Annotated in this window: 54 protein-coding genes (2 of these 54 cut by a window edge); 35 read left to right on the top strand and 19 right to left on the bottom strand. The window is 72.7% G+C overall.

The window, feature by feature from the left end; translation table 11 throughout:
• Together BLW57_RS25850 and BLW57_RS25855 are read right to left on the bottom strand one after the other, a co-directional pair.
• Positions 1 to 11: the 5' end (the start) of a DUF3097 domain-containing protein gene (locus BLW57_RS25850; protein WP_256339589.1), read on the bottom strand. It extends 850 nt beyond the left edge of the window; the window shows 11 of its 861 coding nt (coding positions 1-11); its start codon is at positions 9 to 11; its stop codon lies beyond the left edge, outside the window.
• 34 nt (positions 12 to 45) lie between these two features.
• Positions 46 to 780, bottom strand: coding sequence for an MBL fold metallo-hydrolase (locus BLW57_RS25855; protein ID WP_093477749.1), 735 nt, complete (start codon positions 778 to 780; stop codon positions 46 to 48).
• Between the two features lie 163 nt (positions 781 to 943).
• On the opposite strand from BLW57_RS25855, the gene hrcA reads away from it, so the two are divergent.
• From hrcA to BLW57_RS25905, 10 genes are all read left to right on the top strand, one after another.
• The gene (gene hrcA, locus BLW57_RS25860) at positions 944 to 1960 is read left to right on the top strand and encodes a heat-inducible transcriptional repressor HrcA (protein ID WP_093477751.1); all 1017 of its coding nucleotides are present in this window, start codon (positions 944 to 946) and stop codon (positions 1958 to 1960) included.
• A complete protein-coding gene (dnaJ, locus tag BLW57_RS25865; protein ID WP_093477752.1) occupies positions 1961 to 3097 on the top strand; it encodes a molecular chaperone DnaJ in 1137 nt (378 codons plus the stop codon). It abuts the gene before it with no gap.
• Between the two features lie 214 nt (positions 3098 to 3311).
• Positions 3312 to 4400, top strand: a complete 1089-nt coding sequence (locus BLW57_RS25870) for a nitronate monooxygenase (protein WP_093477754.1) — start codon at positions 3312 to 3314, stop codon at positions 4398 to 4400.
• Complete coding sequence (locus tag BLW57_RS25875) at positions 4397 to 5137, top strand: 16S rRNA (uracil(1498)-N(3))-methyltransferase (RefSeq protein WP_093477755.1); 741 nt, start codon at positions 4397 to 4399, stop codon at positions 5135 to 5137. Before BLW57_RS25870 ends, BLW57_RS25875 begins: the two co-directional genes overlap by 4 nt.
• 19 nt (positions 5138 to 5156) lie before the next feature.
• Positions 5157 to 5549: a VOC family protein gene (locus BLW57_RS25880; RefSeq protein ID WP_093477757.1), complete on the top strand. Its 393-nt coding sequence runs from the start codon at positions 5157 to 5159 to the stop codon at positions 5547 to 5549.
• Positions 5550 to 5665: 116 nt separating this feature from the next.
• Positions 5666 to 6211, top strand: a complete 546-nt coding sequence (locus BLW57_RS25885) for a hypothetical protein (protein ID WP_093477758.1) — start codon at positions 5666 to 5668, stop codon at positions 6209 to 6211.
• Between the two features lie 45 nt (positions 6212 to 6256).
• A complete protein-coding gene (locus BLW57_RS25890; RefSeq protein WP_093477760.1) occupies positions 6257 to 9484 on the top strand; it encodes a S41 family peptidase in 3228 nt (1075 codons plus the stop codon).
• Positions 9485 to 9604: 120 nt separating this feature from the next.
• Positions 9605 to 9958 carry a histidine triad nucleotide-binding protein gene (locus BLW57_RS25895; RefSeq protein WP_093477761.1) on the top strand — a complete coding sequence of 118 codons (354 nt, stop codon included), beginning with the start codon at positions 9605 to 9607 and terminating at the stop codon, positions 9956 to 9958.
• Between the two features lie 6 nt (positions 9959 to 9964).
• Positions 9965 to 10870, top strand: a complete 906-nt coding sequence (locus BLW57_RS25900; RefSeq protein ID WP_093477763.1) for a ribonuclease Z — start codon at positions 9965 to 9967, stop codon at positions 10868 to 10870.
• A 20-nt stretch (positions 10871 to 10890) separates the two neighbouring features.
• Positions 10891 to 11895, top strand: coding sequence for an adenosine deaminase (locus tag BLW57_RS25905; RefSeq protein ID WP_176985720.1), 1005 nt, complete (start codon positions 10891 to 10893; stop codon positions 11893 to 11895).
• On the opposite strand, the gene BLW57_RS25910 is transcribed toward BLW57_RS25905, so the two are convergent.
• The gene (locus BLW57_RS25910) at positions 11847 to 13088 is read right to left on the bottom strand and encodes an MFS transporter (RefSeq protein ID WP_093477766.1); all 1242 of its coding nucleotides are present in this window, start codon (positions 13086 to 13088) and stop codon (positions 11847 to 11849) included. The two genes, BLW57_RS25905 and BLW57_RS25910, sit on opposite strands and share 49 nt — an antisense overlap.
• Before the next feature lie 357 nt (positions 13089 to 13445).
• Here BLW57_RS25910 and BLW57_RS25915 point away from each other — a divergent pair, with 357 nt between their 5' ends.
• The 12 genes from BLW57_RS25915 to BLW57_RS25970 all read left to right on the top strand — a co-directional run bounded on the left by BLW57_RS25915 (position 13446) and on the right by BLW57_RS25970 (position 25034).
• On the top strand, positions 13446 to 14342 hold the full coding sequence (locus BLW57_RS25915; protein ID WP_256339844.1) for a 5-dehydro-4-deoxyglucarate dehydratase: 897 nt from the start codon (positions 13446 to 13448) through the stop codon (positions 14340 to 14342).
• Positions 14339 to 15628 carry a glucarate dehydratase family protein gene (locus BLW57_RS25920; RefSeq protein ID WP_093477767.1) on the top strand — a complete coding sequence of 430 codons (1290 nt, stop codon included), beginning with the start codon at positions 14339 to 14341 and terminating at the stop codon, positions 15626 to 15628. The genes BLW57_RS25915 and BLW57_RS25920 overlap by 4 nt, the downstream gene beginning before the upstream one ends.
• 74 nt (positions 15629 to 15702) lie before the next feature.
• Positions 15703 to 16860 (top strand): carbohydrate kinase family protein, encoded by a 1158-nt coding sequence (locus BLW57_RS25925; protein WP_093480892.1) that lies wholly within the window; start codon positions 15703 to 15705, stop codon positions 16858 to 16860.
• A 130-nt stretch (positions 16861 to 16990) separates the two neighbouring features.
• Entirely contained in the window at positions 16991 to 18070 is a 1080-nt protein-coding gene (locus BLW57_RS25930; protein WP_093477769.1) for a PhoH family protein, read from the top strand.
• A 12-nt stretch (positions 18071 to 18082) separates the two neighbouring features.
• A complete protein-coding gene (gene ybeY / locus BLW57_RS25935; protein ID WP_073893832.1) occupies positions 18083 to 18580 on the top strand; it encodes an rRNA maturation RNase YbeY in 498 nt (165 codons plus the stop codon).
• A gap of 9 nt (positions 18581 to 18589) precedes the next feature.
• Positions 18590 to 19891, top strand: coding sequence for a hemolysin family protein (locus BLW57_RS25940; protein WP_093477770.1), 1302 nt, complete (start codon positions 18590 to 18592; stop codon positions 19889 to 19891).
• A complete protein-coding gene (locus tag BLW57_RS25945) occupies positions 19888 to 20247 on the top strand; it encodes an MmcQ/YjbR family DNA-binding protein (RefSeq protein WP_093477772.1) in 360 nt (119 codons plus the stop codon). Before BLW57_RS25940 ends, BLW57_RS25945 begins: the two co-directional genes overlap by 4 nt.
• Before the next feature lie 43 nt (positions 20248 to 20290).
• The gene (locus BLW57_RS25950; RefSeq protein ID WP_093477773.1) at positions 20291 to 21310 is read left to right on the top strand and encodes a S66 family peptidase; all 1020 of its coding nucleotides are present in this window, start codon (positions 20291 to 20293) and stop codon (positions 21308 to 21310) included.
• A gap of 69 nt (positions 21311 to 21379) precedes the next feature.
• Complete coding sequence (locus BLW57_RS25955) at positions 21380 to 21733, top strand: cytidine deaminase (protein ID WP_093477775.1); 354 nt, start codon at positions 21380 to 21382, stop codon at positions 21731 to 21733.
• A gap of 210 nt (positions 21734 to 21943) precedes the next feature.
• On the top strand, positions 21944 to 22420 hold the full coding sequence (locus BLW57_RS25960; RefSeq protein WP_093477776.1) for a hypothetical protein: 477 nt from the start codon (positions 21944 to 21946) through the stop codon (positions 22418 to 22420).
• Between the two features lie 160 nt (positions 22421 to 22580).
• Positions 22581 to 23909, top strand: coding sequence for a beta-xylosidase (locus tag BLW57_RS25965; RefSeq protein WP_093477778.1), 1329 nt, complete (start codon positions 22581 to 22583; stop codon positions 23907 to 23909).
• 96 nt (positions 23910 to 24005) lie between these two features.
• Positions 24006 to 25034 carry a WxL protein peptidoglycan domain-containing protein gene (locus tag BLW57_RS25970; RefSeq protein WP_093477779.1) on the top strand — a complete coding sequence of 343 codons (1029 nt, stop codon included), beginning with the start codon at positions 24006 to 24008 and terminating at the stop codon, positions 25032 to 25034.
• On the opposite strand, the gene BLW57_RS25975 is transcribed toward BLW57_RS25970, so the two are convergent.
• Positions 24928 to 25266 (bottom strand): P-II family nitrogen regulator, encoded by a 339-nt coding sequence (locus BLW57_RS25975; protein ID WP_093477781.1) that lies wholly within the window; start codon positions 25264 to 25266, stop codon positions 24928 to 24930. The two genes, BLW57_RS25970 and BLW57_RS25975, sit on opposite strands and share 107 nt — an antisense overlap.
• A complete protein-coding gene (locus tag BLW57_RS25980) occupies positions 25263 to 26579 on the bottom strand; it encodes an ammonium transporter (RefSeq protein WP_093477782.1) in 1317 nt (438 codons plus the stop codon). The genes BLW57_RS25975 and BLW57_RS25980 overlap by 4 nt, the downstream gene beginning before the upstream one ends.
• Before the next feature lie 187 nt (positions 26580 to 26766).
• On the opposite strand from BLW57_RS25980, the gene era reads away from it, so the two are divergent.
• Complete coding sequence (gene era / locus BLW57_RS25985) at positions 26767 to 27720, top strand: GTPase Era (protein ID WP_073894154.1); 954 nt, start codon at positions 26767 to 26769, stop codon at positions 27718 to 27720.
• Between the two features lie 3 nt (positions 27721 to 27723).
• Here era and BLW57_RS25990 read toward each other — a convergent pair whose 3' ends face one another.
• Positions 27724 to 28977 carry an MFS transporter gene (locus BLW57_RS25990; protein ID WP_093477784.1) on the bottom strand — a complete coding sequence of 418 codons (1254 nt, stop codon included), beginning with the start codon at positions 28975 to 28977 and terminating at the stop codon, positions 27724 to 27726.
• Positions 28974 to 30287 carry a GH1 family beta-glucosidase gene (locus tag BLW57_RS25995; protein WP_093477786.1) on the bottom strand — a complete coding sequence of 438 codons (1314 nt, stop codon included), beginning with the start codon at positions 30285 to 30287 and terminating at the stop codon, positions 28974 to 28976. Before BLW57_RS25995 ends, BLW57_RS25990 begins: the two co-directional genes overlap by 4 nt.
• 104 nt (positions 30288 to 30391) lie before the next feature.
• On the opposite strand from BLW57_RS25995, the gene BLW57_RS26000 reads away from it, so the two are divergent.
• Entirely contained in the window at positions 30392 to 30940 is a 549-nt protein-coding gene (locus BLW57_RS26000; protein ID WP_093477787.1) for a GNAT family N-acetyltransferase, read from the top strand.
• Between the two features lie 21 nt (positions 30941 to 30961).
• Here the strand turns inward: BLW57_RS26000 and BLW57_RS26005 are convergent, their stop codons facing one another.
• Together BLW57_RS26005 and BLW57_RS26010 are read right to left on the bottom strand one after the other, a co-directional pair.
• Positions 30962 to 31228 carry a protealysin inhibitor emfourin gene (locus tag BLW57_RS26005; protein WP_093477789.1) on the bottom strand — a complete coding sequence of 89 codons (267 nt, stop codon included), beginning with the start codon at positions 31226 to 31228 and terminating at the stop codon, positions 30962 to 30964.
• 21 nt (positions 31229 to 31249) lie between these two features.
• On the bottom strand, positions 31250 to 32320 hold the full coding sequence (locus tag BLW57_RS26010; RefSeq protein ID WP_093477790.1) for a M4 family metallopeptidase: 1071 nt from the start codon (positions 32318 to 32320) through the stop codon (positions 31250 to 31252).
• Positions 32321 to 32641: 321 nt separating this feature from the next.
• Here BLW57_RS26010 and leuA point away from each other — a divergent pair, with 321 nt between their 5' ends.
• The 6 genes from leuA to BLW57_RS26045 all read left to right on the top strand — a co-directional run bounded on the left by leuA (position 32642) and on the right by BLW57_RS26045 (position 40570).
• Positions 32642 to 34363 (top strand): 2-isopropylmalate synthase, encoded by a 1722-nt coding sequence (gene leuA, locus BLW57_RS26020; protein ID WP_093477792.1) that lies wholly within the window; start codon positions 32642 to 32644, stop codon positions 34361 to 34363.
• Between the two features lie 184 nt (positions 34364 to 34547).
• Positions 34548 to 35243, top strand: coding sequence for a tellurite resistance TerB family protein (locus tag BLW57_RS26025; RefSeq protein WP_093477793.1), 696 nt, complete (start codon positions 34548 to 34550; stop codon positions 35241 to 35243).
• Between the two features lie 157 nt (positions 35244 to 35400).
• Positions 35401 to 37476 carry an MMPL family transporter gene (locus BLW57_RS26030; RefSeq protein ID WP_093477795.1) on the top strand — a complete coding sequence of 692 codons (2076 nt, stop codon included), beginning with the start codon at positions 35401 to 35403 and terminating at the stop codon, positions 37474 to 37476.
• A 45-nt stretch (positions 37477 to 37521) separates the two neighbouring features.
• Positions 37522 to 38733 (top strand): sensor histidine kinase, encoded by a 1212-nt coding sequence (locus tag BLW57_RS26035; RefSeq protein WP_093477796.1) that lies wholly within the window; start codon positions 37522 to 37524, stop codon positions 38731 to 38733.
• Positions 38730 to 39395, top strand: a complete 666-nt coding sequence (locus tag BLW57_RS26040; RefSeq protein ID WP_093477798.1) for a response regulator — start codon at positions 38730 to 38732, stop codon at positions 39393 to 39395. Before BLW57_RS26035 ends, BLW57_RS26040 begins: the two co-directional genes overlap by 4 nt.
• Positions 39392 to 40570: a sialidase family protein gene (locus tag BLW57_RS26045; protein ID WP_093477799.1), complete on the top strand. Its 1179-nt coding sequence runs from the start codon at positions 39392 to 39394 to the stop codon at positions 40568 to 40570. The genes BLW57_RS26040 and BLW57_RS26045 overlap by 4 nt, the downstream gene beginning before the upstream one ends.
• A 49-nt stretch (positions 40571 to 40619) precedes the next feature.
• Here the strand turns inward: BLW57_RS26045 and BLW57_RS26050 are convergent, their stop codons facing one another.
• The 5 genes from BLW57_RS26050 to BLW57_RS26070 are packed head-to-tail and all read right to left on the bottom strand — an operon-like array spanning position 40620 to position 47119.
• Positions 40620 to 41546: a dihydrodipicolinate synthase family protein gene (locus BLW57_RS26050; protein ID WP_093477801.1), complete on the bottom strand. Its 927-nt coding sequence runs from the start codon at positions 41544 to 41546 to the stop codon at positions 40620 to 40622.
• Positions 41547 to 42551, bottom strand: coding sequence for an oligopeptide/dipeptide ABC transporter ATP-binding protein (locus BLW57_RS26055; RefSeq protein ID WP_093477802.1), 1005 nt, complete (start codon positions 42549 to 42551; stop codon positions 41547 to 41549). It lies immediately after the preceding gene.
• Entirely contained in the window at positions 42548 to 44524 is a 1977-nt protein-coding gene (locus BLW57_RS26060; RefSeq protein ID WP_093477804.1) for a dipeptide/oligopeptide/nickel ABC transporter permease/ATP-binding protein, read from the bottom strand. The genes BLW57_RS26055 and BLW57_RS26060 overlap by 4 nt, the downstream gene beginning before the upstream one ends.
• Entirely contained in the window at positions 44524 to 45480 is a 957-nt protein-coding gene (locus tag BLW57_RS26065) for an ABC transporter permease (protein ID WP_093477805.1), read from the bottom strand. The genes BLW57_RS26060 and BLW57_RS26065 overlap by 1 nt, the downstream gene beginning before the upstream one ends.
• Before the next feature lie 4 nt (positions 45481 to 45484).
• A complete protein-coding gene (locus tag BLW57_RS26070; protein WP_093477807.1) occupies positions 45485 to 47119 on the bottom strand; it encodes an ABC transporter substrate-binding protein in 1635 nt (544 codons plus the stop codon).
• A 304-nt stretch (positions 47120 to 47423) separates the two neighbouring features.
• On the opposite strand from BLW57_RS26070, the gene BLW57_RS26075 reads away from it, so the two are divergent.
• The 4 genes from BLW57_RS26075 (at position 47424) to BLW57_RS26090 (ending at position 50707) form a co-directional block, all read left to right on the top strand.
• On the top strand, positions 47424 to 47642 hold the full coding sequence (locus BLW57_RS26075) for a hypothetical protein (protein WP_093477808.1): 219 nt from the start codon (positions 47424 to 47426) through the stop codon (positions 47640 to 47642).
• A 64-nt stretch (positions 47643 to 47706) separates the two neighbouring features.
• Positions 47707 to 48456, top strand: a complete 750-nt coding sequence (recO, locus tag BLW57_RS26080; RefSeq protein ID WP_073893790.1) for a DNA repair protein RecO — start codon at positions 47707 to 47709, stop codon at positions 48454 to 48456.
• A 36-nt stretch (positions 48457 to 48492) separates the two neighbouring features.
• A complete protein-coding gene (locus BLW57_RS26085; protein ID WP_093477810.1) occupies positions 48493 to 49341 on the top strand; it encodes an isoprenyl transferase in 849 nt (282 codons plus the stop codon).
• A gap of 40 nt (positions 49342 to 49381) precedes the next feature.
• Positions 49382 to 50707 (top strand): histidine-type phosphatase, encoded by a 1326-nt coding sequence (locus BLW57_RS26090; RefSeq protein ID WP_093477811.1) that lies wholly within the window; start codon positions 49382 to 49384, stop codon positions 50705 to 50707.
• A gap of 16 nt (positions 50708 to 50723) precedes the next feature.
• On the opposite strand, the gene BLW57_RS26095 is transcribed toward BLW57_RS26090, so the two are convergent.
• The 4 genes from BLW57_RS26095 to BLW57_RS26110 all read right to left on the bottom strand — a co-directional run bounded on the left by BLW57_RS26095 (position 50724) and on the right by BLW57_RS26110 (position 53845).
• Complete coding sequence (locus BLW57_RS26095) at positions 50724 to 51134, bottom strand: Fur family transcriptional regulator (protein WP_093477813.1); 411 nt, start codon at positions 51132 to 51134, stop codon at positions 50724 to 50726.
• Positions 51135 to 51195: 61 nt separating this feature from the next.
• Complete coding sequence (locus BLW57_RS26100; protein ID WP_093477814.1) at positions 51196 to 52098, bottom strand: metal ABC transporter permease; 903 nt, start codon at positions 52096 to 52098, stop codon at positions 51196 to 51198.
• The gene (locus tag BLW57_RS26105) at positions 52098 to 52865 is read right to left on the bottom strand and encodes a metal ABC transporter ATP-binding protein (RefSeq protein ID WP_093477816.1); all 768 of its coding nucleotides are present in this window, start codon (positions 52863 to 52865) and stop codon (positions 52098 to 52100) included. The genes BLW57_RS26100 and BLW57_RS26105 overlap by 1 nt, the downstream gene beginning before the upstream one ends.
• Positions 52866 to 52885: 20 nt before the next feature.
• Positions 52886 to 53845 (bottom strand): metal ABC transporter substrate-binding protein, encoded by a 960-nt coding sequence (locus tag BLW57_RS26110; RefSeq protein WP_093477817.1) that lies wholly within the window; start codon positions 53843 to 53845, stop codon positions 52886 to 52888.
• A gap of 160 nt (positions 53846 to 54005) precedes the next feature.
• On the opposite strand from BLW57_RS26110, the gene BLW57_RS26115 reads away from it, so the two are divergent.
• Positions 54006 to 55388 carry a glycine--tRNA ligase gene (locus tag BLW57_RS26115; RefSeq protein WP_093477819.1) on the top strand — a complete coding sequence of 461 codons (1383 nt, stop codon included), beginning with the start codon at positions 54006 to 54008 and terminating at the stop codon, positions 55386 to 55388.
• Positions 55389 to 55470: 82 nt separating this feature from the next.
• On the opposite strand, the gene BLW57_RS26120 is transcribed toward BLW57_RS26115, so the two are convergent.
• A protein-coding gene (locus tag BLW57_RS26120) for a chitinase (protein ID WP_093477820.1) crosses the window boundary here: on the bottom strand, positions 55471 to 56024 show its 3' portion. 493 nt of this gene lie beyond the right edge of the window; only the last 554 of its 1047 coding nucleotides appear in the window; its start codon lies beyond the right edge, outside the window; its stop codon occupies positions 55471 to 55473.

Genomic DNA, 56024 nt, shown 5'->3' on the forward strand with positions numbered 1-56024 from the left:
GGTGGGCGCATTCGGATGACGATAGGAGAAGCCGTGGGCCGGTGCTCACGACACGCCGAAACGCGTGGCCAGGGCCTCGCGTTGACGTCGTACGAAGCCCGCGTCGACCACCGCTCCGTGACCGGGCACGTACAGCGCGTCCTCGCCGCCGAGCGCCAGCAGCCGGTCGAGCGCGGCCGGCCACCGCGAGGTGACGGCGTCCGGGCCCGCCTGGGGCTCGCCGGACTCCTCGACCAGATCGCCGCAGAACACCACCTCCGGCCCGCCGGACACGCTCGCCGGGACCAGGACCGCCAGGTCGTGCGCGGTGTGACCGGGGCCCACGTTGGCCAGCAGCGCCTGTCGGCCCTCACCGAGGTCCAGGGTCCACTCGCCGGAGACCAGGTGCCGGGGCGGGGCCAGCGCGTCGACCGCCTCGTCCGCGTCCGCCACCGCCAGACCGTTGCGGACCGCGTCCAGGCGCAGTTCCTCGCGCTCGTGGGTGAACACCGCGTCGACGCCGACCGCCGCGTACACCTCGGCCCCGGCGAACGCGGCCGCCCCGAAGACGTGGTCGAAGTGGGGATGGGTGAGCGCGAGATGTGTCACACGTCCACGGGACAGCTCCTGGGCCGCGGAGCGCAGCCGCGCCCCCTCGGCGAGGCTGGAACCGGCGTCCACCATCAGCGCCGTGCTCCCGCTCAGCACCAGGCCCACCGTGCAGTCCCAGCCGGGCAGCCGGCACCGTCCGACACCGGCGGCCAGCCGTTCCCATCCCAGGTCTTCCCAAGTCACCGTCATACCGCGACGCTAACGTCACGAGCCGGTACGGACCGGACCGACCTTGCCCGGTCAGTACCCCACGGCCGTACACTGGGCCGGGGAATGCTGGCACTCGCACGGGAAGAGTGCCAGGCGGACGACCCGAAGGGCCGAGGGGACGACGTGCAGGAGGTGCGCGCGAATGCTGAGTGAACGCAGGCTTCAGGTACTGCGCGCCATCGTCCAGGACTACGTGGGCACCGAGGAGCCGGTGGGTTCCAAGGCGCTCACCGAGCGGCACAGCCTCGGCGTCTCCCCGGCCACCGTCCGCAACGACATGGCGGCCCTGGAGGACGAGGGGTACATCGCGCAGCCGCACACCAGTGCCGGGCGCATCCCCACCGACAAGGGCTACCGGCTGTTCGTGGACAAGCTCGCGGGCGTGAAGCCGATGACCGGGCCCGAGCGGCGGGCGATCCAGAACTTCCTGGAGGGCGCCGTCGACCTCGACGACGTCGTCGCGCGGACGGTGCGGCTGCTGGCGCAGCTGACCCGGCAGGTCGCGGTCGTGCAGTACCCGTCGCTGACCCGGTCCACCGTCCGGCACGTGGAGCTGCTCTCGCTCGCCCCCGCGCGCGTGATGCTCGTGCTGATCACGGACACCGGCCGGGTCGAGCAGCGGATGGTCGACTGCCCGGCGCCGTTCGGCGAGGCCTCACTGGCGGATCTGCGGGCGCGGCTGAACAGCCGGGTCGCCGGCCGCCGGTTCACGGACGTGCCGCGACTGGTCGAGGACCTCCCGGAAGGCTTCGACGTCGACGATCGCGGTACGGTCTCCACGGTGCTCTCCACCCTTCTGGAGACACTGGTCGAGGAGAACGAGGAGCGGTTGATGATCGGCGGTACCGCCAATCTCACCCGCTTCGGGCACGACTTCCCCCTCGTGATCCGGCCCGTCCTGGAGGCACTGGAGGAGCAGGTCGTGCTCCTCAAGCTCCTGGGCGAGGCGAAGGACCCCGGCGTGACCGTGCGCATCGGCCACGAGAACGCCCATGAAGGACTCAACTCCACGTCCGTCGTGTCGGTCGGCTACGGTTCGGGCGGCGAGGCGGTTGCCAAGCTCGGCGTGGTCGGACCGACCCGCATGGACTACCCGGGAACGATGGGAGCGGTACGCGCAGTGGCACGGTACGTCGGACAGATCCTGGCGGAGTCGTAAGTGGCCACGGACTACTACGCCGTTCTCGGCGTGCGCCGCGACGCGTCGCAGGATGAGATCAAGAAGGCGTTCCGTCGGCTCGCGCGCGAGCTGCACCCGGACGTCAACCCGGATCCGAAGACCCAGGAGCGGTTCAAGGAGATCAACGCCGCCTACGAGGTGCTGTCGGACCCGCAGAAGAAGCAGGTCTACGACCTCGGCGGCGACCCGCTCTCCCAGTCGGGCGGCGCGGGTGCGGGCGGCTTCGGGGCCGGTGGCTTCGGCAACTTCTCGGACATCATGGACGCGTTCTTCGGTACGGCGTCGCAGCGCGGGCCGCGCTCGCGCACCCGGCGCGGCCAGGACGCGATGATCCGGATCGACGTCGAGCTGGACGAGGCGGCCTTCGGCACGACCAAGGACATCCAGGTCGACACCGCGGTCGTCTGCAACACCTGCAACGGCGAGGGCGCGGCCCCCGGCACGTCCGCCCAGACGTGTGACATGTGCCGCGGCCGGGGCGAGGTCTCCCAGGTCACCCGGTCCTTCCTGGGCCAGGTCATGACCTCCCGTCCCTGCCCCCAGTGCCAGGGCTTCGGCACGGTCGTGCCGACCCCGTGCCCGGAGTGCGCCGGTGACGGCCGGGTCCGCTCGCGCCGCACGCTGACCGTCAAGATCCCGGCCGGTGTCGACAACGGCACCCGCATCCAGCTCGCGGGCGAGGGCGAGGTCGGCCCGGGCGGCGGTCCGGCCGGTGACCTGTACGTCGAGATCCACGAGCTGCCGCACTCGACGTTCCAGCGGCGCGGCGACGACCTGCACTGCACGGTCACGATCCCGATGACCGCGGCGGCCCTCGGCACCAAGGTGCCGCTGGAGACCCTGGACGGCATGGAGGAGGTCGACATCCGGCCCGGCACCCAGTCCGGCCAGTCGATCCCGCTGCACAACCGGGGCGTCACGCATCTGCGCGGCGGCGGCCGGGGCGACCTGATCGTGCACGTCGAGGTCACGACCCCGACCAAGCTCGACCCCGAGCAGGAACGGCTCCTGCGGGAGCTGGCCAAGCTCCGCGGCGAGGAACGCCCCCAGGGCCAGTTCCAGCCGGGTCAGCAGGGGTTGTTCTCCCGGTTGAAGGACGCCTTCAACGGGCGCTGACGCCGTGCGCCGCGGGAGTGGCCGGGTGCCCGGGGGGTCCTCCCGGGCAGGCGCGGTCGGCCCGGGCCGGCAGGGGCTGTTCTCGCGGTCGAAGGACGCCTTCGAAGGGCGCCGAGGCGGGCCGTACGGGGTGCTCCGGCACCCCTATGCCGGTGGCCTATGCCGCGGGAAGCCCGGATTCGGACTTGTTCGGGGGACGTGACAACATGCGCTCATGTCCTCCGCGCTGACCGATCTCTTCCCTCACCCGATCGTGCAGGCCCCCATGGCGGGCGGCGGTTCCGTCCCGCAGCTCGCCGCAGCCGTCTCCGAGGCCGGCGGCCTCGGGTTCCTCGCCGCCGGGTACAAGACGGCCGACGGCATGTACCAGGAGATCAAGCAGCTGCGGGGGCTCACGAGCCGGCCCTTCGGTGTGAACGTGTTCATGCCCCAGTCCGAGTACGCCGAGTCCGGCGCCGTGGAGGTCTACGCCCACCAGCTGGCCGGGGAGGCCGCCTGGTACGAGACCGAGCTGGGCGACCCGGACAGCGGACGGGACGACGGCTACGAGGTCAAGCTCGCCGTGCTCCTGGACAACCCGGTCCCGGTGGTGTCCTTCCACTTCGGCGTGCCGAGCCGTGAGGCGCTCGACGCGCTGCGCCGGGTCGGCACCCTCACCCTGGTCACCGCCACCACCGCCGAGGAGGCCCGCGCGGTCGAGCGGGCCGGGGCGGACGCGGTGATCGCGCAGGGCGTCGAGGCGGGCGGCCACCAGGGCACGCACCGGGACATTCCGGAGAACGACGGGTCCGGCATCGGGCTGCTGTCGCTGATCGCGCAGATCCGTGAGGCCGTGCGCATCCCGGTCGTCGCCGCGGGCGGCATCATGCGCGGCGGCCAGATAGCCGCCGTCCTCGCGGCGGGCGCCGACGCGGCCCAGCTCGGCACCGCCTTCCTCGCCACCCCCGAGTCGGGCGCTCCCGCGCCCCACAAACAGGCACTCACCGACCCGCTGTTCGCGCGTACCGAACTGACCCGCGCCTTCTCCGGCCGGCCGGCGCGCGGACTGGTCAACCGCTTCGTACGCGAGCACGGCCCCTACGCCCCCGCCGCCTACCCCGAGATCCACCACCTCACCGCCCCGCTGCGCAAGGCCGCCGCCAAGGCCGCGGACGCGCAGGGCATGGCGCTGTGGGCGGGCCAGGGCCACCGGCTGGCCCGGGAGCTGCCCGCCGGGCGGCTGGTGGAGGTGCTGGCCGCCGAACTCGCCGAGGCCAGGACAGCGTTGTCGAACCTGCCCGGAACCGGAGGTGAGCGGCGATGACCGCACCCGTCTTCGTCGTGGACCGACTCGAGGGGGTCGGCCCGGAGTTCGTGCTCGACGGCCCCGAGGGCCGGCACGCGGTATCGGTGAAGCGGCTGCGGCCGGGCGAGGACGTGGTCCTCACCGACGGGTGCGGCCACTGGGCCGAGGGCGTCGTCAAGGCGGCCGAGGGCAAGGACCGGCTGGTGGTCGCCGACCTGGCGCCCGTCCGCGAGGAACCCCCGGCCGCCCCGCGGATCACTGTCGTCCAGGCCCTGCCCAAGGGTGACCGGGGCGAACTCGCCGTGGAGACCATGACCGAGGTCGGCGTCGACGCGATCGTGCCCTGGCAGGCGTCCCGCTGCATCACCCAGTGGAAGGGCGACCGGGGCCTGAAGGCCCTCGGCAAGTGGCGGGCCACGGCCCGGGAGGCCGGCAAGCAGTCCCGCCGGGTCCGCTTCCCCGAGGTCGCGGACGCGGCGACGACCCGGCAGGTCGGCGCGCTGCTGGCCGGCGCGGACTTCGCGGCCGTCCTGCACGAGAGCGGCGACGAACGCCTGGCCACCGCCGAACTGCCGGCCGCCGGTGAGATCATGTTGGTCGTCGGGCCCGAAGGCGGCGTATCCCCAGAGGAGTTGGCGTTGTTCGCGGAGGCGGGCGCCAGGCCCTACGTGCTCGGCCCCACCGTGCTGCGCACATCCACCGCCGGCACCGCCGCCGCGGCCCTCCTGCTGGGCCGCACCGGCCGCTGGTCCTGACACCATCTGGGGGACAATCGTGGAACTCGCCCAAGTCCGGCTCCTGGTGACCGACTTCGCCGCCTGCTACCGCTTCTACGCCGACGTCCTCGGCCTGAAGCCGCAGTCCGGCGCGACCGAGGGCCCGTACGAGAAGTTCAGCGCGCACGCCGGCTCCGCCGGGATCGCCCTGCAGGACCGGGTGATGATGGCCGAGGTCCTCGACGAGCTGAACGGGACCGTCACCGGCCACCGCTCGCTGGTCGTGCTGCGGGTGGACGACCTCGACGCCTACTGCGCGGAGATCACCTCCCGGGGCGCCGTCCTGATCCACGGCCCGGCCCCCATGACCGACCGGATGCGCGTGGCTCACCTCAAGGATCCCGAGGGCAATCTGGTCGAACTCCAGGAGTGGCTGCTGCTGCTCGGCTGACCGGGCTTCCGGTGGGCGAAGTCCCCTGCCGGGGGGCGCGTCGGCCGCTTCCCCGAACGGGTGAGTGGCCGTATGCGCCCTTCCGTCCCGGCCGGACCGGTGGCACCCTGCCCTTCATGGGGGCTTCGAGACGGATCCGGGCCGGGACACGCGGGACGCGGACGTGGGCCGTCGCGGGACTGGCCGTGCTGGCCGGCGGCGCCATGGTGGCGTGCCAGGGCGATCTCAGCACCGCGACCGTCGCCTACACCACCGACACCACGGCGACGGCCCGGCTGAAACACGAGCACGTGGACGTCAGCTGGCTGACCTGCACCGGCAGCTACGGCGACGGCGGCGGTACGGCGGCCGGGACGCCCTCGCCGTCCGAGACCACCGTCGTCTCCGTCGACTGCCGGGGCGAGACCAAGGACCGGCGGAAGATCACCGTCACCGGGAAGGTCACCAAGGCCGTCGACGGCGCCTGCGTGCGCGGCGACCTGACGGCCAGGGTCGGCGGCAGACAGGTCTTCCACGTCGACGGGCTCGGCGACTGCGACGCCACGCCCGGGCCGACGTACCGCCCGCCCACCGGAGGGGGGCGGCCGACCGTGACGGTCACCGTCACCCGGACCCTCTGGTGCAAGGGCGACCCCACCTGCTGGCCCGTCGAGGGCAAGTGATCGAAAGGGGAGCGGGGCGCACCGGCCGCTGCGTACAGTGACGGGGTGACTCAGGGTGCTTCGACGGGAACCACGGAAACCTCCGCCTACCTCCGATTCCCCCATGTTCGGGGCGACTTGGTGGCATTCGTCGCCGAGGACGACGTCTGGCTGGCGCCCCTCGACGGTGGGCGCGCCTGGCGGGTCAGCGCCGACAACAGGCCGGTGGCCAGACCCCGGATCTCACCGGACGGGCGCCTCCTCGCCTGGACCTCCACCCGGGACGGCGCCCCCGAGGTGCACGTCGCCCCCGTCGACGGGGGCCCCGCCCGACGGCTGACGTACTGGGGCAACGGCCGTACCGGGGTGCGCGGCTGGACCGCCGACGGACGCGTCCTCGCGCTCGGCGCGCAGGGCCGGCCCAGCTTCCGCCAGACCTGGGCGCACGCCGTACCGCTGGACGGCGGCCCCGCCGAGACGCTGCCGTACGGGCCCGTCGGCGACCTGGCGTTCGGGCCGGCCACGGTGCTGCTGTCCGTGCCGATGGGGCGCGAGGCCGCCTACTGGAAGCGCTACCGGGGCGGCACGGCCGGCAAGCTGTGGATCGACCGGGCCCCCGACGGCGAGGGCACCGGCGATTTCGTCCGGCTGCACGAGGACGTCGACGGGAACATCGAGTGCCCGGTGTGGGTGGGGGACCGGATCGCGTTCCTCTCCGACCACGAGGGCACGGGCGCCCTGTACTCCTCCCTCGCCGACGGCTCCGACCTGCGCCGGCACACCCCTCTCGGCGGCTTCTACGCCCGCCACGCGGCCGGCGACGGCAGCCGGGTCGTCTACAGCAGCGCCGGTGAGCTGTGGCTGCTGGACGACCTGGAGGGCGCCGAGCCGCGCCGGCTGGACGTACGGCTCGGCGGCCCCCGGGTGGACCTGCGGCCCCGCCCGGTGAACGCCTCCCAGTGGTTCGGCGAGGCGTCCCCGGACCACACCGCGCGCGGCAGCGTCGTGTGCGTGCGCGGCGGCGTCCACTGGGTCACCCACCGCTCGGGGCCGGCCCGCGCCCTCGCCGCCACCCCCGGCGTCCGCGCCCGCCTGCCCCGCGCCTTCCGCGCCGACGGCGAGGAGTGGGCGGTGTGGGTGACGGACGCCGAGGGCGACGACGCCCTGGAGTTCGCGCCGGCGACCGGGACCGTGCCCGGTGCCCCGCCCCGCCGGCTCGCCGCCGGGCAGCTCGGCCGGGTCCTGGAGCTCGCCGTGTCGCCCGACGGCAGCCGGGCCGCGGTCGCCGCGCACGACGGGCGGCTGCTGCTCGTCGAGCGGGAGACCGGTGAGGTCCGCGAGGTCGACAGCAGCGACGACGGCGAGGTCTCCGGACTCGCCTTCTCCCCCGACTCCGCCTGGCTCGCCTGGGCCCACCCCGGCCCGCGCCCGCTCTCCCAGCTGCGGATCGCCCACACCACCGACCTGTCGGTCACCGAGGCGACCCCGCTGCGCTTCCAGGACTACGCGCCCGCCTTCACCCTCGACGGCAAGCACCTCGCCTTCCTCTCCAACCGCGCCTTCGACCCGGTTTACGACGAGCACGTCTTCGACCTCGCGTTCGTGGTGGGCGCGCGGCCGCATCTGATCACCCTGGCCGCCACCACCCCGTCCCCGTTCGGGCCGCAGCGCCACGGCCGGCCCTTCGAGACCTCCGACAAGGAGGAGACCGCCGAGGGCGAGGGCACCCCCGCCACGCGCATCGACCCCGAAGGCCTCGCCGACCGGATCGTGCCCTTCCCGGTGGAGGCCGGCCGCTACTCCGGCCTGCGCGCCGCCAAGGACGGCGTCCTCTGGCTGCGCCACCCCGTGCACGGTGTCCTCGGCGCCTCCCGGGCCCACCCCGAGGACCCCGACCCGCACACCGAGCTGGAGCGTTACGACCTCGCCCAGCGGCGCCTGGAGCACCTGGCCTCCGACGCCGACCACTTCGAGGTCAGCGGCGACGGCAAACGCGTCCTGCTGTGGAGCGACGGCCGGCTCCGGGTCGTCCCCGGCGACCGCCGTACCGGCGGCGAGGACGACGGCGACACCAGCGTCACCGTGGACCTCGCCCGCGTCCGGCAGACCCTCGACCCGGCCGCGGAGTGGCGGCAGATGTACGAGGAGACCGGCCGCCTGATGCGCGACCACTTCTGGCGCCCCGACCTCGGCGGTGTCGACTGGGACGGTGTCCTCACCCGCTACCGCCCGCTGCTGGCCCGGCTCGCCACCCACAGCGACCTCATCGACCTGCTGTGGGAGGTGCACGGCGAACTCGGCACCTCGCACGCCTACGTGACTCCGCGCGGCGGCCGCGGCGGCGCCCGGCACGGCCTGCTCGGCGCGGACATCTCCCGCCACGAGGACGGTAGTTGGCGCATCGACCGCATCCTGCCCGCGGAGACCTCCGACCCGGACGCCCGCTCCCCGCTGGCCGCGCCCGGTGTCGCCGTGCGCCCCGGCGACGCGATCATCGCCGTCGCCGGTCACGCCGTCGACCCGGTGACCGGCCCCGGCCCCCTGCTCGTCGGCACGGCCGGCCACCCCGTCGAGCTGACCGTCTCCCCGGCGGGCGGCGGCGAACCGCGCCACGCGGTCGTCGTCCCCGTCGCCGACGAGGAGGCCCTGCGCTACCACGCCTGGGTCGCCGACCGCCGCGCCCACGTCCACACCGCCTCCGGGGGCCGGCTCGGCTACCTCCACGTCCCCGACATGCAGGCCCCCGGCTGGGCGCAGATCCACCGCGACCTGCGCGTGGAGGTGACCCGGGAGGGGCTCGTCGTCGACGTCCGCGAGAACCGGGGCGGGCACACCTCCCAGCTCGTGGTGGAGAAACTCGCCCGCCGGATCATCGGCTGGGACCTGGCGCGGGGCATGCGCCCCACCAGCTACCCGCTCGACGCGCCCCGCGGCCCGGTCGTCGCCGTCGCCAACGAGTTCTCCGGCTCCGACGGCGACATCGTCAACGCGGCCATCAAGGCCCTCGGCATCGGACCGGTCGTCGGCACCCGCACCTGGGGCGGCGTCATCGGCATCGACAGCCGCTACCACCTGGTCGACGGCACCCTCGTCACCCAGCCCAAGTACGCGATCTGGCTGGAGGGCCAGGGCTGGGACGTGGAGAACCACGGCGTCGACCCGGACGTCGAGGCCGTCCAACGCCCCCAGGACTGGGCGGCGCAGCGGGACACCCAACTGGACACGGCCATCACCCTGGCCCTGGAGGCACTGGAGAACAGTCCCGCGAAGACACCTCCGGGCATGCCCGCCTGAGGGCGCGGGGCGGTGCCGATGTGCGGCTTTGCCGCGTGGGCGCGACAAGCCACCGAAGACCCGCGGCCGAACGACTAACATGCCCCCGTAACCGATCACCGCCGAAAGCGAGCGCAGCGTATGGCTGGGGAACCGCAGGACGACTGCCTGTTCTGCAAGATCGTCGCGGGTCGGATCCCGGCGACGATCGTCCGCGAGACCGAGACGACCGTCGCCTTCCGGGACATAAACCCCCAGGCTCCCACGCACATCCTGGTGATCCCCAAGGCGCACTACGAGAACGCCGCCGCGCTCGCCGCCGGTGCGCCCGGACTCGCGGCAGACGTGCTGCGCGAGACCCAGGCCGTCGCCGACGACGAGAAGGTCGGCAGCTACCGCGTCGTCTTCAACACCGGCAGCGGTGCCGGCCAGACCGTCTGGCACGCCCACGCCCACGTCCTCGGCGGCCGTGGTCTGGAATGGCCCCCCGGATAAGCCGTCATGTCCGTCCGTGAACTGGTGGTCCTCGGCACCGCCAGCCAGGTCCCGACCCGGCACCGCAACCACAACGGCTATCTGCTGCGGTGGGACGGCGAGGGCCTCCTCTTCGACCCCGGCGAGGGTACGCAGCGGCAGATGCTGCGCGCCGGGGTCGCCGCCCACGACCTGAACCGGATCTGCGTCACGCACTTCCACGGGGACCACTCCCTGGGTCTCGCCGGGGTCATCCAGCGGATCAACCTCGACCAGGTGCCGCACGAGGTCACCGCGCACTACCCGCGCTCCGGGCAGCGCTTCTTCGACCGCCTGCGCTACTCCACGGCCTACCGGGAGACGGTCGGCATCACCGAGGCGCCGGTCGCCGCCGACGGCATCCTCGCGGTGACGCCGTCGTACACCCTGGAGGCCCGCAGGCTGTCCCACCCGGTCGAGTCCTACGGCTACCGCCTGATCGAACCCGACGGCCGCCGCATGCTCCCCGACCGTCTCGCCGCGCACGGGATCAAGGGCCCGGACGTGGGCCGTCTGCAGCGCGAGGGCCGGATCGGGGACGTGACGCTGGAGGACGTCAGCGAGGTGCGGCGGGGGCAGCGGTTCGCGTTCGTCATGGACACCCGGCTGTGCGACGGGGTGCACGCGCTCGCGGAGGGCTGCGACCTGCTCGTCATCGAGTCGACCTTCCTGGACGAGGACACCCCGCTGGCCGTCGAGCACGGGCACCTGACGGCCGGGCAGGCCGCCGCCGTCGCCCGGGACGCGGGCGTCCGGCACCTCGTGCTCACCCACTTCAGCCAGCGCTACACCGAACCGGAGGAGTTCGAGCGGCAGGCGCGGGCGGCCGGCTTCGAGGGCGAGCTGACCGTGGCGCACGACCTGCAACGGGTCGTGGTTCCGAAACGTCGGTGAGCCACCCGTACGATGCTTCGATGCCCCTCCCGAAAGCAGAACTGCACCTCCACATCGAAGGCACCCTGGAGCCGGAGCTGGCGTTCGAGCTGGCCGCCCGCAACGGGGTGACCCTGCCGTACGCGGACACGGACGAGCTCCGCAAGGCGTACGACTTCGAGGACCTCCAGTCCTTCCTGAACCTGTACTACGCACTCATGGCCGTCCTGCGCACCGAGCAGGACTTCGCCGACCTGGCGGACGCCTACCTGGCCCGCGCCGCCGCGCAGGGCGTGCGGCACGCGGAGATCTTCTTCGACCCGCAGGCCCACCTCGCGCGGGGCGTGCCGATGGGCACGGTCGTGGAGGGGCTGTGGCGGTCGCTGGGCGCCGCCGAGGAGAACCACGGCGTCTCCACGAAGCTGATCCTGTGCTTCCTGCGGGACGAGTCCGCCGAGTCCGCGCTCGCCACCCTCGAAGCCGCCCGCCCGTACCTGGACCGGATCACCGGGATCGGCCTGGACTCCGCCGAGGTCGGGCATCCGCCGGTGAAGTTCCGCGAGGTGTACGAGGCCGCCGCCGCGCTCGGGCTGCGCCGTGTCGCGCACGCCGGTGAGGAGGGGCCGCCGGAGTACATCACCGAGGCGCTGGACGTGCTCGGTGTGGAGCGCGTCGACCACGGCCTGCGGTGCATGGAGGACCCGGCGCTGGTCGAGCGGCTGGTCCGGGACCGCGTCCCGCTCACCCTGTGCCCGTTGTCCAACGTCCGCCTGCGCACCGTCGACACCCTGGCCGACCATCCGCTGCCGGCCATGCTCGACGCCGGCCTGCTGTGCACGGTGAACTCCGACGACCCGGCGTACTTCGGCGGGTACGCCGGTGACAACTTCACCGCCGTGCGGCAGACCCTGGGACTGACCGAGGACCGGCTGCGCGAACTGGCCCGCAACTCCTTCCTCGCCTCCTTCCTGGAGGACGACGAGGAGCGGCGCGCCCGCTACATCGCCGAGGTCGAGGCGTACGAGTTCGGGGACGCGGTCTCGTAGGCCTGCCGGGCGGCCACGGCGGGCGTCTCCACCGGGACCTGCACGACCGGGAGTTCCACGACCGGCACGGGACGCCTGCCCGTGCGCAGCGCCACCGCCGTCATCGGCACGGCGATCAGCAGCAGTCCGGCGCCGAGCAGCAGTCCCATGCCCGGGAATCCCGCCCAGCCGGCGAGCAGACTGCCGGCCAGCGGCCCCGCCGCGGTGCCCAGGGAGGACGCCGAGCCGACCAGGACCGCCCAGCGGCCACGCGGGTCCAGCGAGGCGGCGAGTCCGATGACGTACGACAGCACGACCGGGTAGACCAGGTTCCAGGAGATCTCGCCGGCCGCGAAGGCCGGCAGGTCCGTCGCCGAGGCGCTGAGCGCGATGCAGGCGGCGATGAGCGCCGTGCCGCCGCCGATGGGCAGCGCGCGGCCGAGGCGCGGGCCGAGCGCGCCCGCGCCCAGCACGCCGAGCAGTCCGGCGCCCAGCGCGATCGCGAACACCGCGCCGACGGTGACCTCGGTGAGGTGGGCCTGGGCGAGGCCGATCCGGCCGCTGACGCCCCACAGGGAGTTCTGGGCGAGGGACCAGCAGGGCATGGCGGCGGCGAGCAGCAGGCCGGCCCGGGGGTGGGGGAGACGGCCGTACCCGGCGGAGGTGCGGGCCGGTGCGGTACGGGCCGGCAGGCGGCCGGTGAACGGCCAGACGGCGAGCGCGGTCAGCGCGACGGCGGCCAGGGGGAGCCCGTGGCCCGGACCGAGGTGCGGGATCGTCAGGTAGAGGGCGCCGGCGAGGGCGGAGACACCGAGCAGGCCGAGGGTGGTGACGCGGTGCGGGTCCCGGTGGGCGGCGATGCCGCTCGCGGCGACCGCCGTGACCGTGCCGGACCCGAATCCGCCGAGGAGCGCGCCCGCGACGACGGCGGGCACGGCGCCCGTGACGGCGGCACCGCCGTAGCCGAGGAAGGCGGACGCGAGACCGGCGCGGGCGAGTGCCCGGGGTCCGAACCGGTCCACCCGGGACGCCAACAGGAAGCCCGCCGCCGCCGAACTCAGCAGCAGGGCACTGCCGATTGCCCCGGCCTGGGTGGCGGTGAGCGGGAGTCCGCTGTCGAGTCTGCCGACGGTGGTCGGCAGCAGATACGGGGCGAGATACCCGGCCGTGAAAAGGGCGACGAGGGGCCAGGGCAGGGTGCGGGCGGGCGACACGGGCGTTCCAGGGCAGGCGAAAGGAGCGAGGCTCAAGAAGGAGGGGGAAGGGCGACGACCGTCGACGGACAGGAACGCGCGAGCAAGTTGTATCAAGCACGCGGTTCCGGAAGAAGATCGGGGGGTGTGATCCGGGTCACTCTCGTGTTTGAGGGTTTCCGGGTCGGGTAGAAGGCGCCGACTTTCGAGGCTCCACCCGCTCAGCGCGGGTGGGGCCTTTCGTGTGTCCGCCATTGACGGCCGACCGTCCGTGTATCTAGCCTCTGTTCTCATACGTGGACGATATTCATAAGGGGAGATGGTCCGGTGGGCGGCGACCCGGCTCCGCAGAACGTGGCGCGGCGACTGCGGGAGGGGATGGCGCGAGGCGTGCTGTCCTTCCCCCTCACCGCCTTCCATGAGGACGGCTCCCTCGACCCCGACGGCTTCCGGGCGCACGTCGCCGAGCGGCTCGCCGCCGGATGCGGCGCCGTCTTCCCGGCCTGCGGCACCGGCGAGTTCTTCTCGCTGGACGAGGACGAGTACCGGACGGTCGTCGGCGTCACCGTCGAGGAGGCGGCCGGACGGGTGCCCGTCGTGGCCGGCACCGGATACGGCTGGGCGCAGGCCGCCCGGTTCGCGCGGATCGCCGCGGAGGCCGGCGCCGACGCCCTGCTCGTGCTGCCGCACTACCTGGTCGAGGCCCCGCAGGACGGCCTCGCCGCGCAGCTGGAGCAGCTCGCCGCCCGCACCCCGCTGCCGCTGATCACCTATCAGCGCGGCCCGGTCGCCTACACCGCCGCGTCGTTGCGGCGCATCGCGCGCCTCCCGAACGTCGTCGGTCTCAAGGACGGGCACAGCGACCTCGACCGGCTCCAGCGCCTCACCCTCGCCGCCCCCGACGGCTTCCTCTTCTTCAACGGCGCCGCCACCGCCGAGATCCAGGCCCGCGCCTACGCCGCCGTCGGCGTCCCCGCCTACTCCTCCGCCGTGCACGCCTTCGCGCCCGAGATCGCCGGCGCCTTCTTCACCGCGCTCCGCGACGGGGACCACGGCGGTGTCGACAAGCTGCTGCGCGCCTTCTACGTCCCCTTCGTCGAACTCCGCGACCGCGCGCCCGGCTACGCCGTGTCCCTGGTGAAGGCGGCGGCCCGGCTCCGCGGGCAGCGGGTCGGGCCCGTGCGCGCCCCGCTCACCGAGCCCTCGCCCGGCGACCTCGCCGCCCTGAAGACCCTCCTCGCCGCCGGACTCGACCTCGTGGGAGCCGCCCTGTGACCCGTGACCTGACCATCGCCGAGGTGCGGCTGACGCCGATCCTGGTCGCCGACCCGCCACTGCTCAACACCCAGGGGGTGCACCAGCCGTACACCCCCCGGCTGATCGTGGAGATCGTCACGGGCGACGGGACCACCGGGATCGGCGAGACGTACGGCGACACCAAGTACCTGGAGCCGGCCCGGGCGCTGGCCGAACGACTCCCTGGCCGTTCGGTCATGGATGTGAACGGCCTCTTCGCGTTGGACCTCGCGGTCGACGCCTCCCGGGTCAGGGAGACCGTCGACGCCGGCGGGCTGCGCGGGGTGCAGAGCGCCGACAAGCTGCGGCTGTCCGTGCTGTCCGCGTTCGAGGTCGCCTGCCTGGACGCCCAGGGCAAGGCGCTCGGGCTGCCCGTGCACGCGCTCCTCGGCGGCCGGCTCCGCGACACCGTCGAGTACAGCGCCTACCTCTTCTACAAGTGGGCCCACCACCCCGCGGACGCCGCGGCCGGCCCGGACGAGTGGGGCGCCGCCCTGGACCCGGCCGGAATCGTCGCGCAGGCACGGGAGTTGCAACGGCGGCACGGCTTCGGCTCGTTCAAGCTCAAGGGCGGCGTCTTCCCGCCCGACCAGGAGGTCGCGGCCGTCCGCGCCCTCGCCGGGGCCTTCCCGGGGCACCCGCTGCGCCTCGACCCCAACGGCGCCTGGTCGGTCGCGACCTCGCTGGAGGTGGCCGCCGAACTCGGGGACGTCCTGGAGTACCTGGAGGACCCCACGCTCGGCACGCCCGCCATGGCCGAGGTCTCGGCGGGTACCGACGTCCCCCTCGCCACCAACATGTGCGTGACCACCTTCGGCGAGATCGCGGAGGCGTTCACGAAGGACGCCGTCCAGGTCGTCCTCTCCGACCACCACTACTGGGGCGGCCTGCGCAACACCCGGCACCTCGCCGCGATCTGCGCCGCCTTCGGCGTCGGGGTGTCCATGCACTCCAACACCCATCTCGGCATCAGCCTCGCCGCCATGACCCACGTGGCCTCGACCGTGCCGAACCTCCACCACGCCTGCGACTCCCACTACCCCTGGCAGTCGGAGGACGTCCTCACCGAGCGGCTCGCCTTCACCGGCGGCCGGGTCGCGGTGCCCGACGGGCCGGGGCTGGGCGTCGAACTCGACCGGGACGAACTGGCCCGGCTGCACCGGCGGTGGGCCGAGGACGACGGCTCCCTGCGGGACCGGGACGACGCGGCGGCCATGCGCGCGGGCGAACCGGGGTGGCACACACCGGTGATGCCCCGCTGGTGACGGGCACCACGGGCGATTCCGGGGGGTGACCTGGTGCACACTGGCCAGAACCGCACCACGTTATGGAGCGCACCGTGACCCCCTCGCACACCGTCGCCGGAGAGGAACCGGACCATCTGACGCCCGCCACGCGCTGCCGGGCCCAGATCGACCCGCTGACCGCGCTGCGCGCCCCGGACGACCCACCCTGGGACGTCTGCCTGACGGGCACGGTCTTCCTCGACATCGTCTTCACCGGCCTGGACTCGGCGCCGGTGCGCGGTACCGAGTCCTGGGCCCGGGGCATGGGCTCCAGCCCCGGCGGGGTCGCCAACATGGCCGCCGCCCTGGCCCGCCTCGGCCTGCGCACCCTCCTCGCCGCGGCCTTCGGCGACGACCACTACGGCGAGTACTGCTGGGACGCCCTCGCACAGGGCGAGGGCATCGACCTGTCCGCCTCGCGGACCGTCCCCGGCTGGCACTCGCCGGTGACCGTCTCCATGGCGTACGAGGGCGAACGCACGATGGTGTCGCACGGGCACGAGCCGCCGCCGGAGGCCGTGCTCGTCCAGCAGGGCGCGCCGGACTTCCCGCCCCGTGCCCGGGCGGCCGTCGCCTCCCTGACACCGGGCCGCCGCGCCCCGTGGATCGCGCGGGCCGCCCGCGCAGGCACCCGGATCTTCGCCGACGTCGGCTGGGACGAGACCGGGGCGTGGGACCTGCGCGGACTGGCCGACCTGGAGCACTGCGAGGCCTTCCTGCCGAACGCGGAGGAGGCGAAGCGGTACACCGGCGCCCACTGCCCGCGGGAGGCCGCGCACGCGCTGACCGAGCACGTGCCGGTGGCCGTGGTGACCCTGGGGTCCGAGGGGGCGTACGCGGTGGACCGGCGCACCGGGGAGACGGCCGAGGTGCCGGCGATCGCCGTGGAGGCGCTGGACCCGACGGGGGCGGGCGACGTGTTCGTCGCCGGGTTCATGACGGGCTCCCTGGCGGGGTGGCCGCTGGCGGACCGGCTGGCCTTCGCCGGGCTCACGGCCGCCCTGTCGGTGCAGGAGTTCGGGGGGTCCCTGTCCGCGCCGGGATGGTCGGAGATCGGGGCGTGGTGGCGGCGGGTGCAGTCCGTGGAGGGCCAGGACCCGGCGGCGCTGCGCCGGTACGCGTTCCTGGAGGGGCTGGTGCCGGAGGAACTGGACCGGCCCTGGCCGCTCGCCCGGGCGGTGCCGACCATCGGGTTCCGCCGGTCCGGCTGAGCGGGCCGGACGGCGGCCGGCGGAAAAGTCCTACAGGCTTGTCGGTCCACCGTCGTACCCTGGAACGGCGAGGCCGCCCTCAGCCATGCGGCCGTGACGAGGAGGAAGCGCAGGCCTTCAGCGCCGGCCCATGACACAGACACCCACAGCCCAGACCCCCGCGCAGGAGCGGGCGAGAGCGCAACTGACCGTCCCCGCCCAGCACCCCATGGTGACCGTGCTGGGTTCCGGCGACTCCCTCCTGCGCGTGATCGAGAGGGCCTTCCCGGCAGCCGACATCCATGTCCGGGGCAATGAGATCAGCGCGGTCGGCGACCCCCGGGACGTCGCCCTCATTTCGCGCGTGTTCGACGAGATGATGCTGGTGCTCCGCACCGGGCAGCCGATGACGGAGGACGCAGTGGAACGCTCGATCGCCATGCTCAAGGCGAGCGAGAACGGGACGAGCGACGGGCCGGAGACCCCGGCCGAGGTACTGACGCAGAACATCCTGTCCTCGCGGGGCCGCACGATCCGCCCGAAGACCCTCAACCAGAAGCGGTACGTCGACGCGATCGACAAGCACACGATCGTCTTCGGCATCGGCCCGGCCGGTACCGGAAAGACCTACCTGGCCATGGCCAAGGCCGTCCAGGCCCTGCAGTCCAAGCAGGTCAACCGCATCATCCTGACCCGTCCCGCGGTCGAGGCCGGCGAGCGGCTGGGCTTCCTGCCCGGCACGCTCTACGAGAAGATCGACCCCTACCTGCGCCCGCTGTACGACGCGCTGCACGACATGCTCGACCCCGACTCCATCCCGCGGCTCATGGCCGCCGGGACCATCGAGGTCGCGCCGCTCGCCTACATGCGCGGACGCACGCTCAACGACGCCTTCATCATCCTGGACGAGGCCCAGAACACGAGCCCCGAGCAGATGAAGATGTTCCTCACCCGCCTCGGTTTCGACTCGAAGATCGTGATCACCGGTGACGTGACGCAGGTCGACCTGCCGAACGGCACCAAGTCCGGTCTGCGGCAGGTGCAGGAGATCCTGGAGGGCGTGGAGGACGTCCACTTCTCCCGGCTGTCGTCCCACGATGTCGTACGGCACAAGCTGGTGGGCCGTATCGTCGACGCGTACGAGTTGTACGACAGCAAGCACGGCACCGAGAACGGCACCCACAAGGGCGGCCGCGGCAGAACCGGTGCCAAGGCTCCCAAGGGGAAGTAGACCAGCACGACCATGTCGATCGACGTCAACAACGAGTCCGGCACCGAGGTCGACGAGCAGGCGATCCTCGACATCGCCCGCTACGCGCTCGCTCGGATGCGCATCCACCCGCTGTCCGAGCTCTCGGTGATCGTCGTGGACGAAGACGCGATGGAGCAGCTGCACATCCAGTGGATGGACCTGCCCGGGCCGACCGATGTCATGTCGTTCCCGATGGACGAGCTGCGGCCGCCCACCAAGGACGACGACGAGCCGCCGCAGGGGCTGCTCGGCGACATCGTGCTGTGCCCGGAGGTCGCCACCAAGCAGGGGGCCGAGGCGCCCACGCAGCACTCCATGGACGAGGAGCTCCAGCTGCTCACCGTCCACGGGGTGCTGCACCTGCTCGGGTACGACCACGAGGAGCCCGACGAGAAGGCCGAGATGTTCGGGCTCCAGGCCGCCATCGTGGACGGGTGGCGGTCCGAGCACGGGCTGACCGGGCCGTCCCCGGCGCCGACCGTCTCGTAAGCGGGCGGCATGTCTCCACAGATCGTGATCGGCGCGATCGCGCTGGTCGTCGTCGCCTGGCTCGCCGCCTGCGCGGAGGCGGGCCTCGCGCGGGTCTCCAGCTTCCGTGCCGAGGAGGCCGTGAAGTCGGGCCGGCGCGGCGGCGCCAAGCTCGCGCAGATCGCCGCCGACCCCACCCGCTACCTCAACGTGGCCCTGCTGGTCCGCGTCGCCTGCGAGATGGCCGCCGCGGCCCTGGTGACCTACGCCTGCCTCCAGGAGTTCGACACCACCTGGCAGGCGCTGCTGGTCGCCATCGGCGTGATGGTCCTCGTGTCGTACGTCGCCGTGGGCGTCTCCCCGCGCACCATCGGCCGCCAGCACCCGCTGAACACCGCGACCGCGGCGGCGTACGTGCTGCTGCCGCTCGCCCGGATCATGGGACCCGTCCCGTCCCTGCTGATCCTCATCGGCAACGCCCTGACCCCCGGCAAGGGCTTCCGCCGCGGCCCCTTCGCCTCCGAGGCGGAGCTGCGCGCGCTGGTCGACCTCGCCGAGAAGGAGTCGCTGATCGAGGACGAGGAGCGCCGCATGGTGCACTCGGTCTTCGAACTCGGCGACACACTCGTGCGCGAGGTCATGGTCCCGCGGACCGACCTCGTCGTCATCGAGCGGTACAAGACCATCCGGCAGGCCCTCACCCTCGCCCTGCGCTCCGGGTTCTCCCGGATCCCGGTCACCGGCGAGAGCGAGGACGACATCGTCGGGATCGTGTACCTGAAGGACCTGGTCCGCAAGACGCACATCAGCCGGGACGCGGAGAGCGACCTGGTGTCCACCGCGATGCGCCCGGCCGTGTTCGTGCCCGACACCAAGAACGCCGGCGACCTGCTGCGCGAGATGCAGAAGGAACGCAACCACGTCGCCGTCGTCATCGACGAGTACGGCGGCACCGCGGGCATCGTCACCATCGAGGACATCCTGGAGGAGATCGTCGGCGAGATCACCGACGAGTACGACCGGGAACTGCCGCCCGTGGAGGACCTCGGGGACGACCGCTACCGAGTCACCGCCCGTCTCGACATCACCGACCTCGGGGAGCTGTACGGCCTGGAGGAGTACGACGACGAGGACGTGGAGACCGTCGGCGGACTGCTCGCCAAGGCCCTCGGCCGCGTGCCCATCGCGAGCGCGTCCGCCGAGGTGGAACTGCCCGACGAGCGCAGGCTGAAGCTGACGGCGGAGGCGGCGGCCGGCCGCCGGAACAAGATCGTCACGGTCCTGGTGGAGCCGGTCCCCGCGCCGCCCGCCGAAGAGGAGGAGCCGGAGTGACGCCCGGGGAACTGCGCGCCTTCTGCCTGTCCTTCAACGCGGTCGTGGAGGACTTCCCGTTCAACCCGGAGACCTCGGTCTTCAAGGTGCTGGGCAAGATGTTCGCCCTGACGGCCCTGGACGCGCGGCCCCTGACGGTCAACCTCAAGTGCGACCCGGAGGACGCGCTCCGGCTGCGCGGGGAGCACGAGGGGCTGATCGTCCCCGGCTACCACATGAACAAGCGGCACTGGAACACGGTGACCGCCGACGGCGCACTGCCGGACCGGCTGCTCCGCGAGCTGATCGAGGACTCGTACGACCTCGTGGTCGCGGGGCTGCCGCGGGCGGAGCGGCTGCGGCTGGACCGGCCGTGATCGCCTTGCGGGGCCGGGCTGACCCCATGCCAGAATCCGGCGCATGACTGTTCGATACCCGCGCCCGCTGCGCCCAGGTGACCGTGTCGGTGTGACCTCCCCGTCCAGCGGGGTCGCCGACGGGATGCGCGGCCGCCTCGACGTGGCCGTGCGCGACCTCGAGGCACACGGCTACGAGGTGGTCGTGGGCCGGTGCATGGACGGCTCGACACACATCAGCGCCCCCGCCGCCGAACGCGCGGCCGAACTCACCGCGATGCTGACCGACCCGGCGATCCGGGCCGTGGTGCCGCCGTGGGGCGGGGAGACCGCGATCGACCTGCTGCCGCTGCTCGACTTCGAGGCGATCGGGCGGGCCGAGCCGACCTGGATGGCCGGCTGGTCCGACATCTCCACGATCGTCACCCCGCTGACGCTGCTCACCGGTGTCGCGACCGTCCACGGCAACAACCTCATGGACACCCCGTACCGGACCCCCGAGGGCCTGGTGTCCTGGCTCGACATCGTCACCGCCCCGCAGGGCGGGTCCTTCGCGCAGACGCCGCCCGGCCGGTACCGGTCCGGCGGGTTCGACGACTGGACCACGGACCCGGAGGTCCGTGACCTGACCCTGGACGCCGAGGGCGGCTGGACGCGGCTGGACGGGGAGGGGGACGTCGACGCCCGGGGCCGGCTGATCGGCGGCTGCGTCGAGATCCTCGCCAACCTCGCGGGCACGCCGTACCTGGACACCTCGCGGTTCGCCGGGGACGAGCCGCTGCTGGTCTACGTCGAGGCCTGCGAGGACAACGCGTTCACCATCTGCCGCAATCTGCACGGCATGCGCCTCGCCGGGTTCTTCGACCGCGCGGCCGCCGTCCTCGTGGGCCGCACCCACGCCCCGGACAGCCGTACCCTCACCCAGTACGAGGCCGTCCTCGACGCGCTCGGCCCGCTCGGGGTGCCGATCGTCGCCGACGTCGAGTGCGGCCACGTGAGCCCCCGCCTGCCCCTGGTGAACGGCGCGCGCGGCCGTGTCGTGCACACCGCCACGCGGAGCGAGATCGTCCAGACCCTGGACTGACCCGGTGCGGGTCCGGGCCGGGCACCCCCGTGGCCGGGCGCACGCACCGCCGCTTCGTATGCTCAGGGCATGACCGAGAGCAACGCGCTTGACCCCGAGGACCGCAAGATCGTCACCCTGGCCCGTTCCGCGCGGGCCCGCAACGGCGTGCCGGAGGGGGCGGCCGTACGGGACGACACCGGGCGTACGTACGTCGCTGGGTCCGTGGAGCTCGCCTCGCTGAGGCTGAGCGCGCTGCGCACGGCCGTCGCGATGGCCGTGGCGTCGGGAGCGCGGTCCCTGGAGGCGGCGGCGGTGGTGAGCGACGCGGAGGCCGTGGCGGCCGAGGACCTGGCCGCCGTCGCCGATCTCGGCGGCGCCGGGACGCCCGTCCTGCTCGCCTCGGCCGACGGGACCGTCCGGGCCACCGTCTCCGCCGGCTGACGCCGGGCGGGACCGAACGACAGGTCGGCCGGATTTCAACCTTGCCGTCGCCCGGCCCTCGCGCATCAATGAAGCCGTAAGTTCCGACGATCCGTCAGATCCGCACCGCCGTGCCGGGTGCCCGCATCCGCCCGCCCGGCCTGCCGCTCGTCGGCGCACCTTCCGACCATCCCCACATGGCATCCCCACAGGGAAGGGAAGCGGATCCCCATGAGAGGCACACGCACGGCAACGGGTGCGGCGCTGGCGGCCGGGGCCCTCGCGGTCACCGGACTCGCCTTCGCGCCCACCGCGGCGGCCGTCACCCCCCAGACGGCGACCATCACCGCGAGCTGCGGCTTCTTCGGCGGTGGCGCGGCCACGCTCACCGCCACGCAGAACGGCACGTCGGCCACCATCACCCTCACCTCCACCGCGATCAGCGCGCCGGTCGCGGTCGCGCCGGACTCGATCTCCTCCACGCTCACCCTGGCCAGGGCGGGCGGCGGCGGCGTCGTGTTCAGCGGGACGAAGAACCCGGCCATGAACACCGGCGACCCGGTCAGTGTCGGCCCGCTGCCGGGCACCGTCGCCGCCGGGGACGCCCTGGACGCCTACGGCGGCTCACTGAAGATGGTGATCTTCGGGATCACCGTGACCTGCAAGGCGAACGCCCCGCAGGCGCCCGGCCCGTTCGTCTTCGACTGAGCGGTCCGTACCGGGTGAGCGATCTGTTCCGGATGCCGCAGAAACTGATGATCCGTCAGATTTCTGCGGCATCTCCATTGACTTCTCACCCCCGCTCCACATCAATGCCCCCTGTCGGCGCAGATGAGCCGCTGCGCCAGCAACCCTCAGGAGGGGGCCCATGGGTCCGACACCCCGAAGAACCCGACGGTGGCGCTGGGCGTCGCTGTTCGGGGCGACCGCCCTCGCGGTCACCGCGGGCGGCGCGCTGGCCTGTCCGGCCGGTGCCGCCGGTGCGAACGTGGACTTCGCCACGCACTGCATCCCGCCCGCCGTCTCCGGCCTGCCGCCGATCGACGGCACCACCACCGCGAGCGTGTCGGTGGACAACACCAAGCCCAAGGTGGGCGACACGGTCACCGTGACCTACACGGTGGTCACCCCCGCCGCCGGCAACCCCACCGACCTGGCCCTCCCGGCCGACATCATGACCCCGACCGGCAAGGTCGCGCTCGGCGGCGCCCAGACCGGGTCCGTCACGGTCGCCGGGCCGAAGAAGAACACCCCGGTCCCGGGGAAGGCGCCCTTCCCGTCCTTCTCCATGACCGGCACGTTCACCGTCACCAAGGCCGGGCAGATCACCCTCTCGCCCGGCGACTACAACATCCACACCAGCTACATCCTGGAGCTGGACACCCCCTGCACGGTCACCAGCCCCCCGGCCCCGACCTCGGAGACCGTCACGGCGACCGACGGCACCCCGGCCAACACCCGGGCCATCTCGCTCGGTTCGGCCTCCGGTGACCTCGGCGCCGCCGTCACCGTCAGCGGCACGAACTTCACCCCGGGCGCGAGCGTCACCCTGGCCGGACGGTCCGGGACCACCCAGACCGCCGACACCGCGACCGTGACCGCGAACGCCCAGGGCTCCTTCAGCGGCTCCCTCGTCGTCAACGACAAGACGACGACCGGCGTCGTGGCCTACGAGGGCGCGTCCTGGAGCGCGGACAAGGGCGCGGGCCCCGCGGCCTACGTCGTCAACGACAACACACCCGTCCCGCCCGGCAGCCAGAAGCTGACGACCACCGTCAAGGCGGGCACCCTGTCCATGTCCCAGGCCGGGGACGCCGTCGCGCTGTCGGCGGTCGACTTCGGCAAGGGCGGGGCCTCGACCGGAGCCCTGCGGACGGTGACCGTCAAGGACTACCGCGGCGGGCCCGCGGGCTGGTCCCTGACCGGCAAGGTCACCGACTTCACCGGCCCCGGTGCCAAGATCGACGCCGGGAAGCTGAGCTGGACCCCCACCTGCGCGACCAAGGCGGGCAGCCCCAGCACCTGCAAGGCCGGTTCGGCGGGCGCCGTGGGTCTGACGGGAGCGACCCTCGCGTCGACCCCCGACGGCACGGTCACCGGCGGTGAGTTCACCGTCGACGCCGGACTCTCCCTCGACGTACCGGCGTTCACGCCCCCCGGCGCGTACTCCGGCGTCCTGACCCTCACGCTCACCTGACCCGCACCCGACACCGGTGGCCGGGCGCCCCGCCCTACGAACGGGGCCGCACCCGCCCGACCGCCACCACCCCGAGCCCACGAGGGGTCCGCACCCATGCGCAAGCCGTACGTCCTCCTCCTGAGCCTGCTCCCCCTCCTTCTTGGCCTCCTCGGCCTCCTCGGCACACCGGCACGGGCCGCCGACAACGGCAGCTGGTCCGTCTACCCGGTCGCCTCGAAGGTCGCCGCGCGCCCCTACTTCTACCTCTCCGCCGACCCCGGCCAGACCCTCACCGACAAGGTCGCCGTCCAGAACAAGACCGGCCGGCCGCTCACCTTCCGGCTCTACGCGGCCGACGCCTACAACACCGCCCGCGACGGCGGGTTCGCCGTGCGCACGGTCAGGGAACGCATGCGCGGGGTCGGCGCCTGGGCGCGGCCCACGAAGTCACGGATCACCGTGCCCGGACACCGGACCGTCACCGTGCCGTTCACCCTGCGCGTCCCCGACGGCGCCGAACCCGGCGACCACCCCGGCGCGATCGTCGCCCTCGACGAGCGGGTCGACCCCGGCACCGGCGCACTCGCGCTCGGTGTGCGACGGGCCGTCGGCGCCCGCGTCTACCTCCGGGTCGGCGGGCCCACGCTGGGCGCCCTGTCCGTCGAGCACCTGCGGATCGGCCACCACCAGCCCGCGATGCCGGGCTTCGGCGACAGCACGGCGACGGTCTCCTACACCCTGCGCAACACCGGGAACGTCACTCTCCACCCCAAGGCACGGCTGGCCGCGCGCGGACTGTTCGGCCGGACGCTGCTCGACCGCGAACTCACCCGGGTGCCCTCCGAGCTGCTGCCCGGACAGCAGGTGCGGCTCACCGAGACCTGGCACGGGGCGCCCCAGCTCGACCGGGCCGACGTGACGCTGACCGTGCGCGCGCCGGGCACCCGGGAGTCGGCGAGCGCCTCCTTCCTCGCGCTGCCCTGGCTGCTCGCGACGCTGGTGTTCGCGGCGGGCGTGGTGACCGGGGTGCTGCTGGTCAGAGCGCGTCGGGGCCGCGCTCGCCGGTCCGCACCCGCACGACCGTCTCCACGGGCACGGACCACACCTTCCCGTCCCCGATCTTCCCCGTCTGCGCGGCCCTGACGACCGCGTCGATCACGTCGTCCGCGGCCGCGTCCTCCACCACCACCTCGATGCGCACCTTCGGCACCAGGTCGACCCGGTACTCGGCACCCCGGTACACCTCGGTGTGGCCGCGCTGCCTGCCGTAGCCGCTCGCCTCGGTCACGGTCAGACCCTGCACCCCCAGCTCTTGGAGGGCGGTCTTGACCGAGTCCAGACGGTACGGCTTGACGATCGCGGTGATGAGCTTCATGCCTGCGTGTCGACCTTCTGCGCGCTGGTGCCGGTGAGGACGGAGTGGGAGACCGGGGCGCCGTGCCCCAGGACCCCGTGATCGTAGGCCGTCTCGGCGTGCACCGTAAGGTCCAGACCGGTGTGCTCCTGGTCCTCGCTCGCACGCAGGCCCATCACCCTGTCGAGCAGCCGGCCCAGGCCGTACGTCACGCCGAAGGCGTACAGCGCGACGGCCGCCACGGCGAGCAGCTGCCTGCCCAGCGGGACGAGCCCGCCGCCGTAGAACAGCCCCTCCGTGCCGCCCGTCATCGCCCGCTCGGCGAACAGGCCGATCAGCAGGGTGCCGATGACACCGCCGACCAGGTGCACACCGACGACGTCGAGGGAGTCGTCGTAGTTCAGCCGGAACTTCCAGCTCACCGCGTAACTGCAGACCACGCCCGCCGCGAGGCCGACGACGAGGGCGCCGAGCAGCGAGACCGTGCCGCAGGAGGGCGTGATCGCGACGAGACCGGCGACCGCGCCCGAGGCGGCGCCGAGGGTGGTGGGGTGGCCGTCCCGCCTCTGCTCCACGAAGAGCCAGCCGAGCAGGCCGGTGCAGCCCGCGGCCAGGGTGTTGAGGAAGGCGGCGGCCGCGAGACCGTTCGCGCCGAGCGCGCTGCCCGCGTTGAAGCCGAACCAGCCGAACCAGAGCAGACCCGCGCCGAGGATCACCATCGGCAGGTTGTGCGGGCGCATGGCGTCCTTCTTGAAACCGAGCCGCGGCCCGAGGACCAGGCACAGGGCCAGTCCGGAGGCGCCGGAGGCGATCTCGACGGGCATACCGCCCGCGAAGTCGAGCGCGCCGAGCCGGTCGACGATCCAGCCGCCCGGGCCCCACACCCAGTGGGCGACCGGAACGTATACCAGGAGGGTCCAGACCGGTACGAACACCAGCCAGGCCGAGAACTTCGCCCGGTCGGCGACGGCTCCGCTGATCAGCGCGGCCGTGACGATCGCGAAGGTCAGCTGGAAGGTCGCGAAGAGCAGGGTCGGCACCGTGCCGTGGACACTGTCCGGGCCGAGGCCGCGCATGCCGGAGTGGCCGAGGCCGCCGACGAGCCCCGCGAAGGAGTCCCCGCCGAAGGCCAGCGAATATCCCGCCGCCAGCCACACCACCGTGACCAGGGCGATCGAGACGAAGCTCATCATCAGCATGTTGAGGACGCTCTTCGTGCGGACCATGCCGCCGTAGAAGAGGGCCAGGCCCGGGGTCATCAGCAGGACGAGGGCGGTCGCGGCGAGCAGCCAGGCGGTGTCGCCGGTGTTCACGTGCGCGGCGGCGAGGGTCACGGGCGTCTCCAACGGTGTGGGGGCTCGTCAGAGCGTCACCGGTGCCGGTTTCCGGTCGCGTACAGGTGTGTTTCCGTGACGTTTCGTTGCGCGCCGGTTTCCGGAAGCTCACGGCGTCGGGGGCCGGCGAGGGGCGGTCACGGCGGCTGGTGCGGCGCGGTCCCGTGGATCAGGGACAATGAACGCCATGAGCGTTCGTACCCAGTCATCCGAGCAGCCGGCCGAGTCCGCCCACCGTGCCGGCTTCGCCTGCTTCGTGGGCCGCCCCAACGCCGGCAAGTCCACCCTCACGAACGCTCTGGTCGGGCAGAAGGTGGCGATCACCGCCGACCAGCCGCAGACGACGCGGCACACGGTGCGCGGCATCGTGCACCGGCCCGAAGCGCAGCTGATCCTGGTGGACACCCCGGGCCTGCACAAGCCGCGCACCCTGCTCGGCGAGCGGCTCAACGACGTCGTGCGCACGACGTGGGCCGAGGTCGACGTGATCGGCTTCTGCCTGCCGGCGAACGAGAAGATCGGTCCCGGCGACCGCTTCATCGCCAAGGAACTGGCCGGCATCCGCAAGTCCCCGAAGGTCGCCATCGTCACCAAGACCGACCTCGTCGACTCCCGTGCCCTGGCCGAGCAGCTCATCGCGATCGACCAGCTCGGCAAGGAGCTGGGCATCGAGTGGGCGCAGATCGTCCCGGTGTCGGCGACCGCGAACAAGCAGGTCGACCTGCTGGCGGACCTGCTGATCCCGCTGCTGCCCGAGGGCCCGGCCCTCTACCCCGAGGGCGACCTCACCGACGAGCCCGAGCAGGTCATGATCGCGGAGCTCATCCGTGAGGCGGCCCTGGAGGGCGTCCGCGACGAGCTGCCGCACTCCATCGCGGTGGTCGTCGAGGAGATGCTGCCGCGCGAGGACCGTCCGGCGGACAAGCCGCTGCTGGACATCCACGCCAACGTCTACATCGAGCGCCCCAGTCAGAAGGGCATCATCATCGGCCCCAAGGGCAAGCGCCTGAAGGACGTCGGCATCAAGTCCCGCCGGCAGATCGAGGCCCTGCTCGGCACACCGGTCTTCCTCGACCTGCACGTCAAGGTCGCGAAGGACTGGCAGCGAGACCCCAAGCAGCTGCGCCGACTGGGCTTCTGAGGGTCACCTCACGCCCCTGATCCGGTTCACCAGCACCGCGCCGGCCAGGCCGACCACTGCGGAGAACAGGTACAGCGCCCGGTAGCCGCCCAGGTGGGTCACGATCGGGGCGGCCAGGGCCGGGGCGGCCACCTGCGGGAGGGCGTTGGCCACGTTGATCACGCCCAGGTCCTTGCCCCGGTCCAGGGCCTTCGGCAGCACATCGGTCATCAGCGCGAAGTCGACCGAGGTGAACACGCCGAAGCCGACACCCAGCACGGCCGCCGCCACGATCGCGCCCGGCCAGGTCTGGAGGCCGGCCAGCAGCGCCGTCGCCACCGCCATCAGCACCCCCGACCAGACGACGAACGGCTTGCGCCGGCCCACCCGGTCGGACCACATACCGCCCATCACGACCGTCGCCGTCAGGGTGAGGCTGTTGACGGCCGTCAGGATCAGCACGCCCCGGTCGGGGTCGGGATGGTGCAGGCGGTCGCGGAGGTAGTACAGCAGGTACAGCAGCACCAGCGAGTTGCCGAGGTTGATCAGGAACCGGGTCAGCCAGGCCCAGGCCAGATCCGGATGACGGCGCGGACTCATCCGGAACCCGGCCGCGAAGCTCCGCCAGGACCACTCCGGGCGGTCCGCGCGCGCGAGCCGCAGGTCCCGGTGGCACAGCAGGTACGGCAGCACGCCCACCACCGTGAACACCGCGCAGGCCGCGTACCCGGCCCGGACGCCGCCCGCCGCCGCGGCCAGTCCCGTGCCGGCGACCACGCCCAGGACCTGCGCCGCGCCCAGCCAGCCGCCCACCGTGCCCCGCTGGAGCCGCGGCACCCGGTCGGGCACGGCCGCGGTCACCGCCGCGAAGGCCGCGTTCAGGGTGAGCTGCACCAGGCACCAGCCGACGGCCATCGTCCCCACCCCGCCCGCGCCGGCGAGCAGCAGCAGCGCGAGCGCGCCACCCGCCGTCCCGGCCACGATCCACGGGGCACGGCGGCCCGCCCGGGCGGTCGTACGGTCCGACAGGGCGCCGAAGAGCGGGTTCGCGACCAGGGAGACCACCGCGCCCGCGCCGGTCACCCAGGCCAGCACCGTCTCCTTCGACATCCCGGAGCCGGGCGCGAAGTCCTCCGCCTGGGAGGCGAGCAGGATCTGCAGCGGACCGAACCAGCCCACCCAGATCGCCCCGTTGGCCAGGGACAGCGCCGCCGTCCAGCCCCGGCCCACCCGGACCGTGGGCTCGGCGAGCGCGGCCGGGGCACCGCCGGTGGTCATCCCTGGTTCCGCAGCACGTCCCGGAACCAGTGGTAGGACGCCTTCGGGGTGCGCCGCTGGGTCGCGAAGTCGACGTGGACCAGCCCGAAACGGCGGGCGTAGCCCTCGGCCCACTCGAAGTTGTCCATCAGGGACCACACGAAGTAGCCGCGCACGTCCACCCCGGCCTCCGACGCGGCGTGCAGGGCGCGCAGATGGGCGTCCAGGTAGGCGATGCGGTCCTGGTCGTCGACGCCCTCGTAGGAACAGCCGTTCTCGGTGACGACGATCGGCGGGAGCCGGTCGCCGTAGCGTTCGCGGAAGCCGCACAGCAACTCGGTCAGGCCCTCGGGCACGACCGGCCAGCCGAAGTCGGTCACCGGGCGCCCCTCGATCTCCCGCAGCGAGAAGGGGAGTTCGTCGGGCAGCGCTACGCCGCCGTACTCGGACTCGCCGCCCCCGGGGGCCCCGACCCGGGTGGGGGCGTAGTAGTTGACGCCGTACCAGTCGACCGGTTCGCCGATGACCTCCAGGTCGGACTCCACGTCCCCGGGCATCAGTTCGCCCATGCCGTCGGGGTAGCGGCCCAGCAGGACCGGCTCGGCGAAGAGGCGGTTGAGCAGGAGGTCGTAGAAGCCGGCCGCCTCCACGTCGGCCGCCGCCCCGGAGGCGGGCCAGGTCGGGCCGTGGGAGTTGGCGATGCCGATGTCCGTCGCGCCGGCCGCGCGCAGCGCCCGCACCGCGAGCCCGTGGGCGAGGAGCTGGTGGTGGGCGGCCGGAAGGGCGTCGAAGAGCAGCTTGCGGCCGGGGGCGTGGGTGCCGAGCGCGTGCCCGAGGAGCGTGTGCTCCGCGGGCTCGTTGAGGGTGATCCAGGTGCCGACCCGGTCACCGAGCCGTCCGGCCACCACCGACACGTACTCGGCGAACCGGGCTGCGGTGTCCCGGCGCAGCCAGTCCAGCGAGGCGGGCAGGTCCCAGTGGAAGAGAGTGGGCACGGGGCGTACGCCGGCCGCGCACAGCTCGTCGACGAGGCGGTCGTAGAAGTCGAGTCCGCCGGGGGAGTTCACCCGGGGCCAGGAGACGGAGAAGCGGTAGGCGTTCACGCCGAGCCCGGCGAGGAGTGCCACGTCCTCCCGGTAGCGGTGGACGTGGTCGCAGGCGACCGCCGCCGTCGAACCGTCCTTCACCCGCCCGGGGACGTCCGTGAAGTCGTCCCACACGGACCGCTCGCGGTCCTCCGCCGCGCCCTCGATCTGGTGGGCGGAGGTCGAGACACCCCACAGGAAGCCGTCCGGGAAGCGGGGCATCGGATCGCCTGCGTCAGTCGCCATGGCCGGATCATCCTTACCCCAGGTAACTCACGTCAACGCCCGTGCGCGAAGCGCCGGTTGCGCTGGACGGGCCGCGGTCCCGCGGAGGGTTCTATGATCATCGGATGATCGAAGGCAAGCTCGTGCGACTGCGCGCCCTGCGCGCCGAGGACCTGGACGCCCAGCTGCGCTGGCGCAACGACCCGGAGGTGGCCCACTGGGCGACCGGCGGCCATCCGGGCTTCGGCCCGGTGACCCGTGCCGCCATGGAGCGGTTCCACGAGGGCCGCCTGCGCGAGGACCCGCGCGACGGCGCCACCTTCACCGTCGAGGAGCTGGGGAGCGGCCGGCCGGTCGGCATGGCCGACTACCGGGGCCTGGACCCGTTCGCCGGGCGGGCCACGGTCGGGATCACCATCGGCGAGCGGGACCTGTGGGGCACCGGCCACGGCGGTGAGGCGCTGTCGCTGCTGCTGGACCACCTGTTCGGCGCCTGCCGGCTGCACCGGGTCGAGCTGGAGACCTGGAGCGGGAACGAGCGCGCCCAGCGGGCGTTCCGCCGCCTGGGCTTCACCGAGGAGGGGCGCCGCCGGGCAGCGGTGCTCGTGGGCGGCGAGTGGCACGACGAGGTGCTCTTCGGGCTCCTGCGCGAGGAGTGGGAAGCGGCCCGCTGAGAAGTGGCCGGGCGCCCTTCGTCAGGCACCCTCCTTCAGTACCCGGGAGACCAACTCCCGCTCCGGCTCGCTGAGTCGGGGGTCGGCCGTGTGGACGGTGCGGCCGTCCACCGTGATCTCGTAGCGGAAGCCGTCGGGGACGCCGGCGGGCGGAGCGGCCCGGCCGGACGCGAGGACGCGTTCGGCCAGGCTCTCCCACTCGTGGGCGTCCGGGCGGCCCGAGGTGTCCATCTCGGCCAGGCGCTCGATGCCCGCGAAGCCGCCCGTGCGCCGTACTCGAATACGCATGGCTCCCTGTGTAGTACGGAACTACAGCGTCCGCACCCCGACCTGTTCCCAGGACTTCTGCACGGCCTGGAGTTCGTCCCCGGCGCCGTACCGCTCGCGGGCCGCCTTCACCGTCAGCGTGGCGAAGTCGGCGAACAGGCCTTCCGTTTTCAGCTCACCGCCGGTCAGCACGTCGTACCAGATCTGCCCGGCCTTCTCCCAGGCGTAACCGCCGAGGGCGGCCGCGGCCAGGTAGAAGGCGTGGTTCGGGATGCCGGAGTTGATGTGCACGCCGCCGTTGTCGCGGCCGGTGCGCACGTAGTGGTCCATGGTGGCCGGCTGCGGGTCCTTGCCGAGGACGTCGTCGTCGTACGCCGTGCCCGGGGCCTTCATCGAGCGCAGGGCGGTGCCGGTGACGCGCGGGGCGAGGAGCCCGGCGCCGATCAGCCAGTCGGCCTCGGCGGCGGTCTGGCCGAGCGTGTACTGCTTGATCAGCGAGCCGAACACATCGGAGAGCGACTCGTTGAGCGCCCCGGACTGCCCGAAGTACTCCAGGTTCGCGGTGTGCTGGGTCACGCCGTGGGTCAGTTCGTGGCCGATGACGTCCACCGGGATGGTGAAGTCGAGGAAGATCTCGTTGTCACCGTCCCCGAACACCATCTGCTCGCCGTTCCAGAAGGCGTTGTCGTAGCCCTCGCCGAAGTGGACCGTGGCGTCGAGGGGCAGCCCCTCGTCGTCGATGGAGTGGCGGCCGTACGCCTTCAGGTACAGGTCGAAGGTGGCGCCGAGGCCCGCGTAGGCCCGGTTGACGGTGGCGTCGGAGCCGGCCTCCGAGCCCTCCTCGCGGACCTCGGTGCCGGGCAGGTCCTGGGTGTGGCCGGCGTCGTAGATCGTGCGGTGCGGCCGGTCGGCGGCGCCGCCGGCCGGCGGGGCGGCGGCGGGCGCGCCGATCACCGTGGTCAGGCGGCGCTTGGTGCGCTGGTAGGCGTCGTGCTCCAGGGACCGGCGGGCCGGTCCGGACAGTCCGGGGTCCTCGGCCCGGGCGAGCCGGTCGAGGACATGGGGCGGCACGATCGTGCAGAAGACGGGCACAGAGCCCCCGTTGGTCGTCATGCCCGGCACCCTTGCACTGCGTGACAGCGATGTCACTACTCGCAACCATGATTGGTGAAATACCGGGACACCGAGCGCCACGCAGCGTGACGGTGTGGTACGGCGCACTTTTTGTCCATTTTGTGACGCCGGTCCCGCATACTGGAACAGACCCACCTCGTCCGCGACGGCTCGGCTAGGCTGCGGAGCATCATGCGTTACGGGCTGCTTCTTCTTAGCTGCCGCGGCGAGGGCCTGTAGTCGAGGCCGACTCCCTCCCCGCGGAGCTTGGCGTTGCGTCGTCGGCCGTCCTTCCGGTCATCCAGAGGAGCCTTACGCATCATGGCCAACCGCCAGCAGCCCAGTTCCATGCCGATCCACAAGTACGGCCGCTACGAGCAGGTCGACCTCCAGGACCGCACCTGGCCCGAGAAGCGGATCACCGCCGCCCCCCGCTGGCTCTCCACCGACCTGCGCGACGGCAACCAGGCCCTGATCGACCCGATGTCCCCCGAGCGCAAGCGCCGGATGTTCGACCAGCTGGTCGCCCTGGGCTACAAGGAGATCGAGGTCGGCTTCCCCGCCTCCGGCCAGACCGACTTCGACTTCGTGCGCTCGATCATCGAGGAGGAGGGGGCGATCCCGGACGACGTCACGATCTCCGTACTGACCCAGGCCCGCGAGGACCTGATCGAGCGGACCGTGGAGTCCCTGAAGGGCGCCAAGCGGGCCACCGTCCACCTGTACAACGCCACCGCCCCGGTCTTCCGCCGGGTGGTCTTCCGCGGCTCCAAGGACGACATCAAGCAGATCGCCGTCGACGGCACCCGCCTGGTGATGGAGTACGCCGAGAAACTGCTGGGCCCCGAGACCGAGTTCGGCTACCAGTACAGCCCCGAGATCTTCACCGACACCGAGCTGGACTTCGCCCTGGAGGTCTGCGAGGCGGTGATGGACGTCTACCAGCCGGGCCCGGGCCGCGAGATCATCCTCAACCTGCCCGCCACGGTGGAGCGTTCGACCCCGTCGACGCACGCGGACCGCTTCGAGTGGATGGGCCGCAACCTGTCCCGCCGCGAGTACGTCTGCCTGTCGGTCCACCCGCACAACGACCGCGGCACGGCCGTCGCCGCCGCCGAGCTGGCGCTGATGGCCGGCGCCGACCGCGTCGAAGGCTGCCTGTTCGGCCAGGGCGAGCGCACCGGCAACGTCGACCTGGTCACCCTGGGCATGAACCTGTTCTCCCAGGGCGTCGACCCGCAGATCGACTTCTCCGACATCGACGAGATCCGTCGTACGTGGGAGTACTGCAACCAGATGGAGGTCCACCCGCGCCACCCGTACGTGGGCGACCTGGTCTACACGTCCTTCTCCGGCTCCCACCAGGACGCCATCAAGAAGGGCTTCGACGCCATGGAGGCCGACGCGGCGGCCAAGGGCGTCACCGTCGACGACATCGAGTGGGCGGTGCCGTACCTGCCGATCGACCCGAAGGACGTCGGCCGCTCCTACGAGGCCGTCATCCGCGTCAACTCGCAGTCCGGCAAGGGCGGTGTCTCCTACGTCCTGAAGAACGACCACAAGCTGGACCTGCCGCGCCGGATGCAGATCGAGTTCTCCAAGCTCATCCAGGCGAAGACGGACGCCGAGGGCGGCGAGATCACGCCGAAGGACATCTGGGCGGCCTTCCAGGACGAGTACCTGCCGAACCCCGAGAACCCCTGGGGCCGCATCCAGGTCAGGACCGGCCAGTCGACCACCGACACCGACGGCGTGGACACCCTGACCGTCGAGGCCACCGTCGACGGCGAGGACACGGTCCTGACCGGTTCCGGCAACGGCCCGATCTCGGCCTTCTTCGACGCGCTGGAGTCCGTCGGCGTCGACGTACGCCTGCTGGACTACCAGGAGCACACGATGAGCGAGGGCGCCTCCGCGCAGGCCGCCTCCTACATCGAATGCGCGATCGGCGACAAGGTTCTGTGGGGCATCGGCATCGACGCGAACACGACGCGTGCTTCACTGAAGGCGGTCGTCTCCGCGGTGAACCGCGCGACCCGCTGACCCCTCTGACCGGCTGTTTCGACGCCCTGACCGCTGTGAACGGCGGTCAGGGCGACGTCGATTGTCGGCCATCGCACCCCCCAGGTCACGGAAAGGTCTCGTACGGGGTACTGACTCCACCTCCATGATGTGGCTAACATCACGCCAGTGCGGCGATGTTGCCGTGCGGTTACGGAGGTGCGACGTGCTGCCAGTACGGGGACGAGACGGCCGTGCCGCCAGGGCTGCGCGCATCCTGGGCACCCGCACCGCATGGACACCCGTGGGCGACGGCGAGTTCTTCTGCCCCGGCTGCGGAGGCGACCGCAACTACCAGCGGCTCACCGGGCGCCGCCGCCTCACCCTGCTGGGCGTGCCGCTGCTGCCGCGCGGGGTGACCGGACCGGTCGTGGAGTGCGCGTCCTGCCACCGCCACCACGGCACGGACGCCCTCGACCACCCCACCACCCGCCGCTTCTCCACGATGCTCCGCGACGCCGTGCACACCGTCGCCCTCGCCGTCCTCGCCGCGGGCGGCACCTGCTCCCGTACGGCCCTGGAGACGGCCGCCGGCACGGTACGCGCGGCCGGCTTCGACGACTGCACCGAGGACCAGCTCGCCGCCCTGGTCGAGGCGCTCGCCGCCGACACCGGCCGGGTCTTCGAGCAGCCCTGCGGCGCGAGCCTGACCATAGAGCTGCACGAGGCCCTGGACCCGCTCGCCCCGCACCTCGCCCCGGCCGGCCGGGAGGCCCTGCTCCTCCAGGCCGCCCGCATCGCCCTCGCCGACGGCCCCTACACCCCCGCCGAACGCGACGCCCTCACCACCGTCGGCGCGGCCCTGACCATCTGCGCCGACGACGTGGCCCGCCTGCTGGCGGCCGCCCGCACGCCCTCCTGACCGCCGCCGCCCGCTACTCCCCCGGGAGTAGCGGAGCGCCCCGGCCACCCCCGGCAGTATCCGCGAAGTCGCCCCCTCGCCCGACGAGCGCCGCCGTTCCCGGCGGAAGTCTGGAGCCGTGTCCAGACATCCGTACCGGAGGGGAGGCCCGATCCTCATGGGGGCCGCGACAACACGTGCGACACGCGGGCGGCGGAGGCTGCCGTGGCTGGTGGTGGGACTGTGGGTGGTCCTGCTGGCCGTCGCGGCACCGTTCGCCGCCAGGCTGGGCGACGTCCAGCACGACCGCGCCACCGACTACCTCCCGGCGTCCGCCGACTCCACCCAGGTCGCCGAGCTCCAGGACCGTCTGCCGGGCGGTCAGACCACCGAGCTGGTCCTCGTCTACCACCGTGCCGGCGGACTCACCGCCGCCGACCGGGCCACGGCGGCCGGACAGGTCGCCGCCGTCGCCCACCGGCACACCCTGACCAGCACCCCGCGCGGCATTCCGTCCGCCGACGGCACCACCCTCGTGTACCCGGTCGCCGGCAACGAGCCCGGCACGGACGAGAAGAAGCGCGACGCGTTCGTGGACGACGTCCGCCGACTCGCCCACGACAAGGGCGGGTTGACGGTACGGGCCGGTGGACCGGCCGCTCTCGCCACCGACGCCTCCGGCGTCTACGCCTCCCTCGGCGGCCCGCTGCTCTACACCACCGTCGGTGTCGTCGCCGTCCTGCTCGTCCTCATCTACCGCAGCCCGCTGCTGTGGCTGGTCCCGCTCACCGTCGCCGGCCTCTCCGACTTCCTGGCCCGCGCCGCCGCCTACGGCCTCAACCAGGCCTTCGGCACCACCGTCTCCGGGCAGAGCGCGGGCATCATGACCATCCTCGTCTTCGGCGCCGGCACCGACTACGCCCTGCTCCTCGTCTCCCGCTACCGCGAGGAACTACGCCGCCACGAACTGCCCCACGACGCCATGCGGGCGGCGCTGCGCGGCTGCGGTCCCGCCGTCCTCGCCTCCTCCGGCACGGTCGCCGCGGGCCTGCTGTGCCTGCTCGCCGCCGACCTCAACTCCAGCCGCGGCATGGGCCCGCTCGGCACCGCCGGCGTGCTGTGCGCCCTGGCCGCGATGCTCACCCTGCTGCCGGCCCTCCTGGTGCTGCTGGGCCGCCGCGTGTTCTGGCCGCTCGTGCCCGCCCACGGCAGCACGCCCGTTGCCCGCCGCTCCCTGTTCGCGGCGATGGGCTCCTCCGCCGGGCGCCGCCCGCTGACCGTCCTCGCCACCGGCGCCGCCCTGCTCGGCGCCCTCGCGCTCGGCGCCCTCTCCCTGCCCGGCACCCTCAAGCAGCTGGACACCTTCGTGGACCGGCCCGACTCCGTCACCGCGATGGAGACCGTCGCCGAGGCCTACCCGGAGCGCTCCGCGCAGCCCATCGAGGTGCTGACCCCCGCCGCGCACGCCGACGCGGCCCTGACCGCCGTCCGGGACACCCGGGGAGTGGCGGACGCACGGCGGGGCCGTACCGGCGGCGGCTGGACCGAGATCACGGTGACCGCCTCCGCCCCGCCCCAGTCCGCCGCCGAGACCGCCACCATCGAGGCACTGCGCCACCGGCTGCCCGGCTCCCACGTCGGCGGGCCCAGCGCCCAGCAGCTCGACCTGCGCGACACCGACGCCCGCGACCGCATGGTGGTCGTCCCCCTCGTGCTGCTGTCCGTGCTGCTGATCCTGGCCGCCCTGCTGCGCTCCCTCGTCGCCCCGCTGGTCCTGGTGGCCGCCGTGGTCGCCGTGTGGGGTGCGGCCCTCGGCCTCGGCGGGCTCGTCTTCGGGCCGCTGTTCGGCTTCCACGGCACCGACCCCGGACTCGGCCTGCTGTCCTTCGTGTTCCTGGTCGCCCTGGGCGTCGACTACGGCATCTTCCTCATGCACCGGATGCGGGAGGAGTCCCTGCGGGGGAGCGAGCCGGCCGAGGCCGCGCTCACCGCGCTGCGCACCACCGGCGGGGTCATCGCCTCCGCCGGGCTGGTCCTCGCCGCCACCTTCGCCGTGCTGACGAACATGGGCCTCGTGCCCCTGGTCGAGCTGGGCTTCGTCATCGCCGCCGGCGTGCTGCTCGACACCTTCCTCGTCCGCACCTACCTGGTGACCAGCGCGAGCGTGGCACTCGGACGCCGGGTGTGGTGGCCGGGGCGGCTGTCCAGGGCGCCGTCCACCGCCCCCGGGCGCGTCCCGGAACCCGTGGCCTGACCCCGGGCACCCCTGCCCTCGGCGGGGGTGCCCGCCTACCGGAGGATGAACCCCGTGCAGGCAACCATCACCACCCTCCGGCCCCGACGGGCCTTCGCGTCTCTGGACCCCCTGCGGCAGGACGCGTGCCTCGCCGCCGGACTCGCCGCGCTCGCCTCCCTCGTCGCCGTCACCCTCGGCACCGGCCGGCACCCGGACGCCCTCGGCTGGGTCCTGCTGCTCGCCCTCCACGTGCCGCTGGCCTGGCGCCGGTGGGCGCCCCTGACCGCGCTGACGGTGATGATCGCGCTGATCGCCGGCTACCACCAGCTCGACTACAACCACTCCGCGCCGACCGCCGCCTCCATGGTCATCCTCTACACCGTCGCGGCCGGCGGCAGCCCGCGGCGCACGGCCGCCGTCGGCGTCGCCGTCGTCGCCCTCATGGTCGTCCTGAAGATCGACCACGGTGTGGCCGGGCTGGCGGTGACCTTCCAGATCACCGGCTGGATCGTCTCCATGCTCGTCCTCGGCGGCTACCTCCGCGTCCACCGGGAGAACACCGCCGCCGCGCTGGAACGGGCCGAGCGCGCCGAACGCACCCACGAGGAGGAGGCCCGCCGCCGCGTCGCCGAGGAGCGCCTGCGCATCGCCCGCGACCTGCACGACCTCCTCGCCCACAGCATCACCCTCATCGGCGTGCAGACCTCGGTCGCCGCGCACGTCCTGGCCGCCGACCCCGACCGCCTCGACCGGACGGCCGTCGCCCGCTCCCTGGACGACATCGCCGAGACCTGCCGCACGGCCCGCGGCGAACTCCGCACCACCCTGGAGGTGCTGCGCGACCCCGGCACCCCGGACGCCCGCGGGCCGCTGCCCGGCCTGCACGGCCTCACCGACCTGGCGAAGGCGGCGGGCGTGACCGCCGAGCTCACGGTCCGGGCCGGCGAGGTGCCGCCCGCCGTGGGTGCTGCTGCCTACCGGATCGTCCAGGAGGCCCTCACCAACGCGGTGCGCCACGGCGGCCGGGAGGACCTGACCGTGCGGGTGCGGGTGCACGAAGAGGAGGAGGCCGAGGGCTCGGTGCGCGTCCTGCGCGTCCGGGTCACCGACGACGGCACCGGCGGTGCCGTCGGCGAAGGGCGCCTGCCCGGTTTCGGACTCGTCGGCATGCGGGAACGCGCCCGCAGCGTCGGCGGCACCGTCGAGGCCGGACCGCGCGCCGACGGACCGGGCTTCGAGGTGAGCGCCGTACTGCCCCTGGGGGAGATCCGATGATCCGAGTCCTGCTCGCCGACGACCAGACCCTCGTGCGGGCCGCGTTCGCGATGCTCGTCGAGTCCGCGCCGGACATGCTGGTGGTGGGCCAGGCGGCCACGGGCGCGGAGGCCGTCGCACTCGCCCGCACCGAACGCGCCGACCTGGTGCTGATGGACATCCGCATGCCCGGACTCGACGGCATCGAGGCCACCCGGCGCATCGCCGCCGACGAGGACCTGGCCGGGGTGCGGGTGCTGGTCCTCACCACCTACGACACCGACGAGAACATCGTCGACGCCCTGCGGGCCGGCGCCTCCGGCTTCCTGGTGAAGGACACCCGTCCGGCCGACCTGCTCGACGCGATCCGCACGGTCGCCGCCGGCGAGGCGCTGCTCTCGCCCGGGCCCACGGCACGGCTGATCGAGCGGTTCCTGCGCAGCCCCACGACCCCGCACACGGGCGGCCCGGAGTGCCTGTCGGACCGGGAGCGTCAGGTGCTGACCCTGGTCGCCCGGGGCCTCAACAACACTGAGATCGCGGAGGCGTTGGGGCTGAGCCCGCTCACCGCCAAGACCCATGTCAGTCGGATCATGGGCAAACTCGGCGCCCGCGACCGGGCCCAGCTCGTCATCGTGGGCTACGAGTCGGGGCTGGTGATTCCGGGGAGCATGGGTGCGTGACACCGCTGAGCCGCACCCTCCTCACCACCCTCGCGCTCCTCACCTCGCTCACCGTCCACCCGCCCGCGCACGCCGCGGCCGGCTGCGTCTCCTCCGCGCCGTACGTGTCCGGACAGGGCGGTTACGCCACCTACCGCATCCCCGCCGCGGTCCGGACCCGGCACGGCACCGTCCTCGCCTTCGCCGAGGGCCGGCACGACGGAGCGGGCGACACCGGTGACATCGACGTCGTGCTGCGCCGCTCCACCGACGGTGGCTGCACCTGGGGCCGGCTGCGGGTGGTGGCTGCGGGCGCCGGCGACACCCGGGGCAACCCCGCACCGGTGGTGGACCCGCGCACCGGGGCCGTCGTCCTCGTGACCTGCGCCAACAGCGGGGCGGTGACCGAGGCGCAGATCATGCGCGGCGAGGCCGCGCCTGCACAGGGCCGCCGGGTGTTCGTGCAGCGCAGCCGGGACGACGGCCGCCACTTCACACCCCCGCGCGACATCACGGCCGAGGCCGGGCGGCCGGACTGGCGCTGGTACGCCACCGGACCCGGCCACGCCGTCGCCCTCACCCGGGGCCCGCACGCCGGGCGTCTGGTCGTCCCCGCGAACCACTCCACCGCCCCGCCCGCCGGCTCCGGCGACACCGGCCGGGAACCCCGCTACTACGGCGGCCACGCGCTCTACAGCGACGACGGCGGCCGCACCTGGCGGCTCGGGTTCACGACCGGCGGCCACGACGGCGTGACCAACGCCAACGAGACCACCGCCACCCAGCTCACCGACGGCCGGCTGTACTTCAGCTCCCGCGACCAGAACGGCAGCGCTCCCGGGAACCGCCTGGACACCTACTCCGGCGACGGCGGCGCCACCCTCGACCGCCCCTACGCCGCCCAGCCCACCCTGGACGACGTGCCCATGGTCGAGGGCAGCGTCCTGCAACTCGACGGCCCGGACCGGAGGTTGCTGTTCTCGGCGCCCTCCGTGCCGACGGCCCGCCGCGCCATGGCGCTCTGGTCCAGCGCCGACGCCGGCCGCACCTTCACCAGGCTGCTCACCGTCTCGGACCGGCCGGCCGCCTACTCGGACCTGGTGCCGCTCGGCGACGGCACGCTCGGCATCCTCTACGAGACCGGCACCACCGGCCCCTACGACGGCATCGAGTTCCGCAGACTTCGCCTGGCCTAGGGGGTTCGTTCGGACCGGGGCGGGCCCGGGCTGATCCGGACGACGCCCCCTAGAGCAGTCCGGCCGCCGCCAGGTGCTTGCCGATGCGCTCGACCTCCTCGCCCGACAGCGGGACCTGCGGCTCCGCCGTCACCGGGCAGTCGATGATCCCGCGCAGATGCAACGCCGCCTTGAACGCGCCCAGTGCCGCCGAACTGCCGCCCATCCGGGCGGGATCGCCGACGGCGGTGACGGCGAACAGTGCGCACAGCCGCTCCTGCTCGGTCCGCGCGCCCTCCCAGTCGCCGGCCCGGCACTGGCGGTAGAGGCGGACATAGCCGTGCGGGTCGACGTTGGCGAGGCCCGGCACGGCACCGTCGGCGCCCAGCGCGAGCGCGGAGTCGGCGATCAGCTCCGAGCCGGTCAGCACGCTGAACCCGGCGTGGCCGCGGGCGCCGGTGACGAGCTCCCGGAAGGCCGCCAGGTCCCCGCTGGAGTCCTTGATCCCGGTCAGCACGCCGTCCCCGGCGAGCCCCAGCACCAGGTCGGCGGGGAGCTTGGTGTGCACGGCCACGGGGATGTCGTAGGCGATCACCGGGACGGGGCTGACGGCGGCGATCCGGCGGTAGTGGTGGACGATCTCCGCGCGGTGGGTGCGGGCGTAGAACGGTGCGGTGACGACGACGGCCTGCGCGCCGGCCGCGGTGACCGCCGTGACGTGGTCCAGGACGCGCGGGGTGGTCATGTCGATGGCCCCGGCCAGGACCGGCAGCTGACCGGCCACGTGCGCCGTCACGGCCGCCACGACCTGGGCCCGCTGCCGGTCCGTCAGGAAGGCCGCCTCCGACGTCGAGCCGAGCAGGAACAGCCCGTGCACCCCCGCCTCCACCAGGTGGTCGACCAGCCGGAGCAGCGAGCGCAGGTCCACCTCGCGCTCCGGCGTCAGGGGGGTGCAGACGGGCGGGACGACACCGGTCAGCGGGGCGGGGAAGGTCATTCAGGGCTCCTGGCGTGCTAGGTCTCGGGTCGGCAGGTCCTCCTGGACAGGATGGTGACAGCGGAACCGGTGTCCGGGGCGTGACGCGGCCGAGAAGTCCGGCATCGCCCCGGCGCACACGTCGTCGGCCTTCCAGCAGCGGGTGCGGAACGCGCAGCCGCTCGGCGGGCGGGTCGCGGACGGCACCGGCCCGGTCAGCGGGATCGGGTCGACCGGGTCCAGCAGGCCCGGCGTGGCGGAGAACAGGGCGCGGGTGTACGGGTGCCGGGCGCTGTCGGTGACCCGGTCGGCCGGGGTCTCCTCCACGATCCGGCCCAGGTACATGGTGATCACCCGGTCGCTCATCCGCCGGACCGTCTGGATGTCGTGGCTGACGAACACCAGGGCGAGCCCCAGGCGGTCCTTCAGGTCCAGCAGCAGGTTCAGGATCTGCGCGCGGACCGAGACGTCCAGGGCACTGGTCGGCTCGTCGGCGATCACCAGGGCCGGGTCCAGGGCGAGCGCCCGGGCGATCGCGACGCGCTGCCGCTGCCCGCCCGACAGCTGCCCCGGCAGGGCGTCCGCGAGGGCGCCGGGCAGCCCCACCAGAGCCATCAACTCGCGGACCCGGTCCTCCCGTTCGGCGCGGGTGCCGCGGCCGTGGACGTCCAGCGGGTCGCGCAGGACACGGCCGACCGGCAGCCGGCGGTTCAGGGCGGTCGACGGGTCCTGGAAGATCATGCCGGTGCCCGCGCCGACCGTGGTCCGGCGTTCGGCGGGCGGCATCGACCACAGCTCGCGGCCCCGGTACGACACCGTCCCCGACGTCGGCCGCTGGATGCCCACGAGCACCTTCGCCAGCGTCGACTTGCCGCACCCCGACTCCCCGACCACCCCGACCGTCTCACCGGCGCCCACCGTGAGATCGGCACCGGTCAGGGCGTACACCCGGTCACGGGTGAACAGGCCCCCGCTCCGCGCCCTGTGGACGACGTGCGCATCCCGGACTTCGACGACAGCGGTCACTGCAGGGCCTCCTCGCTCTCCGCCGACGTCAGCGCGACCGCCGGGTGGTGGCAGGCCGCCGTGTGCCCGGGCGGACCCGTGAGGACCGGCGCGGTCGCGTGGCACACCTGGGTCGCCAGCGGACAGCGGTCGGCGAACCGGCAGCCCGCCGGGAAGTCCGCCGGGGCGGGGACGACGCCCTTGATCTGCGTCATCCGCTCCTCGGCCGACTCCAGCGAGAGCACGCTGCCGAGCAGCCCGCGCGTGTAGTGGTGGGCCGGCGCCGCCACCAGCTCGGCGGTCGTCCCGCTCTCCACGATCTGCCCGCCGTACATCACCACCACCCGGTCGGTGACGTCGGCGACCAGCGCCAGATCGTGCGAGACCAGGATCAGGGCGAAGCCCAGCTCCGCGCGCAGCCGCAGCAGCAGCTCCATGACCTGCGCCTGCACGGTGACGTCCAGCGCGGTCGTCGGCTCGTCGGCGACGATCAGACCCGGCTCGCGGGAGAGGGCCATGGCGATCAGCACCCGCTGGCGCTGGCCGCCGGAGAGTTCGTGCGGATAGCTGCGCAGGGTGCGCTCCGGGTCCAGGCCGACCAGCGTCAGCAGTTCCCGCGGGCTGCGCCGGCCCCCGCGGCGGACGAGCTGCTTCAGCTGCGCCCGCACGGTCATGGCCGGGTTCAGGGAGGACAGGGCGTCCTGGTGCACCATCGCCATCTCGTGGCCGAGCAGCCGCCGCCGGACCCGCATCGGCTCGGCGAGCAGATCGCGCCGACGGAAGCGGATCTGGCCGCCGACGCGCGCGCTCCCCGGCTGGAGCCCCATCACCGTGAGCGCGGTCAGCGACTTCCCGCACCCCGACTCGCCCACCAGGCCCAGCACTTCGCCCGGGTACACCTCGAAGCCGACTCCGGCGACGACGTCCACGCCCCGGTGCCGGTCCGGGAAGCCGATGGTGAGGTTCTCCACCGCCAGCACCGGCGGCCCGCCACGGTCGGGCAGCGGCCGGGCGCGGGCGCGCAGCCGCCGGGCGGCCTCCGTCAGGCCGGGCAGCGGGAGCACCTCGCCACCGCCCGGCTCCGCCGTCCGGAGCCGGTCCTCGGGCACCGCGACCTCCCGGGGGGCCGGTGCCGCCCACGCGTCGGACACCCCCTCGGAGAGGATGTTCAGCGCCAGCACGGTGAGCAGGATCAGCAGGCCCGGGAAGACGGTGGCCCACCAGCCGCCGGTCAGCACCATGTTCTTGCCGTCGGCGATGACACTGCCCCAGGACGGGTCGGGGGGCCGTACGCCCGCGCCGATGAAGGACAGCGACGCCTCGAAGACGATCGCCTCGGCCACCTGGACCGTGCAGAACACCAGCACGGGGGCCGCGCAGTTGACGGCCACGTGGCGCAGCACGATGTGCGGGGTCCGGGCGCCGATGACCCGCTCGGCGGTGACGTAGTCCTCGCCGTACTGGTCGAGGACGTTGGCCCGTACGACCCGGGCCACGGGCGGGGTGAACAGGAAGGCGATGGCGCAGATCAGCACGCCGATGCCGCCGCCGAACACGGCCACCAGCACGGCCGCCAGCGCGATGCCCGGGAACGCCATCACCACGTCCAGGCAGCGCATCAGCGTCTCGTCGGCCGCCTTGCGGGAGGTCGCCGCGAGGGTGCCGAGCAGCGCGCCGGCGACCAGGGCGAGCGCGGTGGCGCCCAGCCCGATCGCCAGCGACCAGCGGGCGCCGTACATCAGCCGGCTGAGGATGTCCCGGCCGAGGCTGTCCTGGCCCATCCAGTGCGCGCCCGACGGGTGGCCGGTGCCGTCCACCGGGTCCTGCTGGTCGAGCGGATCGTCCGGGGCCAGCAGGGGAGCGAGGACGGCGACCAGGACGACGCAGCCCAGGAAGCAGACCGCGATCCGGGACGGCAGCGGCAGCCGGCGCCGGCCGCGCAGCCGGACGCCGGGCCGCGAGAGCCGTTCGGCAAGACGCGCGCGCGTGACCATCAGGCCGCCCTCAGACGTGGGTTGACCAGCAGATACAGGATGTCGATGGCGAGGTTGACGACGACGAACCCGGTGGCGGTGGTGAGCACCACCCCCTGCACCACCGCCGGATCGCCGTTCTGCACGGCGTCGATCATCAGCTTGCCCATGCCGGGCAGCGAGAAGATCGTCTCGATGACGACGGCACCGCCGAGGAGGTAGCCGACGCGCAGACCCAGCACGGTCAGCGGGTTGACCAGCGCGTTCCTGAGGACGTTCCGGCCGACCACGACCCGCGGCGGCAGCCCGCCGCCGATCGCCGTGCGGACGTAGTCCTTGTCCAGCTCCTCCACCACCGACGTCCGGACGATCCGGGTGAGCTGGGCGGCCACCGGCAGTGAGAGGGCGAAGGCGGGCAGCGCCATGGTCCTCAGCCAGCCGGTGACCGAGTCGGCCGGGTTGATGTACCCCCCGGTCGGGAACCAGCCCCGTTCCACCGCCAGGTACTGGATCATCAGCAGCGCCAGCCAGAACCCGGGGGCGGCGACCCCGACCAGCGAGACGACCCGGACGACCTGGTCCGGCACCCGGTCCCGGTGGACGGCCGCCGTGACCCCGCCGGCCAGCGCCAGCACCACCGCGATGCCCAGGCCCAGGAAGGTCAGCTGGAGGGTGAGCGGCAGCGCGGTGGTCACCTGGTCGACGACCGGGGCCCGGGTCAGGGCGCTGGTGCCGAGGTCGCCGTGCAGCAGGTCGCCGACGAAGTGGGCGTACCGCACGGGCAGCGGATCCAGCAGCCCGTTGCGCTCCCGGAAGTCGTGCAGCTGCCGCGGGGTGGGATTGGCGCCCTGGAAGAACGCGGACGCCGGGTCCACGTCGGAGAACCGCATCACCAGGAACACGAACAGCACGATGCCGAGCAGCAGCGGTACCAGCAGGGCGACACGGCGCAGCAGGATCCGTACGACGGCCGTCATGCCGTCAGACCCACGCGGCCTGAAGGAGGTTGACGCCCGGGTAGGGCTGCGCCCTTATGCCGGTGAGCCGGCGCGGGTCCCAGGCCGTCATCAGCTCGTTGTGCACCACCGGGTACAGCACGGCCTGCTCGGCGACGACGTCGATGTAGTCCTGGATCATCGCCGTCTTCCGCGCGGGGTCCGGCTCCCGGGTCGCCCGGTCCATGTCCTTGAACAGCTTCCTCGCGACGGGGTCGCCGGCCCAGCGGGTGTACTGCATCCACAGGTTCTGGGGGCCGTAGTTGTAGTGCATGATCAGGTCGGCGTCGAGTCCGAACTGGTTCGGGTTGGAGGCCGCCGCCACCACCTGGTAGTCCCGCTTCTGGTCCATCTTGGTGAACACGGCCGTGGTCTCCTGCGGCGCGAGGGTCGTCTCCACGCCGATCGCGTCCCAGGAGGCCTTCACGGTCGGCAGGCAGTCGACGATCCAGCTGACGTTCACGGCCAGGATCTCGACCTTGAGGTCCGTGGCCCCGGCGGCCTTCAGCAGCGCCTTCGCCCTGGCGGGGTCGTGGTCGTAGACCGTCCTGGCGCGCCGGTGGCAGGGGTTGTTCTCGTCGAGGAACGACGTCGCCGGCCGGCCGTGCCCCTTCAGGGCGACCCGCACCATCTTCTCGGTGTCGATGGCGTAGTGCAGGGCCTGGCGGACCCGCACGTCGTCGAAGGGCTTGTGCGCGGTGTTGAACATCAGGAAGAGGTTGTTCATCCCGGCGCCGCCCGCGACCGTCAGGCCGCCCTGTTCCAGCCGGGGGACGTTGGCGTAGGGGATGTTGTCGGCGATCTGGGCGCCCGCGCCGGTCCCGGAGATCTTCGCGACGCGTGAGGCCGCGTCCACGATGGTCAGCCAGTTCATCCGCTTGAAGGCCGGCCTGCGCGGGCCGTTGTAGCCGGGATACGCCTCGAAGGTGGTGTTGGACTTCGGGTGGTGCGCGGTCTGCCGGTACGGGCCCGAGCCGACCGCCAGCCCCTTGATCGCCTCGTCCCAGGCGCCGGGCCGGGAGAACACGTGCCGGGGCATGATCTTGGCCAGCGTGAGCCGCGAGAGCCCGTCCGGGAAGGGGAACTTGAGCACCAGCTCGACCGTGCGGGAGTCGACGGCGCGGACCTTCTCCAGCCAGCCGGCGAAGAAGCCCTTGGCCAGCGTCTGGGTGTGCGGGTCCAGTAGCCGGTCGAAGACGAACACGACGTCGTCGGCGGTGACGGGCTTGCCGTCGTGGAAGGTGGCCCCGGAGCGCAGGGTGAACCGCCAGGTGGTGTCGCCCGGGTCGGCCGGCACCCGGGTGCCGAGCGCAGGGTACGGCTTCCGGGAGATCGGGTCGGTGTCCAGCAGCCCTTCGTAGACGTGGTTGTTGGCGGCCATCGCGAACGCCGACGCCGTCTGCGTCGGGTCCCAGCTGCCGTCGTTGCCGTACCCGATCACCGCGGTCAGCGTGCGGTCGCGGCCGCTGCCGCCGCTGCCGGTGTCGTTCGTGGATTCCGGCCCCGCGGAACAGGCGGCCAGCGCGGGCGGCAGCAGGGCGGCCCCGCCCAGCGCGCCGGTGAGCTTGAGGAACTGCCGGCGCCGCGGTGCCGGTAGGTCGGGGGTCACGTCGTCGCGCACGGGTCCTCCAGCGAGTGGGAGAGGGGAGGGGCGGGAGATACGACGTCCAACGTCCTACGTCCGATTTCGGTAGCGCGACCATAGGTAAGCCCCCGGGGGCGGTCAAGAGAGCACGCACGAATGGCGTAGCCGCCGGAGGTGGGGACCGCCGGCGCGCACGCGGGTGCGGGCGGCCGCGGAGTGTAGGGGCGGAGCGTCACCGGGGATGAACGAAGCGTGAAACCCGTCGGGGGCGGGCAGCCACCGTGAGGGCGCGACACCACCACACATCCCGCGCCGTGTGCCGGGGGAGGCGGAGGAGACGTTGGGGGAATCGCAGCCGCCCGTCGGCACCCATGTCGTGGACACGGACACCGGGCGGGCCGGGATCGTCATGGGTCACGAGGGCCCCTACGTCCAGCTGAGGCCCCCCGGCGGCGGCCGCGAATGGGACGCCGAACCCGGCGCCGTCCGCCGGACGGTCCCCGGCGAACGGGCCGGCGCCGAGGCGGCACACCCCGAGGCCGGCGACGAGCCTCCCTGACCGGGCGCCCCCGCCTGGGCCGACCCCGTCATGGCCGCCCGGGCCATGGGCGAGAATGGGGGGCATGAGTCTGTTCCGCGACGACGGCATCGTGCTGCGCACCCAGAAGCTGGGTGAGGCGGACCGGATCATCACGCTGCTCACACGCGGTCACGGACGGGTACGCGCGGTGGCCCGCGGGGTGCGGCGCACCAAGTCGAAGTTCGGGGCCCGGCTGGAGCCCTTCTCCCACGTGGACGTGCAGTTCTTCGCCCGCGGCAGCGAACTGGTCGGGCGCGGACTGCCGCTGTGCACCCAGAGCGAGACCATCGCCCCGTACGGCGGCGGGATCGTCGCCGACTACGGCCGCTACACCGCCGGCACGGCCATGCTGGAGACCGCCGAGCGGTTCACCGACCACGAGGGCGAGCCGGCCGTCCAGCAGTACCTGCTGCTGGTGGGTGCCCTGCGCACACTCGCCCGGGGCGAGCACGCCCCGCACCTCGTCCTGGACGCCTTCCTGCTGCGCTCCCTCGCCGTCAACGGCTACGCCCCCAGCTTCGGCGACTGCGCGAAGTGCGGCATGCCCGGCCCGAACCGCTTCTTCTCGGTGGCCTCCGGCGGCTCCGTCTGCGTCGACTGCCGGGTGCCCGGCAGCGTCGTACCGTCCCCGCAGACCCTGGTGCTGCTCGGAGCGCTGCTTACGGGAGACTGGGAGACGGCGGACGCGTGCGAGGCGCGGTACGTCCGCGAGGGCAGCGGGCTGGTGTCCGCCTACCTGCACTGGCATCTGGAGCGCGGACTGCGCTCGCTGCGCTACGTCGAGAAGTCGTAGCGGAATTCCTGGATCGCAGAGGGAGACGAGAAGCACATGGTGGTACGCGGGATCCTCGGACGCCAGCGGCGCGACTTCAAGGCGCCGGAGCCGCACCCGTCGGGGGCCCGTGCGCCGAAGCTCCCCGGCGAGCTGGTCCCGAACCACGTGGCGATCGTCATGGACGGCAACGGCCGCTGGGCGAAGGAGCGGGGACTCCCGCGCACCGAGGGGCACAAGGTGGGCGCCGAGCGGGTGCTCGACGTCCTCCAGGGCTCCATCGAGATCGGTGTGCGCAACATCTCCCTGTACGCCTTCTCCACCGAGAACTGGAAGCGTTCGCCCGACGAGGTCCGCTTCCTGATGAACTTCAACCGGGACTTCATCCGCAAGACCCGTGACCAGCTCGACGCCCTCGGCATCCGGGTGCGCTGGGTGGGCCGGATGCCCAAGCTGTGGAAGTCGGTCGCCAAGGAGCTCCAGATCGCCCAGGAGCAGACCAAGGGCAACGACCTGCTCACGCTGTACTTCTGCATGAACTACGGCGGACGGGCCGAGATCGCCGACGCGGCGCAGGCCCTCGCGGAGGACGTGAAGGCGGGCCGCCTCGACCCGTCCAAGGTCAACGAGAAGACGCTCCAGAAGTACCTGTACTACCCGGACATGCCGGACGTCGACCTGTTCCTGCGCCCGAGCGGTGAGCAGCGCACCTCCAACTACCTGCTCTGGCAGAGCGCGTACGCCGAGATGGTGTTCCAGGACGTGCTGTGGCCGGACTTCGACCGGCGCGACCTGTGGCGGGCCTGCATGGAGTTCGCCTCCCGGGACCGGCGCTTCGGCGGGGCCGTCCCGAACGAGGAACTGCTCGCCATGGAAGCCGCCATGAAGGGCGAGTCCACCTCGTAGCCACCGTGGGTTCACGCGGGCCGCCGAGGATGCGGGACTCATGAGACGTCTCACCCCTGTCCTCGCCCTCGGCGCCCTGCTGCTCACCGCGCTGCCCGCGCACGCGGCCGACGGCCCCGCGCACCGCGAGAGCTACGGCACGAAGGCGCCGTACGCGCCCCAGCAGAACCCGCGCACCTACCAGCGGCCCCCGGCCGGTTTCGAGCCCGTCCTCACGGAGAACGTCTCCCGGCACGGCTCCCGTGCCGCGACCGACGGCGAGGACGCCGACCTCGTCCTCGCGCTGTGGGACGAGGCCGAGGCCGCCGGACAACTGACCCGCCGCGGCGAGGAGTTCGGGCCGACGGTCCGCGCCCTGCAGGCCGCCATGGCGAAGGTCGGCTACGGCAACCTCAGCGGGCGCGGGCGGCAGGAGATGCGGGACACCGCCGCGCGCACCGCGCACCGGCTGCCGTCCCTGTTCGCGACGATCGCCGACAAGGGCGAGCGGATCGACGTCGTCAGCTCCGGACAGGGGCGGGCGGTGGACAGCGCGAAGGAGTTCACCGACTCCCTCGCCGCGGCCGACCCGGCGCTGAAGCCGCTGATCGGCCCGACCCGGACCGACAAGGACCTGCTGTACTTCCACAAGGCGGCGGGCGGCGCGGCCTACCGCGACTACATCGAGAACGACCAGCGCCTCAAGGAGACCCTGAGCGGCATTACCGGGCAGCCGAGGACCGGGCGGGCCGCCCGCAGCGTCCTGCGCAGGATCTTCACGGAGCCCTTCGTCGAGGGGATCGGCGACCGGACCGGCGCCGCGCAGGCCGTCTACAACCTGTACGCCATCGCCCCCGCGATGACCGAGGAGAGCCCGGGCGGCGCGGGCTGGGGCATGGAGCGCTTCCTGTCCCGTGCGGACGCGGCGTGGTTCGGCTACCTCGGCGACGCCGAGGACTTCTACGAGAAGGGCCCCGGCTTCGCCGACAGCGACATCACCTACAAGATGGCGGGCGTACTCCTCGACGACCTCTTCGCCCAGGCCGAGGCCAAGCGCGCCGGCACCAGCGACCTCGGTGCCGAACTGCGCTTCACGCACGCCGAGGAGCTCATCCCGCTGGCGGCGCTGATGGGTCTGCCCGGCAGCACGGAGCAGGCGGCGCCGGGGGAGCCGTACTCCTACGCGGACAACCCGTGGCGCGCTGCCTCGGTCGCCCCGCTGGGCGGCAACATCCAGTGGGACGTCTTCCGCAAGGGCGACCGCTACCTGGTCCGCATGCTCTCCAACGAGCGGGAGACGGCGTTCAAGCCGACCTGCCGGCCGATCGAGAGGGGCAGCGCCTTCTACGACCTCGACGAGCTGGAGCGCTGCTTCGGCCGTTCCTGAGCGGCCGCGCGCCGGCTCAACCCGCGGCGCACTCCGCGCAGGTGCCGAAGATCTCGACCGTGTGGGCCACGTTGACGTAGCCGTGTTCCGCGGCGATCGCCTCCGCCCACTTCTCGACGGCGGGGCCCTCGACCTCGACGGCCCTGCCGCAGGCGCGGCAGACCAGGTGGTGGTGGTGTTCCCCGCTGGTGCAGCGGCGGTAGACGGACTCGCCCTCGGACGTGCGCAGGACGTCGACCTCGCCCGCGTCGGCGAGGGACTGCAGGGTGCGGTAGACCGTGGTCAGGCCGACCGAGTCGCCCTTGTGCTTGAGCATGTCGTGCAGTTCCTGCGCGCTGCGGAACTCGTCGACCTCGTCCAGGGCCGCCGCCACGGCTGCGCGCTGGCGGGTCGCGCGACCCTTCACGGGCGGTCCAGCGGTCGTCACCGGTTGCCTCCTCACGTCTGGCGTCTGCCCGGGCCATTGTGCCAGTCCGGGCGGCGCGCGGTCAGACGCCGACCTCGTCCCCGGCCCGCCTGCCGGCCGGAATCGCGCATTCCGCGGGGTCCCCGGCGGGCTGTGCGGCGGCGGCCGCCCGAGCGCGTCGGCGGGCCAGCGGAGCGGCCAGTGCCGTCAGCGCGACGAACGCGGCGATGGTGAGCAGCACGATGGTCGCGCCGGGCGGGACGTCCTGGTAGTACGAGGTGATCGTGCCGCCGACGGTGACGCCCACGCCGATCGCGACGGCGATCGCGAACGTGGCGGCGAAACTCCGGCTGAGCTGCTGGGCCGCGGCCACCGGCACCACCATCAGAGCGGAGACGAGCAGCAGCCCGACCACGCGCATCGCGACCGTCACGGTCACCGCGGCGGTGACCGCCGTCAGCAGGTTCAGCGCGCGCACCGGAAGCCCGGTGACCCGCGCGAACTCCTCGTCCTGGCTGACCGCGAACAGCTGCCGGCGCAGCCCCAGGGTGACGAGCAGGACGATGGCGGCGAGCACGCAGATCGCGTTCACGTCGGACGGTGACACCGTCGACAGCGAGCCGAACAGGTACGACGTCAGGTTGGCGTTGGAGCCGCCCGGCGCGAGGTTGATCAGCATGACACCGCCGGCCATGCCGCCGTAGAAGAGCATGGCGAGGGCGATGTCGCCGCGCGTCCTGCCGTACCAGCGGATCAGCTCCATCAGGACGGCGCCGAGCACCGAGACGGCCGTCGCCATCCACACCGGCGAGGTGGAGAGCAGGAAGCCGAGGCCGACGCCCGTCATGGCCACGTGCCCGATGCCGTCGCCCATCAGGGCCTGGCGGCGCTGGACCAGGTAGATGCCGATCGCGGGCGCGGTGAGGCCGACCAGCACGGCGGCGAGCAGCGCCCGCTGCATGAAGGCGAAGTCGAGGAATTCCATCAGCTCAGCAGTCCCGTGCGGATCGGTTCGGCGCCCGCCGGTGCGTGCGGGTGCACATGGTCGTGGCCGGGCAGGGCGTGCTGGCCGACCGCGCGGGGCGGTGGGCCGTCGTGCAGGACGCAGCCGTCGCGCAGGACGACCGCCCGATCGATCAGGGGCTCCAGCGGGCCCAGTTCGTGCAGCACGAGGAGGACGGTCGTACCGGACGCCACCTGCTGCTCCAGCGTCCGTGCGAGCACCTCCTGGCTGGCCAGGTCGACGCCCGCCATCGGCTCGTCCATGATCAGCAGTTCGGGTTCGGCGACCAGCGCGCGGGCGATCAGCACCCGCTGGTGCTGGCCGCCGGAGAGGGCGTCCGCCGAGTCCTTGGCGCGGTCCGCCATGCCGACCAGCTCCAGGGCCCGGCGCACCGCCTGCCGGTCGCTCCTGCGGAAGACGCCGAAACGGGTGCGCGACAGCCGGCCGGCGGAGACGATCTCGGTCACGGTCGCCGGGACGCCGCCCGCGGCGGTGGTGCGCTGCGGTACGTAGCCCACCCGCGACCAGTCGCGGAAGGACCGGCGCTCGGTGCCGAAGAGTTCGATGCCGCCGCCGCTGACCGGCACCTGGCCGATGATCGTGCGGATCGCCGTGGACTTCCCCGAGCCGTTGGCGCCGAGCAGCGCGACGACCTCGCCGCGGCCGACGGTGAGATCCATGCCGCGCAGCACGGGACGCGCGCCGAGTTCGGCGGTCACCGCGCGCATGGTGATGACGGGCTCGCCCATGGTCCTGCCCTCCGTGCCGGTCATTCGGCGCCCAGTGCCCGCTGGAGCGCCTTGAGGTTGGCCCGCTGGACCGCGAAGTAGTCGGTGCCGCGGGACTTGCCGGTGATGCCCTCGATCGGGTCGAGGACGTCTGTCCTCAGACCCGTGTCGTGCGCGACGGTCTTCGCGGTCTCGTCGCTGACGAGCGTTTCGTAGAAGACGGTGGTGACGCCGTCGGCCCGGGCCATCCGCTCCAGGTCCTTCACGCGCGCGGCGCTGGGCTCCGACTCGGGGTCCAGGCCGTTGACGGCCTCCTCGGTGAGGCCGTAGCGCTCGGCGAGGTAGCCGAAGGCGGCGTGGGTGGTGATGAAGACCTTGTCCGCCGTGTGCGCGAGGCCGTCCCGGAACTGCCGGTCCAGGCCGTTCAGCCGCTCGACCAGCTCGGCGGTGTTCTTCTCGTAGTCGGCGGCGTGCTTCGGGTCGGCCTTGGCGAAGGCGTGGCCGACGCCGCGGGCGACCTGGGCGTAGCGCACCGGGTCGAGCCAGATGTGCGGGTCCTTGCCGCCGGACTCCTCGTCGTCGTGGGAGTCGTGCGTGGCCGCGTGGCCGCCGACCTCGGTGCCGTGGTTCTCCAGCGTGGTCAGCGTGGCAGCGTCGATCTTGGTCCCGACCGGCGACTGGGCCACCGCCCGGTCGACGGCGGGCTGGAGGTTCTTCAGGTACAGGACCGCGTCGGACTTCTCCAGGCCGCCGATCTGCCGGGGGCTGAGCTCCAGGTCGTGCGGTTCCTGGCCGGGAGTGGTGAGACTGGTTACGTGGACGTGGCTGCCGCCGATCCGCTCGGCGAGGAACGTCATCGGGTAGAAGGACGTGACGACGTCGAACTTGCCGGTGCCGGCCGCCGCCGCGCTGTCGCCGGAGCATGCGGTGAGGCTGCCGATCCCGAGTGCGGTGACCGCGCCGACCGCGGCGGCGGGTATGAGGCGTCGTCGTACGTTCATGACAGTCATTTTCAACAAAGATGGAAACCGTTGTCAACAAGCCCTCCGAGGGCCCTGGACCAGGGGCCGATTTGGCCGTGGGGGAGCCTGCGCCGGTAACCTGAATCATTCGCTGGAAGCATCTCGCTTCAACGCCCGTCGTCGTAATGAAGAGAGCACCGTGGCCGCCGACAAGATCGACACCATCGTCAGCCTGAGCAAGCGCCGTGGCTTCGTTTTCCCGTGCAGTGAGATCTACGGCGGACAGCGTGCCGCCTGGGACTACGGACCGCTGGGCGTCGAGCTCAAGGAGAACATCAAGCGCCAGTGGTGGCGCTACATGGTGACGTCGCGCGAGGACGTCGTCGGTATCGACTCGTCCGTCATCCTGGCCTCCGAGGTCTGGGTCGCCTCCGGCCATGTCGCCACTTTCACGGACCCGCTGACCGAGTGCACCTCGTGTCACAAGCGGTTCCGCGCGGACCACCTGGAAGAGGCCTACGAGGAGAAGAAGGGCCACGCCCCGGCGAACGGCCTGGCCGACATCAACTGCCCGAACTGCGGCAACAAGGGCCAGTTCACCGAGCCCAAGCAGTTCTCGGGTCTCCTCTCCACCCACCTCGGCCCGACGCAGGACTCCGGCTCCGTCGCCTACCTGCGCCCCGAGACCGCCCAGGGCATCTTCACCAACTTCGCCCAGGTGCAGACCACCTCGCGCCGCAAGCCGCCCTTCGGCATCGCGCAGATGGGCAAGTCCTTCCGCAACGAGATCACGCCCGGCAACTTCATCTTCCGGACCCGCGAGTTCGAGCAGATGGAGATGGAGTTCTTCGTCAAGCCGGGCGAGGACGAGAAGTGGCAGGAGTACTGGATGGAGCAGCGCTGGAACTGGTACACGGGCCTCGGCCTGCGTACCGAGAACATGCGCTGGTACGAGCACCCGAAGGAGAAGCTCTCCCACTACTCCAAGCGCACCGCCGACATCGAGTACCGCTTCCAGTTCGGCGGCAGCGAGTGGGGCGAGCTCGAGGGTGTCGCCAACCGCACCGACTACGACCTCGGTGCCCACTCCAAGGCGTCCGGCCAGGACCTCTCCTACTTCGACCAGGAGGCCGGCGAGCGCTGGACCCCGTACGTCATCGAGCCCGCGGCCGGTGTCGGCCGCGCGATGCTGGCCTTCCTCCTCGACGCGTACGTCGAGGACGAGGCGCCCAACGCCAAGGGCAAGATGGAGAAGCGCACGGTGCTGCGCCTCGACCACCGTCTCGCGCCGGTGAAGGTCGCGGTGCTGCCGCTGTCCCGCAACCCCGAGCTGTCGCCGAAGGCCAAGGGCCTCGCCCAGGCGCTGCGTCAGAACTGGAACATCGAGTTCGACGACGCCGGTGCCATCGGCCGCCGTTACCGCCGCCAGGACGAGATCGGCACGCCGTTCTGCGTGACCGTCGACTTCGACACCCTCGAGGACAACGCGGTGACCGTCCGCGAGCGTGACTCGATGAAGCAGGAGCGGGTGTCCCTCGACCAGATCGAGGGCTACCTGGCCCAGCGCCTCGTCGGCGCCTAGTTCGCACGGCGGATGCCGGGCGGGCCGATTCGATCGGCGCGCCCGGCATTAGCGTGTCCGCCCCGCTCGTCCGCTCAGTCGCTCAACGGCCCTGAAGGGCCTTCACGTTGTCGCCGAAGGTCCAGTTCTTCGAGCCGTCCCAGTTGACGGACCAGGTCATCAGGCCCTTGAGCGAGCCGCCGTAGTGCTTCCACGCCTGGGAGACCAGTGACGGTGACATGTGGCCGCCGCCCGCGCCCGGCTGGGCGGGCAGGCCCGGCACCTGCTTGTCGTACGGCACCCTGACCGTCGTGCCCTGCACCACCAGGCCCCTGTCCAGACAGTCCGTCTGCGCGGTGAAGCCCTGCACCGTGCCCGCCGCGTACGAGTCGCCCGAGCAGCCGTACATGCTGCCGTTGTAGTACTGCATGTTCAGCCACCACAGCCGGCCGTTGTCCGCGTACTTCTTCACGATCGGCAGGTACGCGCCCCAGATCGAGCCGTAGGTGACGCTGCCGCCGGTGACGTACGCCGTCTCCGGGGCCATCGTCAGGCCGAAGCCGGACGGCATCCGCGCGAGGATCCCGTCGATGATCCGGATCAGGTTCGCCTGCGAGGGGGAGAGCCGGCCGATGCTCCCGCTGCCCACCAGGCCCG

This window comes from Streptomyces sp. 1222.5, assembly GCF_900105245.1.
Classification (GTDB): Bacteria; Actinomycetota; Actinomycetes; order Streptomycetales; family Streptomycetaceae; genus Streptomyces; species Streptomyces albidocamelliae.

Excerpts from the sequence above, each read along its gene's own strand:
- BLW57_RS25855 (WP_093477749.1), bottom strand. The coding sequence starts at position 780 with ATGACGGTGACTTGGGAAGACCTGGGATGGGAACGGCTGGCCGCCGGT.
- hrcA (WP_093477751.1), top strand. The coding sequence starts at position 944 with ATGCTGAGTGAACGCAGGCTTCAGGTACTGCGCGCCATCGTCCAGGAC.
- BLW57_RS25870 (WP_093477754.1), top strand. The coding sequence starts at position 3,312 with ATGTCCTCCGCGCTGACCGATCTCTTCCCTCACCCGATCGTGCAGGCC.
- BLW57_RS25875 (WP_093477755.1), top strand. The coding sequence starts at position 4,397 with ATGACCGCACCCGTCTTCGTCGTGGACCGACTCGAGGGGGTCGGCCCG.
- BLW57_RS25885 (WP_093477758.1), top strand. The coding sequence starts at position 5,666 with ATGGGGGCTTCGAGACGGATCCGGGCCGGGACACGCGGGACGCGGACG.
- BLW57_RS25895 (WP_093477761.1), top strand. The coding sequence starts at position 9,605 with ATGGCTGGGGAACCGCAGGACGACTGCCTGTTCTGCAAGATCGTCGCG.
- BLW57_RS25900 (WP_093477763.1), top strand. The coding sequence starts at position 9,965 with ATGTCCGTCCGTGAACTGGTGGTCCTCGGCACCGCCAGCCAGGTCCCG.
- BLW57_RS25905 (WP_176985720.1), top strand. The coding sequence starts at position 10,891 with ATGCCCCTCCCGAAAGCAGAACTGCACCTCCACATCGAAGGCACCCTG.
- BLW57_RS25915 (WP_256339844.1), top strand. The coding sequence starts at position 13,446 with ATGGCGCGAGGCGTGCTGTCCTTCCCCCTCACCGCCTTCCATGAGGAC.
- BLW57_RS25930 (WP_093477769.1), top strand. The coding sequence starts at position 16,991 with ATGACACAGACACCCACAGCCCAGACCCCCGCGCAGGAGCGGGCGAGA.
- ybeY (WP_073893832.1), top strand. The coding sequence starts at position 18,083 with ATGTCGATCGACGTCAACAACGAGTCCGGCACCGAGGTCGACGAGCAG.
- BLW57_RS25940 (WP_093477770.1), top strand. The coding sequence starts at position 18,590 with ATGTCTCCACAGATCGTGATCGGCGCGATCGCGCTGGTCGTCGTCGCC.
- BLW57_RS25950 (WP_093477773.1), top strand. The coding sequence starts at position 20,291 with ATGACTGTTCGATACCCGCGCCCGCTGCGCCCAGGTGACCGTGTCGGT.
- BLW57_RS25955 (WP_093477775.1), top strand. The coding sequence starts at position 21,380 with ATGACCGAGAGCAACGCGCTTGACCCCGAGGACCGCAAGATCGTCACC.
- BLW57_RS25960 (WP_093477776.1), top strand. The coding sequence starts at position 21,944 with ATGAGAGGCACACGCACGGCAACGGGTGCGGCGCTGGCGGCCGGGGCC.
- BLW57_RS25965 (WP_093477778.1), top strand. The coding sequence starts at position 22,581 with ATGGGTCCGACACCCCGAAGAACCCGACGGTGGCGCTGGGCGTCGCTG.
- BLW57_RS25970 (WP_093477779.1), top strand. The coding sequence starts at position 24,006 with ATGCGCAAGCCGTACGTCCTCCTCCTGAGCCTGCTCCCCCTCCTTCTT.
- BLW57_RS25975 (WP_093477781.1), bottom strand. The coding sequence starts at position 25,266 with ATGAAGCTCATCACCGCGATCGTCAAGCCGTACCGTCTGGACTCGGTC.
- era (WP_073894154.1), top strand. The coding sequence starts at position 26,767 with ATGAGCGTTCGTACCCAGTCATCCGAGCAGCCGGCCGAGTCCGCCCAC.
- BLW57_RS25990 (WP_093477784.1), bottom strand. The coding sequence starts at position 28,977 with ATGACCACCGGCGGTGCCCCGGCCGCGCTCGCCGAGCCCACGGTCCGG.
- BLW57_RS25995 (WP_093477786.1), bottom strand. The coding sequence starts at position 30,287 with ATGGCGACTGACGCAGGCGATCCGATGCCCCGCTTCCCGGACGGCTTC.
- BLW57_RS26000 (WP_093477787.1), top strand. The coding sequence starts at position 30,392 with ATGATCGAAGGCAAGCTCGTGCGACTGCGCGCCCTGCGCGCCGAGGAC.
- BLW57_RS26005 (WP_093477789.1), bottom strand. The coding sequence starts at position 31,228 with ATGCGTATTCGAGTACGGCGCACGGGCGGCTTCGCGGGCATCGAGCGC.
- BLW57_RS26010 (WP_093477790.1), bottom strand. The coding sequence starts at position 32,320 with ATGACGACCAACGGGGGCTCTGTGCCCGTCTTCTGCACGATCGTGCCG.
- leuA (WP_093477792.1), top strand. The coding sequence starts at position 32,642 with ATGGCCAACCGCCAGCAGCCCAGTTCCATGCCGATCCACAAGTACGGC.
- BLW57_RS26030 (WP_093477795.1), top strand. The coding sequence starts at position 35,401 with ATGGGGGCCGCGACAACACGTGCGACACGCGGGCGGCGGAGGCTGCCG.
- BLW57_RS26035 (WP_093477796.1), top strand. The coding sequence starts at position 37,522 with ATGAACCCCGTGCAGGCAACCATCACCACCCTCCGGCCCCGACGGGCC.
- BLW57_RS26040 (WP_093477798.1), top strand. The coding sequence starts at position 38,730 with ATGATCCGAGTCCTGCTCGCCGACGACCAGACCCTCGTGCGGGCCGCG.
- BLW57_RS26050 (WP_093477801.1), bottom strand. The coding sequence starts at position 41,546 with ATGACCTTCCCCGCCCCGCTGACCGGTGTCGTCCCGCCCGTCTGCACC.
- BLW57_RS26060 (WP_093477804.1), bottom strand. The coding sequence starts at position 44,524 with ATGGTCACGCGCGCGCGTCTTGCCGAACGGCTCTCGCGGCCCGGCGTC.
- BLW57_RS26065 (WP_093477805.1), bottom strand. The coding sequence starts at position 45,480 with ATGACGGCCGTCGTACGGATCCTGCTGCGCCGTGTCGCCCTGCTGGTA.
- recO (WP_073893790.1), top strand. The coding sequence starts at position 47,707 with ATGAGTCTGTTCCGCGACGACGGCATCGTGCTGCGCACCCAGAAGCTG.
- BLW57_RS26085 (WP_093477810.1), top strand. The coding sequence starts at position 48,493 with ATGGTGGTACGCGGGATCCTCGGACGCCAGCGGCGCGACTTCAAGGCG.
- BLW57_RS26090 (WP_093477811.1), top strand. The coding sequence starts at position 49,382 with ATGAGACGTCTCACCCCTGTCCTCGCCCTCGGCGCCCTGCTGCTCACC.
- BLW57_RS26100 (WP_093477814.1), bottom strand. The coding sequence starts at position 52,098 with ATGGAATTCCTCGACTTCGCCTTCATGCAGCGGGCGCTGCTCGCCGCC.
- BLW57_RS26105 (WP_093477816.1), bottom strand. The coding sequence starts at position 52,865 with ATGGGCGAGCCCGTCATCACCATGCGCGCGGTGACCGCCGAACTCGGC.
- BLW57_RS26110 (WP_093477817.1), bottom strand. The coding sequence starts at position 53,845 with ATGAACGTACGACGACGCCTCATACCCGCCGCCGCGGTCGGCGCGGTC.